The sequence below is a fragment of the Novosphingobium lentum NBRC 107847 genome (assembly GCF_001590965.1).
GTDB lineage: Bacteria > Pseudomonadota > Alphaproteobacteria > Sphingomonadales > Sphingomonadaceae > Novosphingobium > Novosphingobium lentum.
In genome coordinates, this window is record NZ_BCTW01000013.1 from 1 (window position 1) to 57,671 (window position 57,671).

General features: G+C 66.5%; 47 protein-coding genes, 1 tRNA gene and 1 pseudogene (1 of these 49 running past the window's edge). 15 read left to right on the forward strand and 34 right to left on the reverse strand.

The genetic code is table 11. From position 1 onward, the window contains the following. Positions 1-67: 67 nt before the first annotated feature. A complete protein-coding gene (locus NL2_RS12590; protein ID WP_068075782.1) occupies positions 68-4,120 on the reverse strand; it encodes a beta strand repeat-containing protein in 4,053 nt (1,350 codons plus the stop codon). Positions 4,121-4,578: 458 nt separating this feature from the next. On the opposite strand from NL2_RS12590, the gene NL2_RS12595 reads away from it, so the two are divergent. Genes NL2_RS12595 through NL2_RS12605 form a run of 3 tightly spaced genes read left to right on the forward strand, consistent with a single transcriptional unit; the run spans position 4,579 to position 9,268 of the window. After that, positions 4,579-6,312 (forward strand): type I secretion system permease/ATPase, encoded by a 1,734-nt coding sequence (locus NL2_RS12595; RefSeq protein WP_068075784.1) that lies wholly within the window; start codon positions 4,579-4,581, stop codon positions 6,310-6,312. Continuing rightward, positions 6,309-7,652, forward strand: coding sequence for an HlyD family type I secretion periplasmic adaptor subunit (locus NL2_RS12600; RefSeq protein ID WP_068075786.1), 1,344 nt, complete (start codon positions 6,309-6,311; stop codon positions 7,650-7,652). Before NL2_RS12595 ends, NL2_RS12600 begins: the two co-directional genes overlap by 4 nt. Before the next feature lie 44 nt (positions 7,653-7,696). Next, a complete protein-coding gene (locus NL2_RS12605) occupies positions 7,697-9,268 on the forward strand; it encodes a TolC family outer membrane protein (protein WP_439646899.1) in 1,572 nt (523 codons plus the stop codon). 29 nt (positions 9,269-9,297) lie between these two features. On the opposite strand, the gene lpdA is transcribed toward NL2_RS12605, so the two are convergent. From lpdA to NL2_RS12620, 3 genes are read right to left on the reverse strand one after another with little or no spacing between them, the layout of a single operon-like run. Further along, positions 9,298-10,710, reverse strand: coding sequence for a dihydrolipoyl dehydrogenase (lpdA, locus tag NL2_RS12610; protein ID WP_068075790.1), 1,413 nt, complete (start codon positions 10,708-10,710; stop codon positions 9,298-9,300). After that, on the reverse strand, positions 10,703-11,140 hold the full coding sequence (locus NL2_RS12615; protein ID WP_068075792.1) for an acyl-CoA thioesterase: 438 nt from the start codon (positions 11,138-11,140) through the stop codon (positions 10,703-10,705). Before NL2_RS12615 ends, lpdA begins: the two co-directional genes overlap by 8 nt. Positions 11,141-11,162: 22 nt before the next feature. Continuing rightward, the gene (locus NL2_RS12620) at positions 11,163-12,479 is read right to left on the reverse strand and encodes a pyruvate dehydrogenase complex dihydrolipoamide acetyltransferase (protein WP_068075795.1); all 1,317 of its coding nucleotides are present in this window, start codon (positions 12,477-12,479) and stop codon (positions 11,163-11,165) included. Positions 12,480-12,650: 171 nt separating this feature from the next. Between NL2_RS12620 and NL2_RS12625 the strand changes: the two genes are divergently transcribed. Next, positions 12,651-13,112, forward strand: coding sequence for a universal stress protein (locus tag NL2_RS12625; RefSeq protein ID WP_068075989.1), 462 nt, complete (start codon positions 12,651-12,653; stop codon positions 13,110-13,112). A gap of 10 nt (positions 13,113-13,122) precedes the next feature. On the opposite strand, the gene NL2_RS12630 is transcribed toward NL2_RS12625, so the two are convergent. Beyond that, positions 13,123-15,438 carry a ribonuclease R family protein gene (locus NL2_RS12630; protein ID WP_084356070.1) on the reverse strand — a complete coding sequence of 772 codons (2,316 nt, stop codon included), beginning with the start codon at positions 15,436-15,438 and terminating at the stop codon, positions 13,123-13,125. 154 nt (positions 15,439-15,592) lie between these two features. On the opposite strand from NL2_RS12630, the gene NL2_RS12635 reads away from it, so the two are divergent. Then, a complete protein-coding gene (locus NL2_RS12635; RefSeq protein ID WP_068075800.1) occupies positions 15,593-17,647 on the forward strand; it encodes a M3 family metallopeptidase in 2,055 nt (684 codons plus the stop codon). 3 nt (positions 17,648-17,650) lie between these two features. Here NL2_RS12635 and NL2_RS12640 read toward each other — a convergent pair whose 3' ends face one another. The 10 genes from NL2_RS12640 to NL2_RS12685 all read right to left on the reverse strand — a co-directional run bounded on the left by NL2_RS12640 (position 17,651) and on the right by NL2_RS12685 (position 28,574). Next, on the reverse strand, positions 17,651-18,988 hold the full coding sequence (locus NL2_RS12640; protein ID WP_068075991.1) for a M28 family peptidase: 1,338 nt from the start codon (positions 18,986-18,988) through the stop codon (positions 17,651-17,653). Positions 18,989-19,043: 55 nt separating this feature from the next. Next, positions 19,044-19,625: a DUF805 domain-containing protein gene (locus NL2_RS12645; protein WP_068075802.1), complete on the reverse strand. Its 582-nt coding sequence runs from the start codon at positions 19,623-19,625 to the stop codon at positions 19,044-19,046. A 68-nt stretch (positions 19,626-19,693) separates the two neighbouring features. Next, complete coding sequence (locus NL2_RS12650) at positions 19,694-21,259, reverse strand: aminoacyl--tRNA ligase-related protein (RefSeq protein ID WP_068075804.1); 1,566 nt, start codon at positions 21,257-21,259, stop codon at positions 19,694-19,696. Positions 21,260-21,347: 88 nt separating this feature from the next. Beyond that, the gene (phaR, locus tag NL2_RS12655; RefSeq protein WP_068075992.1) at positions 21,348-21,899 is read right to left on the reverse strand and encodes a polyhydroxyalkanoate synthesis repressor PhaR; all 552 of its coding nucleotides are present in this window, start codon (positions 21,897-21,899) and stop codon (positions 21,348-21,350) included. Positions 21,900-21,993: 94 nt separating this feature from the next. After that, complete coding sequence (locus NL2_RS12660) at positions 21,994-23,088, reverse strand: alanine racemase (protein ID WP_068075994.1); 1,095 nt, start codon at positions 23,086-23,088, stop codon at positions 21,994-21,996. Next, complete coding sequence (locus tag NL2_RS12665; protein WP_068075805.1) at positions 23,060-24,694, reverse strand: MFS transporter; 1,635 nt, start codon at positions 24,692-24,694, stop codon at positions 23,060-23,062. The genes NL2_RS12660 and NL2_RS12665 overlap by 29 nt, the downstream gene beginning before the upstream one ends. Positions 24,695-24,790: 96 nt before the next feature. Then, the gene (locus NL2_RS12670; protein ID WP_245647678.1) at positions 24,791-25,234 is read right to left on the reverse strand and encodes an iron-sulfur cluster assembly scaffold protein; all 444 of its coding nucleotides are present in this window, start codon (positions 25,232-25,234) and stop codon (positions 24,791-24,793) included. Beyond that, positions 25,231-25,770 carry a CvpA family protein gene (locus tag NL2_RS12675; protein ID WP_068075807.1) on the reverse strand — a complete coding sequence of 180 codons (540 nt, stop codon included), beginning with the start codon at positions 25,768-25,770 and terminating at the stop codon, positions 25,231-25,233. Before NL2_RS12675 ends, NL2_RS12670 begins: the two co-directional genes overlap by 4 nt. A gap of 12 nt (positions 25,771-25,782) precedes the next feature. Further along, the gene (gene radA, locus NL2_RS12680; RefSeq protein WP_068075809.1) at positions 25,783-27,150 is read right to left on the reverse strand and encodes a DNA repair protein RadA; all 1,368 of its coding nucleotides are present in this window, start codon (positions 27,148-27,150) and stop codon (positions 25,783-25,785) included. A gap of 47 nt (positions 27,151-27,197) precedes the next feature. After that, positions 27,198-28,574, reverse strand: coding sequence for a helix-turn-helix domain-containing protein (locus tag NL2_RS12685; protein WP_245647684.1), 1,377 nt, complete (start codon positions 28,572-28,574; stop codon positions 27,198-27,200). A 175-nt stretch (positions 28,575-28,749) separates the two neighbouring features. Between NL2_RS12685 and NL2_RS12690 the strand changes: the two genes are divergently transcribed. Next, positions 28,750-29,274 carry a hypothetical protein gene (locus NL2_RS12690; protein WP_068075813.1) on the forward strand — a complete coding sequence of 175 codons (525 nt, stop codon included), beginning with the start codon at positions 28,750-28,752 and terminating at the stop codon, positions 29,272-29,274. A 10-nt stretch (positions 29,275-29,284) separates the two neighbouring features. Here the strand turns inward: NL2_RS12690 and NL2_RS12695 are convergent, their stop codons facing one another. From NL2_RS12695 to grxC, 14 genes are all read right to left on the reverse strand, one after another. After that, on the reverse strand, positions 29,285-29,887 hold the full coding sequence (locus tag NL2_RS12695) for a DUF3501 family protein (protein WP_068075815.1): 603 nt from the start codon (positions 29,885-29,887) through the stop codon (positions 29,285-29,287). Positions 29,888-29,896: 9 nt separating this feature from the next. Continuing rightward, positions 29,897-31,222, reverse strand: a complete 1,326-nt coding sequence (locus NL2_RS12700; RefSeq protein ID WP_068075818.1) for a heterodisulfide reductase-related iron-sulfur binding cluster — start codon at positions 31,220-31,222, stop codon at positions 29,897-29,899. A 152-nt stretch (positions 31,223-31,374) separates the two neighbouring features. Continuing rightward, on the reverse strand, positions 31,375-31,800 hold the full coding sequence (locus tag NL2_RS12705) for a rubrerythrin family protein (RefSeq protein ID WP_068075819.1): 426 nt from the start codon (positions 31,798-31,800) through the stop codon (positions 31,375-31,377). Between the two features lie 163 nt (positions 31,801-31,963). Then, positions 31,964-33,292, reverse strand: coding sequence for an amidohydrolase (locus NL2_RS12710; RefSeq protein WP_068075822.1), 1,329 nt, complete (start codon positions 33,290-33,292; stop codon positions 31,964-31,966). A 47-nt stretch (positions 33,293-33,339) separates the two neighbouring features. Beyond that, the gene (locus NL2_RS12715; RefSeq protein ID WP_157083158.1) at positions 33,340-36,153 is read right to left on the reverse strand and encodes a carboxypeptidase-like regulatory domain-containing protein; all 2,814 of its coding nucleotides are present in this window, start codon (positions 36,151-36,153) and stop codon (positions 33,340-33,342) included. 827 nt (positions 36,154-36,980) lie between these two features. Then, the gene (locus NL2_RS12720) at positions 36,981-37,898 is read right to left on the reverse strand and encodes a fimbrial biogenesis chaperone (RefSeq protein WP_157083159.1); all 918 of its coding nucleotides are present in this window, start codon (positions 37,896-37,898) and stop codon (positions 36,981-36,983) included. Between the two features lie 175 nt (positions 37,899-38,073). Next, positions 38,074-38,643 (reverse strand): DUF4402 domain-containing protein, encoded by a 570-nt coding sequence (locus NL2_RS12725; RefSeq protein WP_068075828.1) that lies wholly within the window; start codon positions 38,641-38,643, stop codon positions 38,074-38,076. Further along, on the reverse strand, positions 38,640-39,143 hold the full coding sequence (locus NL2_RS12730) for a DUF4402 domain-containing protein (RefSeq protein ID WP_068075829.1): 504 nt from the start codon (positions 39,141-39,143) through the stop codon (positions 38,640-38,642). Before NL2_RS12730 ends, NL2_RS12725 begins: the two co-directional genes overlap by 4 nt. Positions 39,144-39,212: 69 nt before the next feature. Further along, positions 39,213-39,716 carry a DUF4402 domain-containing protein gene (locus NL2_RS12735; protein WP_068075831.1) on the reverse strand — a complete coding sequence of 168 codons (504 nt, stop codon included), beginning with the start codon at positions 39,714-39,716 and terminating at the stop codon, positions 39,213-39,215. A 352-nt stretch (positions 39,717-40,068) separates the two neighbouring features. Beyond that, entirely contained in the window at positions 40,069-40,566 is a 498-nt protein-coding gene (locus tag NL2_RS12740) for a DUF4402 domain-containing protein (protein WP_068075834.1), read from the reverse strand. Between the two features lie 99 nt (positions 40,567-40,665). Beyond that, positions 40,666-40,742 (reverse strand) — tRNA-Arg (locus NL2_RS12745). An 83-nt stretch (positions 40,743-40,825) separates the two neighbouring features. Next, positions 40,826-41,347, reverse strand: coding sequence for a DUF1178 family protein (locus NL2_RS12750; RefSeq protein WP_068075836.1), 522 nt, complete (start codon positions 41,345-41,347; stop codon positions 40,826-40,828). Further along, on the reverse strand, positions 41,344-42,189 hold the full coding sequence (locus NL2_RS12755) for a carbon-nitrogen hydrolase family protein (RefSeq protein WP_068075997.1): 846 nt from the start codon (positions 42,187-42,189) through the stop codon (positions 41,344-41,346). The genes NL2_RS12750 and NL2_RS12755 overlap by 4 nt, the downstream gene beginning before the upstream one ends. A 36-nt stretch (positions 42,190-42,225) precedes the next feature. Further along, a complete protein-coding gene (gene grxC, locus NL2_RS12760) occupies positions 42,226-42,504 on the reverse strand; it encodes a glutaredoxin 3 (RefSeq protein WP_068075839.1) in 279 nt (92 codons plus the stop codon). 182 nt (positions 42,505-42,686) lie between these two features. On the opposite strand from grxC, the gene NL2_RS12765 reads away from it, so the two are divergent. After that, entirely contained in the window at positions 42,687-43,145 is a 459-nt protein-coding gene (locus tag NL2_RS12765; RefSeq protein ID WP_068075841.1) for an Hsp20 family protein, read from the forward strand. A gap of 145 nt (positions 43,146-43,290) precedes the next feature. On the opposite strand, the gene NL2_RS12770 is transcribed toward NL2_RS12765, so the two are convergent. The 4 genes from NL2_RS12770 to tpiA all read right to left on the reverse strand — a co-directional run bounded on the left by NL2_RS12770 (position 43,291) and on the right by tpiA (position 47,322). Further along, a complete protein-coding gene (locus NL2_RS12770) occupies positions 43,291-43,995 on the reverse strand; it encodes a Crp/Fnr family transcriptional regulator (RefSeq protein WP_068075843.1) in 705 nt (234 codons plus the stop codon). Positions 43,996-44,158: 163 nt separating this feature from the next. After that, on the reverse strand, positions 44,159-45,793 hold the full coding sequence (gene pyrG / locus NL2_RS12775; protein WP_068075845.1) for a CTP synthase: 1,635 nt from the start codon (positions 45,791-45,793) through the stop codon (positions 44,159-44,161). A 215-nt stretch (positions 45,794-46,008) separates the two neighbouring features. Beyond that, on the reverse strand, positions 46,009-46,419 hold the full coding sequence (secG, locus tag NL2_RS12780; RefSeq protein ID WP_068075847.1) for a preprotein translocase subunit SecG: 411 nt from the start codon (positions 46,417-46,419) through the stop codon (positions 46,009-46,011). A gap of 132 nt (positions 46,420-46,551) precedes the next feature. Then, positions 46,552-47,322 (reverse strand): triose-phosphate isomerase, encoded by a 771-nt coding sequence (gene tpiA / locus NL2_RS12785; RefSeq protein ID WP_068075848.1) that lies wholly within the window; start codon positions 47,320-47,322, stop codon positions 46,552-46,554. A 342-nt stretch (positions 47,323-47,664) separates the two neighbouring features. Between tpiA and NL2_RS12790 the strand changes: the two genes are divergently transcribed. From NL2_RS12790 to lexA, 8 genes are all read left to right on the forward strand, one after another. Continuing rightward, positions 47,665-49,608: a peptidylprolyl isomerase gene (locus NL2_RS12790; protein ID WP_068075849.1), complete on the forward strand. Its 1,944-nt coding sequence runs from the start codon at positions 47,665-47,667 to the stop codon at positions 49,606-49,608. 24 nt (positions 49,609-49,632) lie between these two features. Next, entirely contained in the window at positions 49,633-51,180 is a 1,548-nt protein-coding gene (gene trpE / locus NL2_RS12795) for an anthranilate synthase component I (RefSeq protein ID WP_157083161.1), read from the forward strand. Next, positions 51,177-51,761 carry an anthranilate synthase component II gene (locus NL2_RS12800; RefSeq protein WP_068075851.1) on the forward strand — a complete coding sequence of 195 codons (585 nt, stop codon included), beginning with the start codon at positions 51,177-51,179 and terminating at the stop codon, positions 51,759-51,761. The genes trpE and NL2_RS12800 overlap by 4 nt, the downstream gene beginning before the upstream one ends. A gap of 14 nt (positions 51,762-51,775) precedes the next feature. After that, a complete protein-coding gene (trpD, locus tag NL2_RS12805; protein ID WP_068075853.1) occupies positions 51,776-52,765 on the forward strand; it encodes an anthranilate phosphoribosyltransferase in 990 nt (329 codons plus the stop codon). 14 nt (positions 52,766-52,779) lie between these two features. Continuing rightward, positions 52,780-53,568 (forward strand): indole-3-glycerol phosphate synthase TrpC, encoded by a 789-nt coding sequence (gene trpC / locus NL2_RS12810; RefSeq protein WP_068076002.1) that lies wholly within the window; start codon positions 52,780-52,782, stop codon positions 53,566-53,568. 186 nt (positions 53,569-53,754) lie between these two features. Beyond that, entirely contained in the window at positions 53,755-54,231 is a 477-nt protein-coding gene (moaC, locus tag NL2_RS12815) for a cyclic pyranopterin monophosphate synthase MoaC (RefSeq protein WP_068075854.1), read from the forward strand. Further along, positions 54,228-55,430 (forward strand): molybdopterin molybdotransferase MoeA, encoded by a 1,203-nt coding sequence (locus NL2_RS12820; RefSeq protein ID WP_068075858.1) that lies wholly within the window; start codon positions 54,228-54,230, stop codon positions 55,428-55,430. Before moaC ends, NL2_RS12820 begins: the two co-directional genes overlap by 4 nt. Before the next feature lie 71 nt (positions 55,431-55,501). Further along, the gene (lexA, locus tag NL2_RS12825) at positions 55,502-56,215 is read left to right on the forward strand and encodes a transcriptional repressor LexA (protein WP_068075860.1); all 714 of its coding nucleotides are present in this window, start codon (positions 55,502-55,504) and stop codon (positions 56,213-56,215) included. 598 nt (positions 56,216-56,813) lie between these two features. Here lexA and NL2_RS21640 read toward each other — a convergent pair. Next, a pseudogene (locus tag NL2_RS21640) lies at positions 56,814-57,671 on the reverse strand (ComEC/Rec2 family competence protein); its annotated part runs 951 nt beyond the window's last position; the annotation flags it as partial.

Here is a 57,671-nt window from a genome sequence, read left to right on the forward strand (position 1 = left end):
GGGACGGTCGTCGGTGGACTCAACCAAGGTCGAAATTCCGGAGTTGCAGTAGCGCCCGTCTCGTCGGTCAGATCACGTCGCCCGCGTCGAACGCGCTCAGGCTGCCCAGCCCTTTGAGCAGGATCGTCTGATCGAACTGGCCATCGTGGTTGGTGTCCCAGAACAGCCAGCCGTCGGTGGTCCCGGCGACGAACACGGCATCCTTGCCCGCCATCAACGATGCGGCACGGCTCGATGCATCGGCGAAAAGGTTCGTCGTGATCGCGCTTTCGGCGTAATTCGCAGACGTCAGCGGCGCCAGCACCGAATCGATATCGATCTTGTCGATTCCCGTCGTGAAATCGGTGATGTTGTCATAGCTCGTCGACACGACCGTCGTGTCGCCGAAGTTGAAACGGAAGGTGTCCGCCTCGGTTCCTCCGGTCAGCGTGTCTTTGCCGAGCCCGCCGATCAGGAGGTCGTTGCCCGCCTGCCCGCTTAGCGTGTCGGTGCCCGCTCCGCCTTGCAGCGTGTCGTTGCCAGCGCCGCCCAGCAGCGTGTCGTTGCCCGCGTCGCCGTTCAACGTATCATTCTCGCTGCCGCCGTTCAGCGTGTCGTTGCCGTTGCCGCCGAACAGGATGTCGTCGCCGGCATTGCCGTTGATCGTATCGTCGCCATCGAGCCCGGACAGCGTGTTGGCGGCGGCATTGCCGGTCAGGATATTGGCCAGAACGTTGCCAGTCCCGTCGATCGCGGTGGCGCCGGTAAGGGTCAGGTTCTCCACCTCATCGACCAGAATGTAGCTGACCGAGGCGTTGACGATATCGACCCCGCCGCCCGACAGTTCGATCACCTGGTCGTCGTTGCTCGAAATCCCGTCGTTGGAGAAGGTATCGACGACGTAAGTATCGTTATCCGCCCCTCCGTTCAGGATATCCGCGCCCGTGCCGCCATCGAGCCGGTCAGCGCCAGCGCCGCCGAACAGTGTATCGTTGCCGCCCATGCCGAACAGCGTGTCGTTGCCGATCCCGCCATTCAGCACGTTGACCGCATCGTTGCCGGTGATCACGTTGTCGAGGTCATTACCGGTTCCGTTGATCGCGGCCGACCCGGTCAGCGTCAGGTTTTCGACGTTCGCGGTCAGAATGTAGCTGACGCTCGCGTTGACGAGGTCTGTGCCTTCATTGAGCTGCTCGACCACGATATCGTCGTTGGCGGAAATACCGTCATCGCTGAACTGACCGACAAAGTAGGTGTCGTTTCCGGTGCCGCCTTCCATGCGATCTGCCCCTAGGCCGCCGTCGATGGTGTCGTTCCCGGCCAGAGCGAAAATCGTGTCGTTGAGCGCGGTGGTCTGCAGCGCCAGGTTGGTGGCGGTTGGTGAGATCGTGTTGTTGCCCGATGTGCCGGTGATGGTGCGGCCGGTTTCGTTCACGTCGGTGACCGTGACCGCCAGTTGCTGATCGTCGAAGAACGTCCCGTCGGTGGCGCGGACGATGACATCGTAGACGCCGTTGTGATCGGCATCGAGCGGCGTCTCGAAGTCGGGCGCGGCGCGGAAGGTCAATGCGCCGGTTTGGGCGTCGATCGTGAACAGCGCGGCATCCGCGCCGCCGGAAATGACGTAGGTCGGCGTCGTGCCATCGGCATCGGTGGCCGCGACGGTCGTCACCGCCGTGCCATTTTCGGCAATGCTGAGCGACGCGGTGGCGCCTCCGCCGTTCGACGTGATGACCGGCGGATTATCGGGTACGTTGGTGACGGTGACCGCCAGCGCCTGATCATCGAAATAGGTTCCGTCGGTGGCGCGAACCACGACGTCGTAGACGCCGTTCTGGTCAGCATCGCCGGGCGCCTCGAAATCGGCAGCAGCGATGAATTTCAGTGCGCCGGTCTGGACGTCGATGCTGAACAGCGCGGCGTCCGCGCCGCCGACGATGACGTATGCCGGCGCCGTGCCGTCAGGATCGACCGCCGCCACCGTGGTTACGGCGACGGTATTTTCGGCGACATTGACCGACGCCGTGGCGCCGCCGCCGTCGGAGGTGATCACAGGCGGACTGTCTGACACGTTGGTGACCGTGACCGAGAGGTTTTGCTGCCCGACATTGGTGCCGTCGCTGGCCCGCACCACAATATCGTAGACGTTGTCGGCATTGGCATCGGACGGCAGCTCGAAATCGGGCGCGGCATTGAACACCAGCACCCCGGTTTGCGGATCGATGCTGAACAGGGCCTCATCGGCACCGCCGACGATCGAGAACACCAGATTGCCGCCATCGGCATCGGAGGCGGTGACCGTGGTCACGGCCGTCTGGTTTTCAGCCGCGCTGGCGGTTGCCGTGCCGGTGCCGCCGCCCGAGGTGATGACCGGGCTGTTGTCGTTCAGATTGCCCACCGTGACCGAAATGGCCTGGTTGTCCGTATTCACGCCGTCGCTCGCCTGGACGATGACATCGTAGACGTTGTCATGGTTCGCATCGCCCGGCGCCTCGAAGTCGGGAGGGGCAACGAACGTGAGCTGGCCGGTCAGTGCGTCAATCTGGAACAGCGCGGCATCGGCCCCGCCCAGGATCGTGTAGCTGACGGTTGGACTGTCTTCGTCGGTCGCCTGGACCACCGTTACAGCGGCGGAGTTCTCATCGATCTGTACCGAAGCGGTGGCCCCGCCCCCGTTAGAGGTAATCACGGGAGAAAATCCGTCGATCACGTCGGTCACGGTGACGGCCAGCGCCTGATCGTCGAAGCCACCATTGTTGTCGGTGGCGCGAACGACGACGTCGTAGACATTGTCGCGACCCGTATCGACCGGATTTTCGAAATTGGGTGCCGAGTTGAACGAGAGGGCGCCAGTCGCAGGGTCGATGGTGAACAGCGCGGCATCCGCACCGCCCGAGATCGAATAGGCGATCGTCTGGCCGGTGTCGGGATCGATCGCCGTGACCGTGGTGACGGCCGATGTGTTCTCCTCGATCGAAAGCGCGGCCGATGCCCCGCCGCCGTCCGAGGTGATCGTCGGTGGCTGGTTGAGATGACCGGAATCGACTGTCTTGTCGGAGAACTGGAAGAACTCGACGTTGCGCACGGTGTCGGTGCCATCCGGCGAACCCGCGCGGGTATCGGTGATGGTCACGCTGCCGTCTGCGTTCAGCACGAAGGCATAATCGTTGGACGAACCGGTGTAGACCACCGTGTCGATATCGGCTGCGCCGTCGATCGTGTCATTGCCCGCGCCGCCGATCAACGTGTCGGCCCCGGCATCGCCGAACAGGGCGTCGGTCCCGTCGCCGCCATCGAGCATGTCGTTGCCGGTGCCGCCGCGCATTTCATCGTTGCCGCCACCGCCGAACAATTGATCGTCGCCTGCTCCGCCGTTGAGGAGATCGTTGGCCGCCGTTCCCGGATCATCAGCGATCAGAATGTCGTTGCCGTTGCCGCCCAACAGCGTGTCACCGCCCAGACCGCCGTACAGCGTGTCGTTACCGTCGCCGCCGTCAAGGGTATCGAACCGCGCGCCGCCATACAGGGTGTCATCTCCCGCCTGGCCGTAGAGCACATCCTCGCCGCCGATGTTATTGAAGCCCAGGTCGTCGCCGTAAATGACGTCGTTCCCCGTACCGCCAGTGATCGTGTCCGCCCCACGATAGCCGATCAGGGTATCATTGCCGTCACCGCCGTCGATCGTGTCCATGCCTGCGCCGCCGATGATGGTATCGTTGCCTGCGTCGCCATGGATGATGATGTTCTTGGCGTAGTCGATCCCGTTCGCCCCGTGTGCGGAAAGATCTATGAAATCGTCGCCGGCACCCATCTCGATCTGCTCGATCGACGAAAAACTGCCGATTCCGCCACTGATCACGCCGTTGTTGTATAGGATCGCATCGTTGAGGTTCGACCCGTAGACAACGTCCGTACCCTCGAGGCCGCTGAAGAAATCGGACGAGACCTGAATGTTCGTGCCCGTAAAGGTGTAGAACGCGTTGGCCGATGTCCTGATGCTGCTTGTCCACACAAACGACGCGATCGTCATGTCGGCGCGGACATGATCGAAGTTGGTGTCATAGGTGAACGCGAAAAAGCGGTCCTGCGCAGTCGATCCGGCAACCGTCGAGCTGCCAAGGATGTTGTAATATTGGGTCATTTCTCGTCCCCCAGGCAACGACTTTGCAAAGGATTGGCAAAAGGCAGGTTTGGGCGAGAATGCCCCGGCAGGGATCGGCAATGCCATCGCCCTTTGGGATAAACGGGCAGGTGCAAAGGGATGCTGCCGGACTAAGATGTCGCGTTCGTTCGGGAGCGGCCGTGCCGCGCCGGGGACATGCGGATGATGACGAAAGTTAATCGATCAGCCTGCGCGTGACCCGTGCCGCCGCAGGTTCTGCCGTAAAAGCACCGTATTCCCAAGGTTTTGGCCGATTTTGCGCGCCAACCTGGAGGGCATTCGGGTCGACTGTCGGCAAGTAGCTGTCCGGCAGTATTGCGGGCTCGTGCTGCACCCTTGCCTTGCGGCAAGTTGCACAGGCCAAACCGGCGCGTAGGTGTTTCTTGTCAGTGCGTTGGCGCTGTTATACGATGACCGGCATGGGGGGAACGCGGACATTGGATCGCGATTTGTTCAGCCATTTCGTGGGACGGTACCGCAGCGGATTGCTCGTTGCGCTTGCCGCCAGCAGCCTGTTCAATCTGCTCGTCTTCGCCAGTTCGCTGTACCTGATGCTGGTCTACGATTCCGTGCTGCCCAGCCGCAGCGTGCCCACGCTGACAGGCCTGTTTGCTATTCTTGTGCTGCTTTACGTGTTTCAGTTCGTGTTCGACATGATCCGCAGCGAAGCCTTGCTGACCGTGGCCAATGGCGTTCACGAAGACCTGTCGCCTACGGTGAACCAAGCCGTCGTCAACCGCGTGCTGCGGCACGGTCCCGCGCCCGAGGGTGACGGACAACAGCCGTTGCGCGATCTCGATCAAGTCCATGCCTTTCTCAGCAGTTCCGGTCCTGCCGCGCTGTTCGATCTGCCGTGGGTGATCGTGTTTCTGGTGATCCTGTTCGCGCTGCACTGGTGGCTGGGGCTGACCGCGCTGGTCGGCGTTGCGGTGCTCGCGGCTATTGCCGCCTTCACCAACAGTCGCAGCCAGGCAGGAACGCGCGAGGTCGCACGAGTAGGCAACTTGCGTGCGGCGACGCGTCAGGCGCAGCTGCGCTTTGCCGAAGTCGCAACGGCACTGGGGATGGAAAGCCGGCTGCGCGCGCGAACGTCCGAATGGGACAGCAAATTCGTCACCGCGCAGACCGGGCTCGGCCGCATGGTCGCACGGCTTGGCGGAGCGGGACGCGGTTTCCGTCTGCTGTTGCAGTCGATCATCCTGACAGTGGGCGCACTGCTGGTGATCGATGACAAAGCGACGGGGGGCGTGATCATCGCCTCCTCGGTGCTGTCGGGTCGGGCGCTCGCCCCGATCGATCAGACGATCGCCAACTGGCGGGGCCTTGCCGCCGCCCGCAACGGCTGGGCCCGCATCGTCGATGTGATCACCACGCAGTCACCGCAAGCAACCCGCAAGATGGAACTGGCGCGGCCGGCGGGCAAAATCGTGGCGAAGGAAGTGACCGTCGTTCCTCCGGGCAGCAGCTCCGTGGTGCTGGCTGGCGTCAACCTGACTCTGGAGCCCGGCCAGGCGTTGGCGGTGATCGGGCCGAGCGCTTCGGGCAAGACCTCGCTGGCCAAGGCCTTGCTGGGTATCTGGCCGGCGGCACGTGGCGAGATCCGCATCGACGGCGCCCGACACGATCAGTGGGACCGCGACATTCTGGGCACTTGGTTCGGCTATGTCCCGCAGAATGCCGAATTGATGGAAGGCACCGTGAGCCAGAACATCGGGCGCTTCGATTCCGATGCCAGTTCCGCCGCGATCATGGCGGCAGCGCGCGGCGCGGCCATGCACGAAGCCATTCTTGCGTTCCCGAACGGGTACGAAACGCACTTGTCCGCCGGGGGCATCGAACTGTCGGCCGGCCAGCGCCAGCGCGTGGCGCTAGCGCGGGCGCTGTACGGCGATCCGGTTCTGCTGGTACTCGATGAAGCGAACTCAAACCTAGATGCACAAGGCGATGCCGCGCTGGCCGCCGCGATCGTGGCGGTGCGCGCCCGCAACGGCGTTGTCGTCATGATCACACACCGCCCCGCCACATTGGCGTCTATGACGCATATTGCGGTGCTGTCCGGCGGCCGCATCGTCGATTTCGGCGAGCGCGAAGCCGTGTTGCAGCGCACGTCGGCGCAGCAAGGCCAGTCGCGCATCGATCGGCCTGTGCGGGTTGAGGCGCGCGCGCCATGAAGTTGCCCGCAGCGATCGCCCATCCCGCTTCCGCGCTGTCTGCCAATTGGCAGGGCGAGGCAAGGATCGCGCCCGGGATGCCGCTACGCCGGACCTTGGGTGTGAGCATTGGATTGCTGGCGGTCCTGCTCGGGCTGGCGGCGTTCGTGCCGATCGGCGGGGCGGTCATCGCCACTGGACAGGTCGGAGTCGAATCGCGGGTCAAGCGCGTCGCCCATCCCACCGGTGGCGTGATCGCCGCAATCGCGGTGGCCAACGGCGATCATGTCGAAAAGGGCGCCCTGCTGATGCGGCTGGACGACCGCGTGACTGGCGCCGATGCTGCTTATTCAAGCCTGACGGTGGAACAACTGCTGGCGCAGCGCGCCCGTCTGGAGGCCGAGCGGCTGGGGCACCGCACCATCGATTTTCCGACCGAACTGCGCACCTCCACGACCGCGAGCGCGGCAAAGGCCATCGCCGAGGAATCACAGCAATTTGCCAACCGCAATGCCGAGCAGTCCCAGTTGCGCGCGCAGCTGGATGCCCGGGTGGTGCAATACGGTGAGCAGATCCGCGGCATGGAAGCGCAGATCGCCTCGCTGCAGCGTCAACACGCGCTGATCGGACCTGAACGGCAGGGTGTGCGCGAATTGTGGGACAAGAACCTGGTGACGATCGCCCAGATGAACCAGCTCGAGCGGACGGCAGCCGATATCGAGGGCAATATCGCCTCGCTACAAGCGCAGATCGCGCAAGTGCGAGCGCGGATCACCGAATCGCGCGAGCAGGCGATCCAGCTGGGCCAGACACGGCAGGTTGATGCCGGCGCTGAGCTTGCCAAGGTCAACGCCTCGCTGAACGAACAATCGCTGCGCAGCATTTCGGCGAGCGACCAGAACGATCGCAGCACGATCCGCGCGCCTTACGCCGGGACGGTCGAAAAGATCGCCTTTTCCGCGATCGGCGAGGTAATCCGTCCCGCCGAACCGATTATGGAAATCGTGCCCGACCACGAAAGCATGGTCGTGGAGGCTGCGGTGGCGCTCAAGGATATCGACCAAGTGCGCAGGGGACAGACTGCACACGTGCGCTTTTCCGCGTTCAATCGCGCCGCCACGCCCGAAATCGCAGGCACGGTGGCTTACGTCGCGACCGACCGCAGTGAGAATGCAGAAACCCACGCCGCGTTCTACACCGTGCGCATCGCGATCGATCAGCTGACGCTGAAGCGCGAGGGGTTGAACTTGCGAAGCGGCATGCCCGCCGAAGTCTATATCGAAACGGGCAACCGTTCGGTGTTGTCCTATATCATCAAGCCGTTGCGCGACCAGTTCGTCCGCGCGTTCAGGGATCGCTGACTTTGGGCGATAGAGGGGGCGGAAATTCGGGCGGAACGGCGGTTGTGGCACGTTGTTGCGCCTTGCTCATTATGGCGGTTTTCGTACCATTTTCAGCACACGCGGGTCCGGTTGACCCACCGCTCGCCCAAACGCAGACGCCCGGAGAGCCTGCGGCTGACATAGCAGTCGAAGACGCCGATCCAACCACTCCGGTAACAACGTTTGGCGATGCAATTCAAAGAAGCTACCGGTTGCAACCGGCGTTGCTTGCGGAACGGGCAAAGGCGCGGTCGGTCGATTACCTGCTGCCTCAAGCGCGTGCGCAGTACGGCCCACGCATCGATTTCCAGGCGACCTACGGGTATCAGCGCGACAATATCGAGGTTGCCCCCGGGACATTCCGCTCGCGCTCGGGCTGGAGCTCCACCGCGTCCGCCATCCTGACCCAACCGCTCTACACGTTCGGCCGCAACGCCGCCGCCACGCGCACCGCTGCGGCCCAGATCTCGTTCGAGCGTGCCGTGTTGCGATCGACCGAAGCGCAAGTGCTGTTCGATGCGACCTCAGCCTACGTGTCGGTAATCCGAGATCGCGCCGGCATCGCGATCGCCCGCGACAACCTCAGCTTGCTGGAACGCGAGCTGTCCGACAACCGGGCCCGTTTCGCTGTGCACGCAGCGACGGCGACCGATGTGGATCAAGTAGAAACCCGCGTCGGTGTGGCGCGCGCGCAGCTCTTGTCCGCCCAACGCGCGATCGAAACCAGCGAGGCGGAGTTCGTCCACATGGTCGGTGCGCTGCCCGGCAACCTGTCGCAGCCCAATCCCCTGCGACTGCCGACAGAGTCGCTGGAAGAGGCTTATGCCTTTGCCGACCTCCACAACCCGGTGATCGAAGCTGCCAATGCCCGCGAGCGCAACTCGCGCGCGCAATGGGACGCCGCCCGCGCCGACCTGCTACCCCGGGTCGATCTGCGCGGACGCGCCGATTTCGGCTCGGCTACCCCGTACAGTGATTCGCTCCGCCAGACCGGCTTGCGCGGCGAGGTCGTGATCAGCGGACCGCTGTTCGACAGCGGGCTGCGCCGTGCGCGCGTCGCCGAAGCGAAAGAGGCCAATGACGCGGACTGGCGGCTGGTCGACCAGGCCGGTCGCGACACTCGCAATGACCTGGCAGCGTCGTGGAGCGAATGGCAGACCCTGCAGGCTTCCACCGTCAGCCTGGAGCATGCGGTCGCTTCGGCCCAGTCGGCCTATGACGGCGCGCTGGTGCAGGAACGGGCAGGCTTCCGGACGACGCTCGAAGTGCTCGACCTCGCCCGCGAACTGCTGTCAGCGCGCACGAGCCTCAACGCCGCAACCAGTGGGGCCTACATTGCGCAGGCGCGGATTTTGCGCGTGATGGGGGTGATGGAACAGGAATACCTGTTCCCCGATCTTCCTGCCAATGATCCCGAGACGCACTTCGATCGGGCCAAGCACAGCGGCGACGTGCCGTTGGTCACCCCCGCCTTGCGCGCGGTCGATGGCGTGTTCCTGTCGTCGCCCGCCAACCGACCGAATCGCGACCGGTCCGCGACCATGCATGCGATTGCTGCTCAGGCATCGCCTGCACCATCGCAGAAATACCGCTGATATCTGAGTATTTCGCCACCGGCCAACGTTCAGATATGGATCGCCCGTCCATACGCGGCCAGCACGCTCTCGTGCATCATCTCGCTCAACGTCGGGTGCGGGAACACCGTGTGCATCAGCTCGACCTCGGTGGTTTCCAGCGTCTTGCCCACGACATAACCCTGGATCAGTTCGGTGACTTCGGCGCCGATCATGTGCGCGCCCAGCAGTTCGCCGGTCTTGGCATCGAACACGGTTTTCACGAAGCCTTCCGCCTCGCCCAGCGCGATCGCCTTGCCGTTGCCGATGAACGGGAAGTTGCCCACTTTCACGTCGTAGCCCGCTTCCTTGGCCTTGGCCTCGGTCATGCCGACGCTGGCGATCTGCGGGTGGCAATAGGTGCAGCCGGGAATGTTGTTGCGGTCCATCGGGTGCGGGTGGACGTCCTTGTTGCCAAGGTCAGCGGCGATGGCCTCGGCGGCGATCACGCCTTCGTGGCTGGCCTTGTGCGCCAGCCATGGCCCCGGCGTCACATCGCCGATTGCCCACACGCCCTTGACGTTGGTGCGGCACAGCCCGTCGATCGCGATGATCCCGCGTTCCGCTTTGATGCCAATCGTTTCAAGGCCGCTGTTCTCGGTGTTCGGCGCAATCCCGACCGCGACGATGACATGGCTGTAATCGCCCTCGGTCACCTTGCCGTCCTTACCCTTGATTTTGGCCTTAACGCCCGATGCAGCCACGTCGATGCTTTCGACGCCCGCGCCGGTCAGGATGGTCATGCCCTGCTTTTTCAGCGCTTTTTCAAGGAACGCCGAAACGTCGGCGTCTTCCACCGGCACCACCCGGTCGAGCATCTCGACCACGGTAACATCGGCGCCCATATCGTTGTAGAAGCTGGCGAATTCGATGCCGATCGCACCCGATCCGATCACCAGCAGCTTGGTCGGCATTTCGGTTGGGGTCATCGCGTGGCGATAGGTCCAGATGCGCTTGCCGTCGGCTTTGGCGAACGGCAGGTCGCGCGCGCGCGCGCCGGTGGCGACGATGATATGTTTGGCGAGGAGTTCCTCGGTCTTGCCGTCCTTGGTCACCGCCAGCTTGCCCGGCGCCAGCAGCTTGCCGTCGCCCATGTGGACCGCGATCTTGTTCTTCTTCATCAGGTGCGTGACGCCCTGATTGAGCTGCTTGGCCACGCCGCGCGACCGCGCCACTACCGCGTTGAGATCGGCGCTGATCTTTTCGGCGGCCAGGCCATAATCCTTGGCATGGCTCATGTAGTGGAAGATTTCCGCCGAACGCAGCAGCGCCTTGGTCGGGATGCAACCCCAGTTGAGGCAGATCCCGCCAAGCAGTTCGCGCTCGACGATGGCGACCTTCAGCCCGAGCTGCGAGGCCCGGATTGCCGCGACATAGCCGCCGGGGCCCGATCCAAGGACGATGACGTCATATTGCTCAGCCACGGGAAAGCTCCTGTCCAGATGGGGTTATAGCGTCGGTCGCCAAAGGCGGAACGGGGCGCGGTTTGCGGTTCTCGTCGATCGCGACGAAGATGAAGCGGGCTTGGGTGACGCATTCGCGCTCGTCGCCGGTGCGCGGACGCCGCCAGGCTTCGATATCGACAGTCATGGACGTACGACCCACCGCAACAAGATCAGCGTAAACAGTCACTTCGTCGCCGATGTGGACAGGACGGTGGAACTTCATCGCCTCGACCGCGATGGTCGCCGCGCGCCCGCCGGAATAGCGTGCCGCCACGATTCCCGCCGCCATGTCCATGTGTCCCATCAGCCATCCGCCAAAGATATCGCCCGCCGGATTCGCGTCCGCCGGCATCGCGGTGATGCGGATCGCCGGGTCGCGCATCGGTGCCGGTGCTAGCGGATCGGCCATCGCCCGGCCCCTCGCCGAAGGACTAGGCCACCAGGCCGAGCGGATTTTCGATCAGCGCCTTGAACACGCCCATCAGTTCGGCACCGTCCGCCCCGTCGATGGCGCGGTGGTCGAAACTGCCGGTCGCGCTCATCACCGTGGCGATGGCGAGCGCGCCGTCGACCACGTAGGGGCGCTGTTCGCCCGCACCGATGGCCATGATCATGCCCTGCGGCGGGTTGATCACCGCGTCGAACTGCTTGATCCCGAACATGCCGAGGTTGGAAAGGCTGGCGGTGCCGCCCTGGTATTCGTGGGGCTGCAGCTTGCCCTCGCGCGCCTTGCCCGCCAGTTCCTTCATCTCGGTGGCGATGGCGCTGATCGCCTTGGCCCCGGCATCGACGATGATCGGGGTGATCAGTCCGCTGGGTGCTGCGACCGCGACCGAGATGTCGGCGCGCTTGAAGCTGCGCAGCTCGGTGCCGGCAAAGCTGACGTTGCACTTGGGCACTTGTACCAGCGCCTTGGCCAGCGCCTTGATGATCAGGTCGTTGACCGAAAGCTTTACGCCCTGTGCTTCAAGCGCCTTGTTAAGTTGCCCGCGCAGCTTGAGCAGCGCATCGAGCTGGATATCGACCGTGAGATAGATGTGCGGGATGGTCTGCTTCGCCTCGGTCAGGCGGCGCGCGATGGTCTTGCGGATGTTGTTGAGCTTGGTCGATTCGAACGGGATGCCGAAGTCGGGCACTTCGGCCACGGCAGTCGGTGCGGGTGCAGCGGGCGCAGCCGCAGTTGGCGCGGGCGCCGGGGCGGCCGCAGCTTGCGCGGCCGGGGCGGCCGCGGCACCGGGCTTCGCGCCCTCGACATCGGCCTTGATGATCCGCCCGTTGGGGCCGGTGCCGGTAACGCCGGCCAGGTCGATGCCCTTGTCGGCGGCAATGCGCTTGGCCAACGGCGAGGCGACCACGCGATTGCCGTGATCGGTCGCGCCGTTGGCCGCCGGGGCCGCTGCGAGTTTGGCGGGAGCCGGGGCTGGTGCTGCAGCGGGTGCCGCTTCCACAGCGGGCGCGGCTTTCGCCGGGGCGGCGGCAGGCGCCGGGCTTGCGCTCGCATCCTCGTCGTCTCCGGCCAGCATCGCGATCACCGTGCCGACTTTCACGCCCTCGGCGCCTTCGGCTACCTCTATGGCGGTGATCGTGCCTTCGTCTACCGCTTCAAATTCCATGGTGGCCTTGTCGGTCTCGATCTCGGCCATGATGTCGCCGGACTTCACCGTATCGCCCACTTTGACCAGCCACTTGGCAAGCGTGCCTTCCTCCATCGTGGGGGACAACGCGGGCATCTTGATCGCGATCGGCATGGGCGCAGTTCCGTCATGGCTGGTGGCGACAGGGGGGAACACCCTGAAAGGCCCTTCCCCCGTGGCCTGCTTGGGTTGCGCCATTTCGCCACCCCTGCGCGACGGGTCAAGGGGCTTGGCGCTTGCACGGCATACGAATGTGCCCGATATCGCCGGACGGAGGGCAAAATGATGCCGCAGCGGGTCTACCTGGTGATCATGGACGAGACGCAGGAGGCCCGGCTGGCGCTGCGATTCGCCGCACGCCGCGCCGCGCGCACCGGCGGCGCGGTCCATATCCTCGCGCTGGTGCCCCAGCAGGACTTTTCGCTGTTCGGCGGCGTTCAGGCCACGATCGAGGAAGAAGCGCGCGATCGTGCCGAAGTGCTGGCGACGAGCGCTGCGGGCGGATTGACCAGCGAATCCGGCCTCGTTCCGGTGATTCTCGTCCAGCAGGGCGATGGCCCGCAGATCGTCCGCGATTACTTGGCGGACCATCCCGAAGTCTCCGCGCTCGTGCTCGGCGCGGCGGCCGATGGCGCGCCGGGCCCGCTGGTGGCGCACTTTGCCACCAGCCACGCCGGGCAACTGCCCTGCCCGCTGATGATCGTGCCGGGCTCGATGCGCGACGAGGATATCGACCGGCTGAGTTAGGGACGGGCCGTTACCGCTTCTTGCCCTGATGGCGGATATTGCCGGGCCGCCCGCGCTTTCCGGCGGGGTGCGTGCCCGCAGGTCGCTTGTCCTCACCGGGTTTGCGCGGCGGAAACTTGCCCCGCACCGCCGGACGCCCGCCGCGTCGATCGATTCGCGAGGCACCGTCGGCGGCATCGACCGGCTCGAACTTCATCGCGCCGGTCAGCGGATTCGCTTCGGCGAGTCGCAGCTTCAGGATCATGCCGCGCACGAACCGGTCGCCCGATTGCTCGCCGACCAGGGCCTGCGCCTTTTCGTCATAGCCAAATCGTTCTGCCCCCAATGTGGAGACAGGCACCAAGCCGTCGCCGCCCAGCCCGATGATCGTGGCGAACAATCCGAACTTCTGCACGCCGGTCACGCGGGTATCGAACACCTCGCCCACGCGCACCGAGAGCCATGCCGCGACGTAGCGGTCGATCGTGTCACGCTCTGCCTCCATCGCGCGGCGTTCGGTGGCGCTGATGGCCTCGCTGATGCGCGCCAGGTCGGCGCGGTCCGCTTCGGACAGGCCACTTGCCGCAGGGATCGTCTGGGCAGAAGGTCGAGGTTGTTCAAGGTCATAGGCATCGACCAGCGCGCGGTGGACGAGCAGGTCGGAGTAGCGGCGGATCGGTGAGGTGAAGTGCGCATAGCTGCCCAGCGACAGCCCGAAGTGCCCGGCATTGCGCGGTCCGTAATACGCCTGCGTCTGGCTGCGCAGCACCGCTTCCATCACCAGCGCCTTTTCCGATTCGTCGGTAACATCCTTCAGCATGCGATTGAAAAGCGACGGGGTTATCACCTGTCCCAGCGCAAAACTGCGGTCGAACGTGGCGAGATAGTCCTTGAGCGCCACCAGCTTCTCGCGGCTCGGCGGTTCGTGGACGCGATAGACAACAGGGGCGACTTTCGCTTCCAGCGCCTTGGCCGCAGCGACGTTGGCGGCGATCATGAAGTCCTCGACCACACGGTGCGCATCGAGCCGTTCGCGCAGCGCGATTTCGGCGATCCGGCCAGCGGCGTCGAGCACCACCCGGCGCTCGGGCAGCTCCAGCGCCAGCGGATCTCGGGCATCGCGCGCCTTTTCCAGCGCGCGCCAGCAGGCCCACAAATTGCTCAGGCTTTCAGCCGCTTCCCCCGCGTCGATGCGCCGTTGTGCTTCCTCGTAGGCGATCACTTCGGCGATGCGCACGATCGCGCGGGTGAAGCGCCATGACGTGACCCGGCCTTGCGCGTCGATCGCCATGTGGCAGGCCATCGCGGCGCGCGGGGCGCCGGCCTTGAGCGAGCAGACGTCGGCGCTCAGCACTTCGGGCAGCATCGGCACGACGCGATCGGGGAAATAGACCGAGTTGCCGCGTTTGCGCGCCTCGCGATCGAGCGCGCCGCCCGGCCGGACATAGAAGCTGACGTCGGCGATGGCGACCACCGCGCGGAACCCGCCCGCGCCATCGGGCTCGGCCCAGATCGCATCGTCGTGGTCGCGTGCGTCCGCCGGATCGATCGCCACGATCGGCAGCGCGGTCAGATCCTCGCGCCGTTCGGGCGTGAGCGGCAGCTTGGCCGAAACCTGCGCTTCCGCGACCGTCGTGTCGGCGAATTCGAACGGAATGCCGTGCTTGTGGATAGCGATCAGGCTGAACGCGCGCGGCGCCAGCGGATCGCCCAGCACTTCGGTGACTTTCACCCCGGCGCGCGCCGACCGTCCTGCCGGTTCGGCAAACACCAGCTGGCCTGCGGTTGCGCCCGCAAGGTCCGAAATCGGCTCGGAATTGCGCACGCGCTTGTCAACGGGCGCCAGCCAGCCCTTGCCTGTCGCGTCGATCTCGACGACGCCCAGCAGTTGGTCAGTGCGCGTGGGCAGCTTCTTCATCGGGTGCGCGATCCAGCCGTTGCCGGCCTCTTCCGTCCGCGCGAGCACGCGGTCGCCCTTGCGCAGCGCGGCTTGCGCACCGCGCCCCTTGTTGCGTTCGATCAGGCGCAGCCGTGGCGGAACGCCGCCATCGTCGGGCGACCAGTTGTCGGGCACCGCGATCGCCTCGCCGTCCTCGATATCGACCACGCGGAGCACGGTGACGCGCGGCACGCCGCCCATGCGGTGGAACGCGCGCTTCTCACCATCGATCAGGCCTTCATCGGCCATGTCGCGCAAGCGCGCCTTCAACGCGATCTTCTCCGCGCCCTGCAATCCGAACGCCCGCGCGATCTCGCGCTTGCCCGCAGGTTCGGCGGACTTCGCGATGAAATCGAGGATCTGCTCGCGATTGGGCAGACCGGGCGGCGGGGGGTTGTGACGGGACATGGCAAGGCTGTGACGGCATTGCCGGTGCAACACAAGCTGGCATGACGCGGCGCAGAGTCCGTGCAACGCAAGCGGGCCTCAGCGCCGTTGCAGAGCGGCCCGTTGCGCACTAGGCATCGTTTCATCTGATCCTAAAATTGCGGGGCTGTTCCTGATGCGCACGATCCTGGCGGGCATGCTGCTTGCCACCACCATCCTTGCCGCTCCGGCGGCAGCCAAACCGGCCAGAATTTCCGCGCCGCAGGCGGCCGCCCATCCCTCCCCGCAGACCGTCGACACCTTCATCGGCACGATCCTGGCCGACGCGCCCGATGCGGCGACGATCGACCGGCGTTGCAACCAGTTCATTGCCGAGATCGACCGCCGGCAGGCCTTGCTCGAAGCGCAGAAGGGTACGGCAACGCTCGCGGCCACCTTGCGTCCGTACGACGACCTGATCGACCTGATCGGCGCGCTGAGCGGCGAGGCGACGCTGTACCGCGAAGTCATGGCCGACGACGCGCGGCGCAAGGCCGGCGGAGCGTGCGAGGTCAAGGCGAGTTCCGCGTCGAGCAAGCTCAGCCTGTCGCGCGGGGTCTACGATCGGCTGAAGGCGATCGACGCTTCGCATGCCGATGGCGCAACCCGGCTCTACCTCACCCGCACGCTGGCCGCGTTCGAACGCGCGGGCATTGCCAAGGATGCCGCAGGCCGCGCCGACGTGCAGAAGATGCAGGACGAGCTGGCGCAGCTTGGCACCGACTTTGAGTCCAACATCGCCAACGGCCGCAAGACGGTTACGGCGGACCCGGCCGAGCTCACAGGCCTGCCCGCCGACTTCATTGCCGCGCACAAGCCCGGTGCCGACGGCAAGGTGACCATCTCGACCGACTACCCCGACTATGTCCCGGTTATGACCTATGCGGCGAGCGAGGCGTTGCGCAAACGGCTGTACGAAAGCTACCAGACGCGCGCGTATCCGCAGAACGACGCCAAGCTGCGTGCGATTTTCGACTTGCGCCAGAAGCTGGCGACCACGCTCGGTCGGCCCAACTACGCGTCGCTCGCGCTAGAAGACAAGATGCTGGACACGCCCGACAAAGTCGAGACGCTGCTGACGCAAATGGCCGACGCCGCGCGCCCTGCCGGCGATCGCGACTATGCCAAGAAGCTGGCGCTGCTGCAGCAGACCAAGCCGGGCGCGACGGTGATCGATCCCTGGAACAACGGTTGGCTGGGTCAGCAGGTGCAAAAGGCGACCTATTCCTACGACCGGCAGGAAGCGCGCCAGTACTTTGCCTATGACAACGTCCGCGACGGCATCCTGCAGCTGACGCAGGACCTGTTCGGCGTGCAGATCCGTCCGTGGAAGACCGCGACGTGGGATCCGCTGGTCGAGACGTACGAGATGCTCGACCACGGCAAGGTCATCGGGCGGTTCTATTTCGATTCGCACCCGCGCCCGGGCAAATACAACCACGCTAACATGGTGCCGGTGCGGTCGGGCATTGCCGGGCGATCGATCCCGGTCGGCGCGCTGGTGATGAACCTGCCCGCGGGCAGCCACGCTACCGGCCTGATGGAACACAATGACGTCGTCACGTTCCTCCACGAATTCGGCCACATGCTGCACGGCATGTTCAGCGGCGGGCAGCAATGGGCGGGCGTGGGCGGCATCAGCACCGAATGGGATTTCGTCGAGGCGCCATCGCAGATGCTCGAGGAATGGGTGTTCGATTACGATACGCTCAAGACGTTCGCGGTGAACAAGGACGGCAAGCCGATCCCGCCCGAACTGGTCGCCAAGATGAACCGTGCGCGCTATTTCGGCGCGGGCATGGGCGACATGACCCAGTTGGGCCTGTCGAATATCTCGCTCAAGTTCCACGAAGCCCCGGCCCCGGCAGACCTTGGCGCCGCGACGCGCGCGTTCGATGCGCGCTATGACATGATCAAGCTGCCCGACACCGTGCAGTTCCAGGACAGTTTCGATCACCTCAACGGCTATTCGGCGTTCTACTATACCTACCGCTGGTCCAAGGTTATCGCCGACGACATGTTCACGCAGTTTGCCAAAGCGGGCTTGCGCGACCGGGCGACGGCCGACCGCTATCGGCGCACGGTGCTGCAGCCGGGCGGATCGAAGCCGGCGGCCGAGCTGGTCGCCGCGTTCCTGGGACGGCCGATCAGCCTCGACGCCTATCGGGCCGAAATGGCCAAGGACCAGTAGGCTTCAGGGCTTCGACGCTGGCGGGGCGGTGGGTGCGAAGCCCCCGCCCGGCACCGCCGATGCGACCGGGCTTTCGCTGCCATCGGCGGCGCGCGCGCTGACGCCAAAGAACCAGTCGTCGCCGCGTACGCCTTCCAGCCGGGCGCTGGTGGCAACCACGTCCTGCACCACGCGGTCCTGCCAGCCCGGCGCATCGGTGCGCCGGCGCCACACGCTGTAGCTGGCGGCGCCCGGCACCGCGTTCCAGCTGACGTCGGTGTACGTCTGCACCGCCGCTTTTGCCGTCGCGACGGGTGGCAGCGGCGCGGCTGCCAGCGCCGCGAGCGCCGCCACGTTCAGCTGCGTAACTTTGGCGAGATAGGCAAAATCCATGGCATCGGCGGTGTCGCCATACTGGATGCCGTTCTGCGTCCGCACGTCCTGGTGCTGCTTGTCGTAATTCTCGACCGCCACCGAAAACCGCACGGCGGGATAGCCCTGTTCCTCGAATGGCAAGTGGTCTCCACCGCGCCCCATCCGATCGGCACGCCAGACCTGCCGCACTTCCAGTCCGCCCGGCTGCCCGGAGGCCAACCCTGCGATCCAGCGCGAGAGGTTGCGCGAGGGGCTGTCGTTCTCGCCGCCATCTCGCCGCTGCGCACTGCGCAAGTCGTCGGTCGCGTCGGCGCGCGGGCCTTCGGAAAACACGCGGACGTGGCCATCATCGACCAGCCCATCCGATCCGTGCGAATTGCCGACGATGTCGTTGTTGAGCACGGCCTTGACCGTCCAGTGCGCCTGCGCCGCATAATCGGCCAGCAGCTTGCCACCAAAGAGCCCCTGCTCCTCGCCTGACACCACCGCGTAGACGATCGTCGTCGGGAAACGTTGCTGCGACAGCACCCGCGCTGCCTCCAGCACCAGCGCGGTGCCCGATCCGTCGTCGTTGGCGCCGGGAGCGTCCTTCTCTGCGTCCATGACGTCCGTCACGCGGCTGTCAATATGCGCCTCGACGATCACCACTTCATCGGGGCGTTCGGTCCCGCGCTGGATCGCCACGACATCGACCAGCCGCACCGGCGTCTTGATCCGGTCACCGGTGACCATGCGTTCGGGCAGCTCGATCGTCAGACAGCCGCCGCACAGCTTCGACGTCTTGCGCAACTCCCGCTCGGCCCACCGCCGTGCCGCGCCGATGCCGCGCTTGCGATCGACTTGCGACGACAGCGTATGGCGCGTGCCGAAGGCAACCAGCCGGTCGACATCGGCGTGAAGTCGATCCTGCGATACCTGCTGCGGCGGAGAGGCCTGTACCGATGATACTGGGGCCGATGCCGCCAGACCGAACGCCAGCAGCGCCATCACTTGCGGTTTCATGTCCTGCCCTCGCTGTTCGATCACCAGCGCTCAAAGCGCTTCAGGACGAAGCCGGTTCCTGACCATAGCGGTTCGGGCCAGGGGTCGAGCGGCGCGACGCGACCAGCACCAGCGCAATTAGCGGTGCCCAGCCCAGGATCGCACCCGGCCATTGCGTGGTCATCGTCACACTCTGCCCCGTGTGCGCCTCCACGCGCGACATCGCGGTACTCACGCGGTCCATCTGCAGCGGCAGCTGGATCAGCGACAGCGCCTGGAATCCCGCCGGCACCAATCCGAACCACCCGGACAGATTGCTGTCATGCAAGCGCCGGACAAGGCTTGCGGCCAGCAGCACCAGGAACCCGATGCCCGATCCGAGCCCGATGTAGAGCATCGGCTTCATCATCGAACCCACCGAGGTCATGATCGCGGTCTGCACGGCGGCGTCGTCTGCCCCGGATTGCTGCGCCGAACGTATGCCGATCAGCGCCGCCTGGACGACCATCGGCACGGCAAACAGGATCGAAACCAGGAAACTGACCAGATAGAGGAACAGCACATACAGCCAGAACGTCTGGCGTGTGTCGCGGCCATCGAATCGCATCAGGTTTCGCAGTCCGTATTTCACTGCTTCGAACATCGATCGAGTACCTCTTGTCGTTTCACCGGATCGTTTCACCGGGACCGCAGGACGATAGCCTTCCGCGATCAATACGACCGCGCAACAAGGATCCGCTCGACCGCCGGTTCGCCGGTGAACGGACAGGACCCCGAGACCGGCAACGCGTCAAGCGGCGTATTGCGAATGGTAAGCTTCAATTCCTTCAGTCGTGCCACGACATCGTCGAGCATTGCACCCGTCGGGCGCGACCACGCCATTTCGACCCAGCCGGGAAATTTGCGATCTTCGGCAAAATGCGTGGCAAGACCCGCCATATCCGTAACGTCGCGCGTGATGTTGGCATCGCGCCGCGCCAGTGCTTCGGCAAACAGCGACTGCTGGATATGCTCGATTTCACTGGCCGCAACCGCGATGAATTCATCGCGCGCCATCGCAACGAAATTGGGCTTGGCATCGTCGCGCCACAGCTTGTCGCGGCGCAGCACACTCACCTGCCCGGCCTCGGCATCGCGTCCGCCGATCTCGAGAATCAGCGGCACGCCCTTTTTCACCCACGTCCACCGCTTGCCGGTGGCCTTGCCGGGGCGCTTGTCGAGCAGCACGCGCAGGCGTTCGCCCAGCGCCGTCTGCTTGATCAGCGCCACACGAATGTCCTCGCAATAGGCCAGCAATGCGGCATCGCCGTCGTTTTCGCGCAGCATCGGCAGGATCACGATCTGCTGCGGCGCGACTTGCGGCGGCACGCGCAGCCCGTCGTCGTCGCCATGGATCATGATCACGCCGCCGATCATGCGCGTGGAAACACCCCAGCTGGTGGTATGGCACAGCGCCTGCTGGCCTTCCTTGTCCTGGTAGCGGATGCCCGCAGCCGCCGAAAACGTCGTGCCGAGGTAATGCGAGGTGCCGGCCTGCAGCGCCTTGCCGTCCTGCATCATCGCCTCGATCGAAAACGTCTCGTCGGCGCCGGGGAAGCGTTCGTTCTCGGGCTTGGGGCCGGCGATCACGGGCATCGCCAGCGGCCCTTCAGCGAATGCGCGATAGACCTCCAGCATCTTGAGCGTTTCTTCCATCGCGTCGGCCTTGTCGGCGTGCGCGGTATGGCCTTCCTGCCACAGGAACTCGCTCGTGCGCAAAAACATGCGCGTGCGCATTTCCCAGCGCACGACATTGGCCCACTGGTTGGTCAGCAGCGGCAGGTCGCGCCAACTCTGGATCCAGCGCGCCATCGCCGCGCCGATCACCGTTTCCGATGTCGGACGCACCACCAGCGGCTCTTCCAGCTTCGCTTCGGGATCGGGCACCAGCCCGCCCTTGCCGTCGGAAATCAGGCGATGGTGGGTGACGACCGCCATTTCCTTGGCAAAGCCTTCGACATGCTCGGCCTCCTTGGCGAAATAGCTCAACGGGATGAACAGCGGGAAATAGCAGTTCTCATGGCCGGTGGCCTTGATCTCGGCATCGAGCAGCGTCTGGATGCGTTCCCAGATGCCGTAGCCCCACGGCTTGATCACCATGCAGCCGCGCACGCCCGATTCCTCGGCCAATTCGGCCTCGGCGATGACGACCTGGTACCACTGCGCGAAATCTTCGTCGCGGGTAACCGAAAGGGCGCGCTTGACGGCCGGTGCGGGCTTGGCTTGGGTCTGGTTCATGCCGCCCGGTTAAGCGGCTATGGCAAATCCCGCAATGCCGCAATTGGGCGAAGGCGCACCGGCCATCGCCATCCGTGACGCGGCAGTATTACTTGCCGATGGCGTCCAGCCGTTCCTGCATCTTGGCCATCTGATCGCGCAGGATGGCCAGTTCGTCTTTCTCGCTGGCCGGCGTCTCCGTACCGTCTGCCGAGGTACCAGGCACGAACGCCGAGGCCGCCTTCTTGAAGATTTCCATGTTGCGCTGGGCGATCTGCGCCAGCGGATTGGCGCCGATGCTTTCCTCGATCGCCTTGCGCATCTTCACCTGGTTTTCGCGGAAGTGATCCATCGACGCTTCGAGATAGCCGGGCAGCAGCGCCTGCATCGAATTGCCGTACATCGAGATCAGCTGGCGCAGGAAGTTGGTGGGCAGGATCTGCTCGCCCGCCGCTTCTTCGTCCATGATGATCTGGGTCAGGATCGAGTGGGTCAGGTCCGCACCCGATTTTGCATCGATCACCTGGAAGTCGACATTGTCGCGAACCATCTGCGCCAGATGCTCCAGCGTGATGTAGCTCGAGGTGTGGGTGTTATACAGCCGTCGATTCGCGTACTTCTTGATGATCACCGAGTCGCCAGCTTTTGCGTTGTTCGCCATGGGGAATTCAGCCTTCCTGCCGAAACCGATCGCGGCTGGCATCACGTAGTATTGGCTAATTTAGCAGATGCAGCATGTGCAGTGCAACAAGTGCTTATGCTAATGCCGCACGGTCGAAGCGACGGCCCAAAAGCGTGAACAGTTCGTACTGCGAAAGGCCGCTGGCCTGCGCTGCAGCGACCGGATCATAATCGAGCGAGAGCCAGTCGCCTTCGCGGCATTCCGGGGCACCGGTCAGGTCGACCACGGTCATGTCCATCGACACCCGCCCGATCACCGGCAGCGCGCGGCCGTGCCAGTGAAAACCGCCCGTGCCCGACCAGCAGCGCAAGTATCCATCAGCGTAGCCCAACGCCACGACCCCCACCCGCATCGGGGAGGGCGCAAGATACGTGGCGTTGTAGCCCACGGCGTCACCTTCTTCCAGCAAGCGTGTCTGCATGATTGCGGCTTCGGGATAGGCAACCTGGCGGATGTGCGCCGCCAGCTCGGGACGCGGGATTCCGCCGTAAAGCGACAGCCCCGGCCGCGTCAGGTCGGCGTGATAGGCTGCGCCGAGCGCAATCCCGGCGCTGTTGGCCAGGCTGTAGCGCCGCGCCGGCACGGCGATGCGAATGGCATCGAACCGCCGCAATTGCTGCGCATTGATCGGCGTGTCCTCATCCGCGCTCGACAGATGGCTCAGGCAGCATTCGATATCGAGCGCGGCGATCGCCGGATCGCCCAGCGCGGACATCGGCAGCCCCAGACGGTTGATCCCGCTATCGACCATCAGATCGCAGACGCCGCCACCCGAGCGCAGCCAGCGCCCCGCCTGATCGAGGCTGTTGAGCACCGGGCGGACGCCGGTGGCGCGGGCAAAGGCGACATCGGCATCGTTCATCGGCCCGTGGAGCACACTGACATGCTGCGCCGCAACCGATTGCATCAACGGCGGCACCTCGTTCCAGTGCGCGACGAAGAAATCGCGGCACCCGCTGTCGCGCAGCACCGGCCCCGCTTCGCGGATGCCGAGTCCGTAGGCGTCGGCCTTGACCGCAGCGCCCGCGCGCGCGGTGCCCGACAGCCGATCTAGCGCGCGCCAGTTATCCGCCAGCGCCGTGCGATCGAGCCGCAGGCGCAGCGCGGACGGTGGCACGGGCGGCGCCGGGTGACTGTCCTCAGCGGGTGGCGGCACTGGCGCGGTCATCGGCATCGAATTCGCCGGCGTAGCTCGATTTCAGGCCCCACAGCGAGACCAGCAACGCGACCGCGACGACCACCCAAGTGTACCACAACCCGGCATAGGGATCGCCCGTCTTGGCCACGATCAGGCTCGAGATCAGCGGCAGGAACCCGCCGAAATAGCCCGTGCCGAGGTGGTAGGGGATCGACATCGAGCTGTAGCGGATGCGCGGCGGGAACATCTCGGTCAGCAGCGCCGCAACCGGGCCGTATGTCGCGCCCGACAGCGCCATGAGCACGAGCAGCCCACTGACGATGACCAGCACGGCACGCAGCGACGGCGTGACTTTGGCCAGGCTGTATCCTGCCCCGGCGAGCACCGATTGCAACTGCTTGCCGCGCGCGGCCTTGTCGGCCCACGGGTACGTGTCGAGCGATACCTGCGTGCCGCCGATCGTCAGCGCCAGCACTGGCGCTGCGGCCAGGTGGTAGTTCACCCCTGCCCCGGTCAGGTCGGCGATCAGCTTGCCGCACCGGGTCTTCTGCTCGGGATCGATCGGGTTATAGTTGCACTGCGGCCCGGCCACCACCACCGGCGCCCGCGCCGCGGCTTCGGACAACCCCGGATTGGCCGCGCCGCCGATCATCCAGAAGATCGGGAACAGCAGCACCAGCGTCAGCACATAGCCGATCACCATCGGCTGCTTGCGCCCGACCCGGTCAGACAGTCGGCCGAAGATCACGAAAAACGCCATGCCGATCGTGGCGGCCACGCCGATGATCAGTTCGGCGGGCGTGTCTTCCATCCGCATCGCTCCCTTGAGGAACGACAGCGCCGAAAACATCGCGGTGTACCAGATCACCGTGAGCCCCGCCGCGACGCCGAACAGCGCGATGAAGATGCGCTTCTTGTTGCCGGGATACGTGAAGCTTTCGACGAACGGATTGCCGGCCAGTTCGCCCTGCTCCTTCATCGCCTGGAACACCGGGCTTTCCGACAGCTTCAACCGCATCCACAGCGACACCGCGAGCAGCGCCAGGCTGAGCACGAACGGCACCCGCCAGCCCCATGCGGCCCAGGTTTCCGCGCTCATCGCCGCCTTGCTCGACAGCACCACGATCAGGCTCAGCACAAAGCCGCCGACCACGCTTGACTGGATGAAGCTGGTGTAGAACCCGCGCCGCGATTCGGGTACATGTTCCGCGACATAGATCGCGGCGCCGCCGTACTCGCCGCCCAGCGCCAGCCCTTGCGCCACGCGCAGCAGGATGATCAGCGCGGGCGCGACCAACCCGATGCTGGCCGCCGACGGCACCAGCCCGACCCCGGCGGTGGCGATACCCATCAGCGTGACGGTGACCAGGAACGTGTACTTGCGCCCCAGCTTGTCCCCCAGATAGCCGAACAGCACCGCGCCCAGCGGGCGGAACCCGAAGCCGACGGCGAACCCGGCCCAGACCAGCAACTGCTGCAGCGTTTCATTGCCGGCGGGGAAAAACGCCTTGCCGATCAGGCCCGACAGCGTGCCGTAGATGAAGAAATCGTACCATTCGAAGATGGTCCCGGCCGACGACGCCGCAATGACCAGCCGGATTTCGGCGGCGTTGGGTTCAGGTATTGCGGCTGCCATGGCGTTTATGCATCCCCTCGCATTTCAGGGGCGCTCTAGCGAAGGCTGACGAGCGGCGAAAGGGTCACGCGCGGATCACGCGGGCAAGACGTCCGTTCAAGGCATGGCTGCCAGCGCGGCATCCCACGCCAGCAAAACGGCGGCATGGCGCGCCGGATAGCCGCGAACCGGTTCGAGGAGCGCGATGCCCGGCCAGTCCGGCGCGTCATCCGATCCATCCAGCCACGCGGCGATGCCATCGCGCGCTGCAGCAAGGTCGGCACGCGATCGACCGGGGGCAGCACGGGCGAACACGAAAGCGGCGGCCTGCCCCACGGCGCAAGCGTGCGGACGCAAGCCGATGCGGGCGACGCACCCTTGCGAATCGAGCGCCAGGCCCATCGCGATGCTGCTGCCGCAACTGCGCGACCTGGCGTCTGCGCGCAGCGGCAGGTCATCCGCCAGCGGAAATCCGGCAAGTCCGGTCGCGGCGGCAAGTATCTCGGGCGTATAGAGCACGCCCGCCCGCGCGGGCGCCATGGCGGGCGTCATGGCGGTCATGGATGCTTCTTCTTTTTGCGCAGCGCGGCGGCGTTTTCGTCTGCCTGCGCACGCCGTTCGTTGATCAGCACCACCACTTCCTCGCTCGCGGCGTTGAGGAACGGATACGTCCGCGCGTGCGAAATCCAGATCGGCCGGCCGTTGACGCCCCAGACGACGTCGTAGCCGAACACCACCACCGAAAACAGCAGCACCACAATCACGAACGTCTTCACCGCGCCGAACCCGAAGCCGAGCAGGCGGTCGATCGGGCCGAGCGTGGAGCTACGGCTGGCATTGCCCGCCGCGCTGGCAACACCTTTGACCACCGCGTAAGGAAGCAGCGTCAGCAGCGCGAAGGCCAACACGCCCGCCCCGGTCTGACTTGGCAATGAGTGCGCCAGAATATCGGTGAGCGGCTCGTGCAGGTAATGCACCGCGAACAGCACGATGCACCACGCGGCCAGCGCCAGCACCTCCTCGACGAAACCGCGAAAGAAGCCGGTGATCGCGCCCAGCGCAACCATCAGGAAGATGACGTAATCGAGGCCGGTCATATCCGGATCGAATTACGGGGCACCCATCACCCGGTCAACGAGATTTGGCAGCAGCCGCATCGGCGAGAACGCAATGCCGCCCACCTGCTCGCCCGCGCCGTCGGGACCATAGGCGCGGGTGAACCCCAGCTTGGCCGCTTCCTTGAGCCGGACCGCGGCATGTGCCACCGGGCGAACCTCTCCCGCGAGCGAGATTTCACCGAACCACGCTGAGTGCGACGCCAGCGGCTTGTCCGCCAGCGCCGAGACCAGCGCGGCGGCAACCGCAAGGTCTGCGGCGGGATCGACCAGCCGATAGCCGCCCGCCACGTTGAGATAGACTTCCGCCGACGAAAAGTTCAGCCCGCAGCGCGATTCCAGCACCGCCAGCAGCATCGCCAGCCGTCCGCTGTCCCAGCCCACCACCGCGCGGCGCGGCGTCGCCCCACTGGCCAGCCGCACGGTCAGTGCCTGGATTTCGACCAGCACCGGCCGCGTGCCCTCCAGCGCCGGAAACACCGCGCTGCCGGGCACGGGCTGGTCACGCCCCGACAGGAACAGCAGCGATGGGTTGGCGACTTCTTCCAGCCCGGCGCCGGCCATGGCGAACACGCCGATCTCGTCCACCGCGCCGAAGCGGTTCTTGAGCGCGCGCAGGATGCGGTACTGGTGGCTGCGCTCCCCTTCGAAGCTCATCACCACATCGACCATGTGTTCCAGCACGCGGGGGCCGGCGATGCTGCCGTCCTTGGTCACGTGGCCGACCAGCACCAGCGCCGCGCCGCTCTGCTTGGCATAGCGGATCAGCTCGAACGCGCAGCCGCGCACCTGGCTGACCGTGCCGGGCGCCCCTTCGATCTGGTCCGAATGCATCGTCTGGATCGAATCGATCACCAGCAGCGCGGGCGCATCCATGTCACCTAGCGTGGTCAGGATATCGCGCACCGAGGTCGCGCTGGCGAGGCGGATCGGAGATTTGCCCAGGCCCAGGCGATCGGCGCGCAGCCGCACCTGCCCGGCCGCTTCCTCACCGCTGATATAGACCACCTGCCCGCCGGCATCGGCGATGCGCGCCGCTGCCTGCAGCAGCAGCGTGGACTTGCCGATCCCGGGATCGCCGCCCATCAGGATCGCCGATCCGGGCACGAGCCCGCCCCCCAGCGCGCGATCGAATTCCGCCAGCCCGGTCGGCCTGCGTTTGGGCAAGGCCATCGGCGAATCGAGCGACACGAAGTTCACCGCGCGCCCGCCGCTCGACAGATCGTGCTTGGATGAGAACACCGTTTCCGGCGCTTCCTCGGCCAGCGTGTTCCATTCGGCGCAATCGGGGCACTGGCCCTGCCACCGGTGGACGACGCTGCCACAGGCCTGACAGACATAGCGACGTTTCGGTTTGGCCATGCGCAGCGACTATATGGAACATAGCACGAACGCAAGTGTGGCCGGGATCACGCCACGGAAAATTCGTAAGGGGCGATCGAGCGCACCCGCTCGTCGAAGCGCAGCACGGCCTCGCGCGGCGGCAGTGCACGCTGGATGCACCCAACGCGGTCGCACCGTGCGCAGCCGGGGCCCACAGCGACGGCAGGGCCGGTCGGCCGTTGCAGACCGGCATGGGCAGCCGCGAGCTCCGCTCCGATCCCCAGCACGACCGCATGGCTCGCCGCCTGCCCGTCGGCTGCGACCCGTGCAACGACGCGCGAAATCGTGTGCCACTCTGTGCCATCCGGCGCCGCGATGGGGGCAACGTGCGTCCGGTCCGGTTCGGCAAAGGCTTGCTGTGCGGGCCAGCGCGGACATTGCCCCGCCTCGCCAGCAAACCCCGCGCCGCTGGCCCCCAGATGGATTTTGGAGCGCTGCCCCGCCCGGTCGGTCCGCACCATGAAGAACGGCAGCCCGGCCCGATCGGGCGCACGCAGCGTGACGAGACGGTGGGCCAGCTGCTCGAAACTGACTCCAAAGCGACGCTGGAGGCCGGCAAGGTCATAGCCGCCCGCCTCGCAATCGGCGAGCAGGCGGCCGTAGGGCATGACCAACGCCGCCGCACAGTATGCGGCAAGATGGCGTCGATAGAGGCGCCATGCCGCGCGATCGGCAAAGTCCACCCCGTTGGCGATTTCGGCGATCGCCTCGCGCTGATCGAGCAGGCCGATCTGCTCGGCCAGCAGGAACTGGCGCGATGCGGGGGTCAACTGGTCCGACAGGTGCAGTTCGCCTGTGGCCGGGTCGAACCGCCGCAGCAGACCGGGCATGCGGTCCGCCGCGACCAGTTTGACGGCGACCTTGTGTTGCCTTGCAAGGTAGTCCGCCAGCACCGGGCTGCCATCCCCGCCGGCAAGGCTAAGGCTGTCGGCCAGTTCCTCGGCCACGCCATCGAGTTCGGGATAATGGCCTTGCCAGCGCTCGATTTCGCTGCGCACCAGATCCAGCGGCGACAGCGTTTCCAAGGCGACCGACGATGCTGGCAACACTGGCGGCGGCGCGGCATCGAACAGCCGGGCAAACGCGCGCGCGGCCTGCGGCGCGGCGGCGATCCATTCCACGATCTCGCCGCGATCGACCCCAAGATCGGCGAAGCGCTGGTCCGACAGGCGTTGCGCCAGCCCCTCCACCCCGCCGTGGTCCTGATCGACGGCCAGGCTGCGCGGATCGAAATCGAAGCGGTCGGCCAAGGCCAGCAGCAGGCGCGCCGTGACCGGGCGCTGGTTGCGTTCCAGCAGGTTGAGATAGCTTGGCGAAATACCCAGCCGCTCGGCCATCGCCGCCTGGGTCAGCGCCTGTTTGCGGCGCAGCCGGCGCAAGGCCGGGCCGGCCAGCAAGGTCATGTCGGTCACGGTGGCTCCTGTGTGGAAATTCACAACGTGACAAAGCTTGTGCACGGGCCATGGTCTATGGCGGGTGAAGCACCCGCAAGCAGAACTACGCAGCCGCAGCGACCTGCGGGCGTACAAGGATCGCGGAAAAGGCATTTTTTAACGCGTTTTGGGCATAAGCACAGCCATGGCAGCCCGCGTCGAACATTTCCTTGGCATCGATCCCAAGATCTATCGTCATTTCGCCGTGGCGACCGTCGCCATTTCGCTGACGATCGCGATGTTCGCCGATGGCGGGAAGCGCGACGTTATCGAAGAGGCGTACCACCAGAACCAGCAGAAGCTGGAAATGAAGCGCGCGCAGGACAAGAAGTTCGGTGCCACGCCGATCGCGGATCATCGCGGCAATGCCCGCGGCGGCGGATGGGGCAGCGAAGGCGGCGGATCGTATGGCCAGCCGATGGACTCCGCCGGATCGGACAGCGGCAGCGCGGCCCGGATTACAGGTGGCGCCCCAGCGCCGGTCATCGCCGAGATCGACCCCCGCCTGCTGGCGACGATGAACCCGACGCAGCGCGCCAGCTATCTGAAGTCGATGGAAGAAGAACGCCGGCGACGCCAGGCACAACCGCCCAGCCAGCCGAGCCAGACCCAGATCGCCGGGCTCATTGCATCCTCGCAAGCCCGTTCGGGTGCCCCGGAATCGGATTGACCGGCCGGGATCAGCTGCCGAAACACTCGCGCGCCAGGAAATTGCGCGTCGCCGTTCCGATCATTGCCGCATGGCCGTAGTTGGGGTGATCGATCAGCAGCATCGCCTGCCCTTCGCCCGATTCCCACGCCGCCACCTGTTCGGCGGTGAAATCGAAATGGAAGAAATGCACCGCACTCGCCTTGCCGTCGCTGGCGCGGGTGCGCTCGACGTCGCCTTCGGGACGTGCGGCGATGCGCCATGACCCCAGCGTGATCGCGATGTGGTCCTCCACCCCGCCGATGCTGCGCAGGAACGCATCGCGGCGCACCGGATCTTCCACTTCGAACAGCACCGTCGCGGTCAGTTCGCTGCCCTTGGGCACCATGGGATCGTAAGCGGCGAGTTCATCGACCAGTTGCGCCTCGCCGCCGCGCTCGATCCGCAACATTTCCTGGATCTGCAGCCACATGCTGTCCCAGCTTTCGAAGATCACCGTGGTGTTCGGGCCCACCGCCAGGCGGGTCAGCGTCTTGCGCAGGATCGCCTCCTGCTTCTTGTCGCTGCGGATCAGTTCGTACTGGTCCAGCGGCAGGATGTCGGTGGCGGTGATGGTGTGCTGGTTGCGGGGCATGTCAGATCCTCAAAGACCGTAGGCCCGGGCAAGGACCTCGATCGGGTGCCCGATGCGTTCGGGCGGGGTGTCGCCGTTGGCTTCCATCACCTGCTTCAGGTGCGGGCCGGCCAGCGGGCATTCGGACACGATCAGGTCGGGCTTGTTCTTGGCGATGGCGCGGGCGGTCGGCTTGCCGATCTTGATCGCGGTGTCGAAATTCTTGGCGAAGATGCCCCACTTGCCGCCGTGGCCCGAACAGCGCTCGGTCAGCATCGGCTTGGCCTCGGGGATCAGCTTGAGCATCTCCATCGCCTTGGGCCCCATGTTCTGCGCGCGGGCGTGGCAGGCGAAATGGACGCCGATGGTGGCAGGCAGGCTGGCGACGGGAGCCAGTCCCACCGCCTTGCCCAAAGCTACGACATATTCCGAAACATCGAACGTATGCTTCGACAACAGCGCAACATTTTCATTGTCCGGCTCGATCAGCGGCCATTCGAACTTGAGCATCAGCGCGCAGCTGGTGGTCAGCGGAACGATGTCCCAGCCTTCAGCAATCAAGGGCGCGAAATAGGCGGAAATACGCTCCGCCGCGTTCGCCACGGCGGCGAGGTCGCCGTTCTCGAACTTGGGCATCGCACAGCAGTCGGGATGCTCGATCCGCACCAGCACGCCGTTGTGCGCCAGCACCTTCATCGCCGCTTCGCCCGGCGTGGCATCGTTGAAGTTGTCGTGGCAGCCGGCGTAAAGCACCACTTTGCGGCCGAAACCGGGCGCATCGGGATTGGGCGCGGGAATGATCGCGGGCGCGCGGTTGACGAGCGAGGTGGCCTCGAACGGCGGCACGTGCGCGCGCGTATCGATACCCAGCGTCATTTCCATCACCGGGCGGGTGAGCGCGTTGCCCGGCTTGGTCGCCCAGTTGGCCAGCCCCGAGGCCATGCTGCCCAGCTTGCCGTTGCGATCCATCTTGGCCAGTTCGCGATCCGCCAGCGAGGTTTCGCCCCTGCGGTTCTCGACCGCGCGATGGCGCAGCATCAGGTGCGGAAAATCGAGATCGAACGTATGCGGCGGCACGTACGGGCACTTCGTCATGAAGCACATGTCGCACAGCGTGCAGGCATCGACGACCGCCTTCAACTGGCCGGTCGACAGGTCGCCCACCTCCTCGTTGGGGCTTTCGTCGATCGCGTCGAACAGCACCGGAAAGCTGTCGCACAAATTGAAGCAGCGGCGGCAGCCGTGGCAGATGTCGAACACCCGCCGCAGTTCCTGCTCGAGCGCCGGCTCATCGTAAAAAGCCTCGTCCCGCCACGCGATCACGTGGCGCGTCGGTGCGTCCAGACTGCCTTCCATGCGAGCCCCTCAACCGTCAAAAAGTTCGTCGTCCTGGAATATCGTCATCCCGGACCCGATCCGGGACCGCTGGCAGATTGACGCATCGTCAGTGTCAACAGGCCACCGGTCCCGGATCAAGTCCGGGACGACGTTATCAAATCAAGATCAAATCATGCGTCGGCGAGCAGCGTGTCCAGCGTCTTCTGAAACTTGCCGGCGTGGCTCTTTTCCGCCTTGGCGAGCGTTTCGAACCAGTCGGCGATCTCGTCGAAACCTTCGTCGCGCGCGGTCTTGGCCATGCCCGGATACATGTCGGTGTATTCGTGCGTCTCGCCGGCGATCGACGCCTTGAGGTTCAGCACGGTGTCACCGATTGGCTCGCCGGTAGCGGGATCGCCGCACGCTTCGAGATATTCGAGATGGCCGTGCGCGTGGCCGGTTTCGCCTTCGGCGGTCGAACGGAACACCGACGCGACGTCGTTATGGCCTTCGATGTCCGCCTTCTGGGCGAAATAGAGGTAACGGCGGTTGGCCTGGCTTTCGCCTGCGAACGCTGCCTTGAGGTTGTCCTGCGTCTGTGAGCCCTTGAGTTCCATCGCACATCGCTCCTTCAGTTTGGAAATGCCCGGCAACCCTGCGCGGATCGCGAGGCGATTGCCATGCGATTTTTTCTTATCCGGTGATCGAGCAAGACGATCAAACTGTCGCGATTAATTCGCAACTGCGATTGAATGTTGCGGGCTTGCGATCAGCCGCCCATCAGCCGTGGGGCATCAGGTGCATGGCTTCCGCACTCAACGCCTCTGCGCCCGTGGCGATCACGGCTTCGGCATCGGGCGCCCAGAACGGGCTGTGCAGCGATGGCATCGGCTTGCCCGATCTGGCGCCTGCGTCCATTTCCGCCTGCGGCACCCCGCCGACCCAGAAGATCAACGAGCGGATCGTGTCGGGCGAGGTCTTGCGGAACAGGCCGAAATCCTCGCCGCCCATCACCGGCGGCACCTTATTCACCCGCGCATCGCCGAACCGGCCGCGGAAGTAGGCGGCCACGTCCTCGGAAAAATCGGGCGTGTTGAACGTGGCGGGGGTGAAATCGTCGGATACGGTGACCACCGGCATGCGATCGTCGGGCATCCCCGCCGCCATCGCCTCGCCCGCCGCGATCCGGCGGATGCCGTCGAGCAGGTGCTTGCGCGATTCATCGGTATAGCTGCGCACGGTCAGCTGCAGCCGCGCATCGTCGGGGATGATGTTGTGCTTGGCCCCGGCGTGGAAACTGCCGACCGTGACCACGGCTGGCTCCAGCGGATTGTTCTCGCGGCTGACCAGCGTCTGCAGCCGCATCACGATCGCACTGGCCAGCACGATCGGGTCCTTGGTCGATTGCGGATAGGCGCCGTGCCCGCCCACGCCCTTCACGTCGATGTCCACGCTATCGACATTGGCGAGCGCAAAGCCCGGCGTGTAGCCGATCCGGCCTGCGGGAAAGCCCGCCGCATCGTGGAACGCCAGCGCGAAGTCCGGCTTGGGAAACCGCGTGAACAGCCCGTCTGCCAGCATCGCCCGCGCGCCCGCGCCGGTCTCCTCGGCCGGTTGCCCGATCATCACCAGCGTTCCCGACCACTGCGCCTTGCGCGCGCCGAGCAGTTTGGCGACCTCCATCCACGCGGTCATGTGCGTGTCGTGCCCGCAAGCGTGCATGATTCCGCTTTCGACCCCGGCGGTGGACGTCCCGCGCTCCTTCGAGGCGAACGCCAGCCCGGTCTGCTCCACCACCGGCAGCGCATCCATGTCGGCGCGGATCAGCACCACCGGACCGGGACCGTTGCGCATCACCGCGACGACGCCGGTGCTGCCCACTTTCTCGGTCACCTCGAACCCGGCCTTGCGCGCGGCATCGGCCATTCTGGCGGCGGACTTGATCTCCTGAAAGCTGAGTTCGGGATGTGCGTGCAGATCGCGATAGGTCGCCATCAGCCCCGGCATATCGGCGTGGATCGCAGCGGCCAGGTCGTCGGCATGGGCGGGGGTGGCCATGGCGGCGCCAGCGAGCAGTGCCGCGGCGAACGTCTGTGAAATCTTGATCATGCCGCCGTGTTTAACCGATGGTCGCGGCAGCGCAATCGCCTGGGCGCTTACTGCACCGACGCAGGCTCGGCGGTTGAGGCGATCCGCACCACCACCGGCTTGGCACTGCCCGATGCGCTGACTGTGACTTCGATCGTAGCATCCAGCGTGCGGATGTTGAGATCGCGCTGCTGACGCGGATCGATGCGCAGGCCGTATTGGCCGGGCCGTACCTGTTCGAAGTAGAACGAACCGTCGGACGTGCTGCGCGTATGCGCGATCACTTTGCCCGCACCATCGAGCAGTTGCAGCGACACGCCGCCCACCGGCTTGTCCGCCCCCAGCCCCGCGAACAGCGCCGTCCCGTCGATTTCGCCCAGCGCGATCATCGCGAAATCGGTGGTGTGGATGCGTCCGGCGCGCGGCACGATGGCGATGCCCTTGGTCACCGGCGCCAGCGTGATGTCGGGCAAGGTATCGGGATCGACCTGCACGCTGGTGCGCTGCCCGTCGCCCAGCCGGGGCAGGAACGCCAGCCCGTGCGCGTCGGTCGTCACATGCTCGGTCGCGGTGCCGAACTCGACCTCGGGCAGCACGACATCGCCGGCATCGTAGCGCCCATCGCCGTTGTTGTCGCGATAGGCGCGGATCGCCATCGCGCCACCGGCCGACAGCCCCGGCGGCGCGAGGAACCAGCGGTCGGTCAGCGGATTGCGCCCGAACCCGAAGCCCAGCCGCAGGGTCAGGCTGTACTGGTTGGGGTGCGTCGAATAGCTGCCGTCGAACGCGAGCGAAAAGCGGTCGAACCGGCGCTGCGCCGAAAGGCCGCCCAGCCACTGCCCGGCGGTGAAATAGCGCGCGGCGGAGAGCTTCACCACGGTGCGATCGTCGATCGACCGGTCGAGCTCGAGCTGCGCCGCATCGAGCCGGGGATGGCGACCGATGGTGTAGTCGAGCGCGGCGCGGTACTGGGTTCGCGATCCCGAAAACGTCGCAAGATCGAACGTGCCGCTGAACCGCGAACTGACGCCGCCGGTGGTCGCGCGCGTGCGGCTGTAATCGAGCGAGTTGGACAGCGTGAACCCCGCCATCGCCGGAAACGACTGGTGCAGCGACACCGTGGTGGCCCGGCGCCCGTCGGCAAAATCGATCTGCCGCGCGACCGCGTAGACCGGGAACACCAGCGGATGGTCGCCACCGCCCAGCTTCAGGCTGCCGTTGATCGAAAGATCGGTCGCGCGGCGCAGCGGGTCGGTCGAGAACGACCGCACTTCGTCGATGAACTGGCCGCGGTATTCGGCATGATTGGCCACGATGTTCACGCCGTGGAAATTGCCGCCGACGCCGGCCTCCAGCGCGCGTCCGTGATCGGCCAGCCCGGCATCGAGCCGCAACGCCATGCCGAGCACACCCGTGCGAACACCCGCCGTCGCCAGCCAGTGCCGGCCGCTCTGGCTGTCATACACCGCGCCGGCCAGGCTGGCGGTGAGACCGGCGGTGACGCCGTACTGGACCTGCCCGACCCCGCGCCACGCGCCGAAATCGGCGCCGGGGATGAATTCGCGCGGGTGGATATCGAACAGGCTGCGGTTGTTCTGCACCGCGCCGAAGGCATAGCTGACGTCACCTTTGGCCAGCCGCCCGTCGCCGACGTTGACCTGCCGCACGGTCTCACGCCGCTGGCCCTGCGGCCCGTACAGCACCAGCCGGAACTGGTTCAGCCCGAACTCGACCGGCACGCGCAGGAAGCGGTACTGCCCGTTGACGGCGGTGCGCGTCGAATCGATCAGCAGGCCGTTGCGGTACAATTCGACCTCGAACCCGTCGGGCAGATCGCCGGTCAGGTCGATCGTGTCGAACACCGATGCGCGATCGAGCGCCGCATTGGTGACCATCGCGCCGCGCCCGGCCGCCGTCGCCAGCCCCATCGGCATCGGCGCGGTCGACACGTCGCCCAGGCCGAACTCGGTCGCGTGCAGGGGGCCGAGCAGCCGCGCATCGGGATCGCGGCGGCCCAGTTCGAGGTTAGCCCCGGTCAGCCCGTCGCGCGACGATCCGCTGGCGAACAGCCGCGCGGTGAGGAACGCCAGATCGCCGCTCATCCTGAGATCGCCCTCGACGCGCGTGCCATAGCGGGTGTCGGAAGCGACGCGGCTTTCGATGTCGGTCAGCGGAATCGCCAGCGCCCGCCACGGCGTGGTCTCGCGCGGCCAGCCCGGCTTCTCGCGCGCGGGCTGGCGGCTGGCGAGCTGTTCGCGGGTATCCTCGCGTTGCAGCCGCTGTTCGTAGGGAAACGGCACCTTGGGCCGCACGATGACCGATTGCGCGCGCAAGCTGACGTCCAGCGCCAGCGGGAACAGATCGGCGAACCGCTCCGCCCGCAAGTAAATCTCGCCGTCGTAGGCGCGCGCATCGGCCGGTCCCAGCGGCAGCGCGCGGCCTTCGACCACCAGCGTGCCGTCGCGCAAGTTCAGCGCGACGGTGTGTTTCGGGTCGACCGCCCAGCCGCTGGCATAGTGCCCGTCGTCGCTCACGCTGATCGCCAGGTCGAGGAACCGCGCGATCGCGCCCAGCGGCAAATACACCGCGCCACGCGCCGAATAGCCGGTCATGGTGTCGGCCATCTCGTGCTTGGGCGTCGCGATCTCGAGGATCAGTTCGTCGTCGTCGGTGAACGTCGGCGGCTCTCCGGCGGTGCGGTTGGTGTGCCCGCCGATCGCAGTGCTGCGCAGCGATGGCGTGGTCGGTGCGGTAACGGACGAAGGCTGCGGAGCAGTCGGCAGCGGCGCCATGACGTCACCCGTCGTCGCATCGACCGGGGCAGCCGCCGCTGCCAGCGATCCACCAAACGCCGGCTTGGGCAGAGGGTCGGCAGCAGGCACATCAGCGTCACGAGCGGCCGGTTCGTCAGCACGTGGTGGCAACCTGGCAACGGCGGGCGGCGGAGGCGGTGCGGCGCTGTCTGGAACCAGCTTTGCGGCAGCGACCAGCTTTGGGGGCGCTGGTGGTTGCCCCCCTGCCCCATCCGGAACTTCGCCGCGAACGGCTTCGTCTGCCGGGCCCGGCTGGCCGAATTTGGGAACCGGCAGCGGCTCGGCGGCCCGCACGACGGCATCTGGCGATGGCTCGGCATCGCCTGCCGTTTCGGGCGGCGCCGAGGGGGAGGCAGCGGCAGCCCCCACCGCTTCGGGTTGGGCAGCGACCGCGTCGTCGCTGGATGTCGTCGAGGAGGGTACGTCCCGGCCGGGGTCAGGCCCGGTGCGATCCGGCGCCTCGGTTGCGAATGCTGTGGCGAACGCAGTTGACGTTGGCGCCGTCGCCGTCGCCGTCGCTGTCGGGTCAGAGCTTGCCGGCACCGTCCCGATTGCCTCCGCGCTGGGAACGGCAACCTGCGGCGATGCAACATCTGTCCCGCCGCGCGATGCTGCTCGCGGCCGTATCGTCGCACTCTTGCGCATCTTCGCAGCCTTGGCTTTCGTCGCCGGCACCACCGCGCGTGCGCGCCTGGTCGACGCTTTCGGGCGGGCGAACGCGGGCTCGGGCGCGGCGACGGCCAGATGCTCGCGCGCAGCATCGTGGTGCCGTGTCGGGTGATCGGAGGACGGGCCGTCCTGCTTGCAGGCCGTTTCGCCGTTGGCCAGCACGGTTGCCGTCAGGACCAACCTGCCGAGACGCCGCTTGCGCCCGGCATGTTGTCCCGCAGATCGTGTCACGGAACGGTGAACTCCTGCCGCGCCAGGATCTTGCCGGGCGCCGCATCGTCATCGGTGTAGGTCACCGTCAGCTTGGCGCCGTGCGCCAGCAGCTGCGGGTCGGTCTTGGCCGCGACCGGGATGTGCACCTTGCGCGCGCCGACTTCGGTGTAGACGCCGATGCCCTTGATCTCCGCCACGGGCGTGCGTTGCCCCTTGGCCGTCACGGACAGGTCACCGAACGCCGATCGCGTGCCGTCGCGCGTGATCACCAGGTCGATCACGCGCGGCGACGCCGTGGGCGCCGATACCGCAAGATCGCGCAAGCCGACCGTCAGCGTCGTTTCGCCGACCCGGACGATCACCGGGATCGATATGCCGAAGCGCGGCACGATGCGCACGCCGATGCCGCCCGGCGACGCGGCGCCAGCAGCACTGTCGATCGTCAGCCCGTCGGTGGCGGGCGGCACCGAGATGATCGAGAAGTGCGAGCGGTATTCGCCCGGCGGCGTATCGGGCGCGGCGTGGGCCATGACCCGCACCGTCTGCGCCTCGTTGCCCGCCAGCGTCACACGGTGCGGCGACCAGCGCAGCAGCGGCCCGGCGGGATGCACCCGCGCGCGCAACGCCGGATCGGTCACCTTGTCGAGCGCGATCAGATCGCCGTCCTCGGTCATCATCAGGTCACCCAGCGTGACTTCATAGTCACCGGACGCTGCCACGCGATTGAACAGGCCGATGCTGCCGATGCGCTGCCGGGGATCGATCACCACGCGCTTGGGGAAGATGTTGACGTCGCCCATCCCGCCGATCGAGCCTTCGGGCGGCTGGACCGGCGCTGCGGCGGGTGTTGCGGTAGCCGTCGCCACGCGCGCCGCTTGGGCGGAAACGCCTGGCGAGGCCGCCACGGCGATGATGCCGGCCAAACCCGCCAACGCTCCGCGCCGCGCCCATCCACCCGCCCGGAAGCGCGCTATGCAATCGAAATCCCTCACTGTGTCCCCCGCGACCCGACGTATTTTTACGTATAGGGAGACCTATGGTGAATCGCGACGAATCTGGCAAATCAAACCTGCAGCCCACCTTGGCAAGCGCGTGCTGCGCTGCCGGTTACTGCAGGATCGTGGTCAGCGTGTAAGTGCCGCTGTACGCGCCCACAGCCTGGTTTCCCGCCACGGTCAGCGTCCCGCCAACGCTGAGCAGGTAGGTCATCGCGGTGCCGTTGTCGGCTTGCTGCTGCAGCGCGCCGGTCAGCAACGTCACCGGCATCGTGCTGGCGCCACTGCTGATGTTGAACGTCGTCGGCCCATAGATCGTGAAGGCGCGGTTCGACGGTGCCACGATCTGGAACGAACCCGGCAACGGTCCGGTGGTGCCTTGGCTGATCGCCTGGTTGCCGGTCACGCCGCCGGTGGTCGTGACGCCGCCCGTCGGGCTCAGCCGCAGCGTGCCGGACGTGGTCGGCCGGGCGATGCTGCCGAAGCGCATGTCGCCAAGGTTGGTCATGCTGACCGGCGCCACCACCTGGGCGATGGCCGAGCCCGAAACCTGGACCGCGTTGCCGCTCCCGGCCACGGCCGGAACTGCGGACAGGCCGAACGCCGCGACGGCCGCGATCGCAAGGATCGTCCGCCTGCGGCGCGTCGTCGTCTGGCGTGCAAGAGCCCCGGCACGCCTCATTGGTACGATACCGTCGCGGTGTAGGTGCCCGAATAGGTGCCCTCAGGCTGGTCGCTTCCGACCGTCAGCGTGCCACCGACGTTGAGCGTGTAGGCACCCGCGGCGAGCGAGGCGCTGGACGGCGCGGTTATGTCGAGCGCCATCGTCGAAGGCGTGGTGCCGCCGGTCGAGACGGTGTTGCCGCTCGACATGAAAATGTCGAATGCGCGCTCCGGGTCGCCGGTTACGGTGAACGCGTCAGCCGCATTGGTGTTGCCCGCCACGGTGGCGACATCGCCGGTGACCGACCCTGAGCCGTTGGGCGAAACAATCACGGTGCCCCCAGTGCCCGACGTGACGGTGCCGAGATTAAGCCCGGCGCCCGCGATGTGCGTGATGCTGATCGGCGCGACGACGGTCGCGTTGGCGCTGCCGCTGGCGGTGTCGGAATTGCCCGATGCCGCATGCGCCGCGTTGGCGCCGAACGGCGCGCCGAGCAGTAACGATAGCCAGATACGCATGATGGCGACTCCAGTCGGCGCACGACCACCCGCCTGTGGTGCAGGCAAGCGGTCGCGCGTGCGACTGAATTACTGGTACGTGACCGTGACGGTGTAGCTGCCCGAATAGCTGCCGGCAGCCTGTGCGGCACCAACCGTCAGCGTGCCGCCGACGTTGAGGGCGTATGTGCCCAGCAGCAGCGCGCCGGTGCTCGGAGCCGAAAGGCTGAACGCCATCGTCGAAGGCAGCGCGCCGCCGGTCGACACGGTGTTGCCGGTCGAGGTCGAGATGTTGAACGCGCGAATCAGGTCGCCGGTCACGGTGAAGGCATCGGCCGAATTGGAATTGCCGGCCACGGTGCCGACGTCGCCGGTAACCGACCCGCCGCCTGCTTGCGATACGACCACGGTGCCGCCGGTTCCGGCGGTCACGGTGCCGAAGTTCAGCGATGCGCCCGCATTGTGCGTGATGCGGATGGGCGAGACGATGATGGCCGTCGCGCTACCCGTGGCATTGGCAGTGTTGCCCGATGCGGCATGGGCGGCAGTCGCGGAGAGAGCGACCATCGCAGCCGAAATAATGATCTTCTTCATCAACACGTTATCCTTCGAATCAAGACCCCCCATGCGATGTTTCGCATGGCCCCGACCTCACAAATGTTTGCGGGTCCTGAAGCGCAGATACGTGCGACTCCTTAAGAAATTCCTGACGCGGTTAAGCATTGCGCTTGACCAGATGCGGGCGGAACGGGCGCCCCGGTCGGGGTCGAATGCGAAGCCGCAATCGATTTGTTTGCAATATCCGTGGTTTATCCACACCATACGGCTTGACATCGGCGGCAAACCGTTAACGGCGAGCTTTGCCGTTAACCGCGCAAAATCAATGGGTTTGTGACACGACGGTCGAACACGTCGCGCTGGATCGGCAACGCGCTGGCGGCGCGGTCTATTCGGACAGGACGCGCGCGCTGATCGAAAGCGGAAACGCCATCGTGGTCCCGTCGCCCTCGCCCGCGATCTCGATCCGTGCACCGAAGTCGATCGACTGGGTACAGGCGGTGCTGGCGCAACCGGTCAGGGTGATCTCGAATGGCTCGCCCGGCTGGACCGCACCGCGCCCGGTCACATCGAACGCCACGATGCGCGCCGTGGCCATTCGCGTCACCACTTGCGGCGCGGTGGTTACCACGATCTGTACGACCACCGATGCCGGCCCGGTCACCCCTGGGGCCCTGGCATGGCGCACCGTGAACCGCGCGGATTGCCAGTCGCGGCGCCCGATCGGGAACAGCCCGATGTCCGTGACCGATCCGGTTGGGTCGAGTGAACGGCTGCCGCTGCCCAGCACCGCGAACTGGCCGAAGCGCAACGACCGGTCGATTTCCACCGAAACCCCAGACTGGATTTGCGACGAGGCGGTGCCGGGCAGCAGCGCTGATGCCACGATAAGCGCCCGACATACGCCCTGGAGGGCGCGGACGGCAGATGACCCGGCACAGGAAGTAAACATCATCTGCATTGCCGCGTGGGGCCTTCGGAATCGTGGTGCGCCCGACGGGATTCGAACCCATGGCCCCCAGATTAGGAATCTGGTGCTCTATCCTGCTGAGCTACGGGCGCCCGCGGCTGCTTTAGGCAGGCAGAGGGGGATTGCGCAAGCGCGAGGGTGGCCAGCGCCCGTCGCCGGGCGTGCCACGGGGCGATCAGTTGGTCTCGCCCGGCGGGGCCAGCGGGAACAGGATCGGCGCGATGTCGATGCCTTCCTCGAACAGCTCGATGGCTTCGTCGGGCGTGGTCTGGCCGTGGATCGCCTCCACTTCGTTTTCACCGTAATGCATAGCGCGCGCCTTTTCGGCGAAGTTGTCCCCCACCCAGCGCGAAGACTTCAGCGCCTCGGCCTGCATCGCCGCCAATGCGCGGAACATGGCTTGCGCTTCGGGCGGCATCGCGCTGGCCAGGACCGGCTGCGATGCCGATGTCGATGCTGGCGCCGGCGCCGGTGCCGGTGCGGACTGTGCGTTGTCGCGATGCGGCGCGATCGCCGGCGACTGGTTGCCTTTGCGGGCCAGGTTGGGCGCCGTCACTGCCTTGACCACGTCCGCCGCGTCGCACACCGGGCACGTCACCAGCCCGCGCTCCTGCTGGCGCGCGAAATCGTCCGTCGAGCCGAACCAGCCCTCGAAGCGATGGCCGCCGCTGCGGCATTCGAGATCGAACACGATCATGTCTGTTGCGATCTAGGGATTTCCCGCTTGTTCGCAAGGCTTGGCAACTGCGCGCGCACTTGGGCCTGCCGTGCGGCATCGATCGTCGCGAAGCCCAAGCCGGGTTCGCTGCCCATGTCGAGCACCACTTCGCCCCACGGGTCGATCACCAGGCTGTGGCCGTACGTCTCGCGCCCGTCGGCATGGTGACCGGTCTGCGCGGCGGCGACCACCCAGGCGCTGGCTTCCACTGCGCGGGCGCGCTGCAGCAAGTGCCAGTGCGCCGTGCCGGTGGGCACGGTGAACGCAGCGGGGATTGCTATGACGTCGCAGCTTTGCCGTCCAAGTTCTTCGAACAAGGCGGGAAACCGGATGTCGTAGCAGATCGTCAGCCCCAGCCGCCCCAGCGGGGTCTGCACGGTGACCACCGCCTCACCCGGCGCATACGCGCTGGATTCGCGCCAGGTTTCGCCGCTGGCGAGATCGACGTCGAACATGTGGATCTTGTCGTAGCGCGCCGCGATGGCGCCGGCCGGGTCGATCAGCAGCGACCGGTTGGCCCAGCGGCCGTCGTCGCGCCGGATCGCCAGCGACCCCAGCGCGACCCACATGCCCGCCGCCGCCGCCGCATCGCGCGCCTTCGCCAGCACGGGATTATCGGCCTCGGGCACGACATGCACTGCAGCGCGGCCGCGATTGCGGTCGATCAGCCCCGACATTTCCGGCGTGAACAGCATCGCCGCGCCCTCGCCCGCCGCGTTGCGGACCGCCTGTACGATGGTCTGCGCGTTGGCGACAGGATCGATCCCGCTGGTCATCTGCAGGATCGCGATCCGTTGCGGATCGCCTGGGGTGGCGGTCATGCCCATATCACCAGCGGGGAGATCACAAGCTGGCAATCACAGGCCGAGCAACGCGTCCAGCTTGCCCGCCCGGTCCAGCGCGGCAAGATCGTCCGATCCGCCGACATGCAGGCCGTCGATGAACACTTGCGGCACGGTGGTGCGGCCGGGCGCGCGATCAAGCATTTCGGCGCGCTTGGGCCCGCCCATGGTGATGTCGTATTCCTCGACCTCCACGCCCTTGCCGCCCAGCAGCGCCTTGGCGCGCATGCAATACGGGCAGCCCCACTTGGTATAGATTTCGACTTTCGCTCCGCTGGCGGGAAGATCGGCCATATGGTTCCTCTTGCAACGACAATCGCCAAATGATCGGCGGGTCTTGAAAACGCCGAAGGCTATCACACATGACGTTTCGTGTCATGCGCCGCTCAGGGCGTGGCACATCGACACCGCCGGGGCGCCGTTGTTTCGGGCTTCGCGCGGGGAAATGCAAATTGCTCAAACACGAGGATATTGCCATGAACCGTTTTGATTTCACCCCCTACCGCCGCACCACCGTGGGCTTCGACCGGCTGTTCGACCTGCTCGAGCGGCAGGCCCGCGCCAACGGCGGCGACAACTATCCGCCGTTCAACATCGAGCGTCGCGGTGAGGATTCGTACCGCATCACGCTGGCGGTCGCCGGCTTCAAGCAGGCCGATCTCGACATCACCGCGCAGCAGAACCTGCTGGTCGTCAAGGGCACGCGGGCCGAGCCCGACAGCAGCGAATTCCTGCACGTCGGCATCGCCAACCGCGGCTTCGAGCGCCGGTTCGAACTCGCCGATTTCGTGCGGGTCAATGCCGCCGACCTGGCCGACGGGCTGCTGACGATCGACCTCGTGCGCGAAGTGCCCGAGGCGATGAAGCCGAAGAAGGTGCTGATCGGCGGGCAGACCCCACTGCAGGTTGTCGAAGGCGACAGCGCAGCGGCCTGAACCGCCAGCGCGAATTGATTGCGCCAAAGTTCGAGGGCGGGCCCTTGCGGGCCCGCCCTCACGCCGTTTCCGGCGTCTCGGTCAAGATACGTTCGTCCGGGTCGCAGAAGACGAACGCACCCTGTCCAAGCCGTGTACCGGCCCGTTACCAGGCTTCGGCAATGTCCATCAGCGCCTCGCGGTCGAGGATCGAGACGCGACCGCCCTTCAACCCGATGACGCCGGTTTCCGCCCAGGCGGACAGCTGCCGGTTGATCTGTTCGCGCGACATGCCAGCAAAGTTGCCCAGTTCGCCCTGGCTCAGCGCGATCTTGAGCTGGCCCTGATCGTTGGCCACGCCTTGCGCGTTGTTTGACGCCATCATCAGCCGCAACAGGAAGCGGGCGAGCCGTGGACCTGACGTATAGGCCCGATCGGCCTCGATCACCGCGTTGTTCTGCCGCAGGCGGCGCGCCATCGCCTTGAGCACGCGCATCGCCAGCCCCTGATGGCGGTGGATGATGTCGGCAAACGACGTGCGCGACAGGCTCAACACCTCCACCGGATCGATGGCGTGGACGCTGGCGGTGCGTTCGCCGCCATCAAGAAACGCGATCTCGCCCAGCACCGAACCCGGCTCGGCATAGTCGAGGATGATTTCGCGACCGTTGGCGGCGATCATGCTGACCCGCGCCAGTCCCGACAGCACGATGAACAGAACATCGCCCTGTTCGCCTTGCGCCATCATTTCCTGGTCGCGCTTGAAGCTGCGCAAGTGTCCGCGCAGGATGATGTCGGAAAGTTCGTCGTGTTCGCAGTCCGCAAAGAGACTTTGCGAGGCCAGCGTCTCTGCAAGTTGCGAGGCGTGCATGGTACCCGTGAGCTCCCTGTTGCAGCGTCCTTAACAAAAGACACAACAATGCCAAGTGATGCTTACCACAGGTGAAGCGTCACGGTCAGCAAGTAACAGGTTTATCGCGGTATTTTTTTATCGCACTGCGGCACAAACGAACAATCGCCAGCGACATCCGAAACTACATGAGGCGCGCCTGCTTGACCGCGGCGGCGATGAATCCGGCAAATAGCGGGTGCGGTTCGAACGGACGGCTCTTCAATTCGGGATGGAACTGGACGCCGATGAACCACGGATGGTCCGGCCGCTCGATGATTTCTGGCAGCAGCCCGTCGGGCGACATGCCGGAAAACACCAGGCCGCCTTTCTCCAGCGGATCGCGATAGGCGGCGTTGACTTCGTAGCGGTGGCGGTGCCGCTCGCTGATCGTGGTCGCGCCATAGATCGTCGAGACGTGGCTGTTGCCGTTCAGCAACGCGTCGTAGGCGCCCAGCCGCATGGTGCCGCCCAGATCGCCGTCTTCGGCGCGCTTTTCCAGGCCTTCTGCGGTCATCCATTCGGTGATGATGCCGACCACCGGTTCGATCGTGGGGCCGAATTCGGTCGAAGACGCATTGGCGATCCCGGCGGTGTTGCGCGCGCCCTCGATGCACGCCATCTGCATGCCGAGGCAGATGCCGAAGAACGGCACACCGCGTTCGCGCGCAAAGCGCACGCTGGCGATCTTGCCTTCCGATCCGCGTTCGCCGAACCCGCCGGGCACGAGGATGCCGTGCATCGGTTCGAGATGCGCGGCGATCTCGTCGTCATCGTCCCGTTCGAACAGTTCGGCGTCGATCCAGCGGATGTTGACCTTGACCCGGTTGGCCATGCCACCGTGAACCAGCGCCTCGTTCAACGACTTGTAGGCATCCTGCAGGCCGACATACTTGCCGACCACGCCGATGGTGACTTCGCCTTCGGGATGCTGGTGGCGATCGACGATGTCGTCCCACCGCGCCAGATCGGGACTGGGCGCGGTCATGCCGAAATGGCGCAGCACTTCGGCATCGAGCCCTTCGGCGTGGTACTGCAGCGGCACCGAATAGATGCTCTTGGCGTCGAGCGCGGGGATCACCGCTTCCTTGCGCACGTTGCAGAACAGCGCGATCTTGGCGCGGTCACTGTCGGGCAGCGGCTTTTCGCAGCGGCACAGCAGGATGTCGGGCTGGATGCCCAAGCCGGTCAGTTCGCGCACCGAGTGCTGGGTGGGCTTGGTCTTCAGCTCCCCCGCCGCCGCGATGTACGGCACCAGCGTGACGTGGACGAACGCCGTCGCTTCCCGGCCCAGTTCGTTGCGCAGCTGGCGGATCGCCTCGACGAACGGCAGGCCCTCGATGTCGCCCACGGTGCCGCCGATCTCGCACAGCACGAAATCGAGGTCGTCGGTCGCGTCCTGCGCGAACGCCTTGATCGCGTCGGTCACGTGCGGGATCACCTGCACCGTGGCGCCAAGATAGTCGCCGCGCCGTTCGCGGGTGATGATGTCGCGATAGACCCGGCCCGAGGTGATGTTGTCAGACTGGCGCGCCGAAACCCCGGTGAACCGTTCGTAGTGGCCCAGATCGAGATCGGTCTCGGCGCCGTCGTCGGTCACATAGACCTCGCCGTGCTGGTACGGGCTCATCGTGCCCGGATCGACGTTGAGATACGGATCGAACTTGCGGATCCGCACGCGATAGCCGCGCGCCTGCAGCAAGGCCGCGAGGCTTGCCGCCATGAGACCTTTGCCGAGCGAGGAGACCACGCCGCCGGTGATGAAAATATACCGCGCCATGGGAGTTGCGCCTTATCGTGTGTTGTCGGGATTGGGCAAGCGATTGCCATGGAATTGTTACGGGCAATCCACAGCCGTGATGGTGGCAGGACGAAGCGGGCCGCGATTGAACGCTGCGTCCCCGTGAAGGCGGGGACCACTTGCCGGTCGAGCGACATCGCCTGAAATCCCCGCTTTCGCCGGGATTCAGTGTGGATCGACGCGCGGTGCGCCGCTTACCTGGTGGTCGAACCCTTCAGCGGGTCGGTCGCCGGGGCGGGAGCCTTGGCCGGAGCGCCAGTTCCCGAAGCAGGAGTGCCCGGCGCGGCCTGGGCCGGCGCCAGCGGATCGGCGGCAGGCGGCGCAACCGGTGCCGGTGCGGTGCGCTGCAGCGAGGTATCGATCTTGCGTCCGCCGGTCTGGCCCACCGCAACGGCGGCCAGCGCGATGCTCAGCACCACGAACAGTGTCGCCAGGATGGTGGTGGCGCGGGTCAGGAAATCGGCCGCGCCGCGCGCCGACATCAGCCCGCTGGGGCTGCCGCCAACGCCCAGGCCGCCGCCTTCGGACTTCTGCATCAGGATAACGCCGACCAGCAGCGCTGCAACCAGCGCCTGCACGACGGTGAGGAAAATGAAGAACGACATGAGACGAAAAAGCCCGAAAAAAGTATCAGAAACGGTTGGCGCGCATGTAGGAGGCTAACGCCCCTTGCGCAAGCGTTGGCCGATGTGTCCTGCCGCGCCAGCGGTTCATCTGGATGGGGTGTGTGGCGGGTATCAGGCCTCGGTCGCGCTCGCAGCCGCTGCCACGATCGGCAGGAACAGGTCCGCACTCAGGCTGGCGCCGCCGACCAGCGCGCCACCGACCCCTACGGCCGCCAGCAGGTCGGCCGCGTTGCCCGCGTTGACCGATCCGCCGTACAGGATCCGCACCAGTTCGCCGGCCTCGCCATAGGCCGCCACCAGCCGTGCGCGCACCGCCCGGTGCATGATGACCACGTCCTCGACCGCCGCGACCCGCCCGGTGCCGATCGCCCAGACCGGCTCGTACGCCACCGCGATCTTGCCCGGCAGCGCCGCGACTGCCGATTCGCCCTGCGGCAGCGATCCGTCGAGTTGCGCGGCGACCACCACTTCGGCTTGCGCGGCATCACGCTGCGCCAGCGTTTCGCCGACGCAGACGATAACGGCCAGCCCAGAGGCCAGCGCGGCTTCGGCCTTGGCACGAACCAGCGCATCGGTTTCGCCATGGTCGGCACGACGTTCGCTGTGCCCGACGATGACGAAATCGGCGCCGGCATCGGCCAGCATCGGCGCAGAAACATCGCCGGTGTGCGCGCCCTTGGGCTGCTGGTGGCAATCCTGCCCGCCCACGCCCATCGCCGTCACCGCTTCGCGCAGCGCCGCGATCAACGGAAACGGCGGGGCCAGCGCCACCTGGACATCGGTGAGGCGGGCCGCCGCGCGATCGATCGCGCGCGCTTCAGCCAGCATGGCCCGGCTGCCGTTCATCTTCCAGTTCCCGACGATGTAAGGACGATGCGGCATGGCGCGGACATTCCCTGAATTACGTTGGGCTCCCTTGCAGGCGCCCGTTGTGAACTGCGTCTGCGCCCTTGCGAGCGCTCCACGGAAATCGCGGATTCGCGCCGCCGCTATCAAACTGACGGCGCGAATGCAAAACTCCTGAACGCGTCCGGCGCAATGCCTGTGGACGAAAGGTCCATTTCGGAGGTCGCGATCGGGTGGTTGGCGCCCACCCTGTACGCAATCGCTGCGCCCCTTCAAACCGCCACCATTGCGAGTTGCGCGAATGGCCCCTAAGGCAGCCCCCGCCATTTCCACCGCGCGGCCCCCGGGTCGCCCGCAACTGCTGATGATCGCGATCCCATGCTCGGCTTCTTCCGCAATTTCTTCAAGTCACGCCTCGGTGTGGGGTTCACGCTCGGTTTCCTGATCCTGATCGCGATCGCGTTCGCCAGTGCCGACGTCACCGGCGGCAACTTCGGCGGCATCGCCGGCGGGGATCGCGCCGCATCGGTCGGCAGCGAGCGCATCGGCACCGGCGCGCTCGAACAGCGGCTGCGCTCGGCTTTCGAGCGCGAGCGCGAAAAGGATCCGGCGCTGACCATGGCGCAGTTCCTGTCCTCGGGCGCGATGGACGACGTGCTCGGCGCGATGATCGATGATGCGGCGATGTGGGAATGGGGCCACAAGCACGGCTTCGGCGTCAGCGACCGGCTGGTCGACAGCGAGATCGTCAAGATCCCCGCGTTCCTTGGTCCCGACGGCAAGTTCAGCGAGGCGCAGTACCACCAGCTGATCGGGCAAAAGGGCTTCACCGATGCCCAAGTGCGTGACGATCTGGGCAAGCAGCTGATGGCGCGGCAGGTGCTGCTGCCCGCCGGCTTCGGCGCGGTGATCCCGCTGAGCGTGGTCACCAACTATGCGCAGCTGTTCAAGGAGCGCCGCGTCGGCTCGATCGCGATGATCCCGTCGCTGGCGTTCGCGCCCAAGTTGCCGGCCGACGACAAGACGCTGCAGGCCTATTACGCCAAGAACACCACGCGCTATCTCCAGCCCGAACGCCGCGCGATCCGCTACGCCGTGTTCGACGAGGCATCGCTCAAGGATGTACCCGCGCCGACCGATGCCGAAGTGGCCGCCAGCTACAAGGCCAACATCGCGGCGTATTCGCCCAGCGAGACGCGCACCGTCACCCAGCTGATCGTGCCGACCGAAGCAGCCGCGCAAGCGGTCGCCGCCGAAGTCGCCAAGGGCACCAGCCTGGAAGACGCCGCGCGCCAGAAAGGCCTTGCCACCAGCAAGCTGCCCGACGTGACGCGTGAGGCGCTCTCGGGCCAAACCTCAGGCATGGTCGCCGATGCCGCGTTCGCCGCCGCGCAAGGCCGCCTGATCGCCCCGGCGAAAAGCCCGATCGGCTGGCACCTGCTGCGCGTCGACGCGATCAACCGTCACACCGGCAAGACGCTGGACCAAGCCAAGGCCGAGATCGTCACCGCGCTGTCCGCCGAAAAGCGCAAAGCCGCGCTGGCCGACGTCTCGGCAAAGATCGAGGAAAAGTTCGACAGCCACGGCAGCCTGGCCGACGCGGCGACCTCGCTCGGCCTCACGCTCTCGACCACCGATCCGTTGCTGGCCGATGGCAGCGTGTTCGGCAAGGCCGGGGTCAAGGGTCCGCCCGAACTGGCACCGCTGGTCGCCACCGCGTTCCAGATGGAGCGCGAAGGCCAGCCGCAACTGGCCGAAATACAGGCGGGCAAGAAGTTCGCGATCTTCGAGGTCAGCCAGATCACTGCCGCCGCGCCGGCCCAGCTGGCGCAGATCAAGGACGTGGTCGCACGCGACTATGCCACCGAACAGGGCGCTGCCGGGGCCAAGGCGGCTTCCGCAAAGCTGACCGCCGCGCTGGCCAAGGGCACGCCGCTGGCCGAAGCGATGAAGGCGCTGGGCGTCGCGTTGCCTGGCCCGCAGCCGATCGACCTCACCCGCGAACAGCTGGCCGCGATGCAGCAGGGCCAGCAGCGCGTGCCGCCGCCGCTCGCGCTGCTGTTCAGCATGGCCAAGGGCACGTCGAAGCAGCTTGAGGCCCCCGGCCATGCCGGCTGGTTCGTGATCTCGCTCGCGCAGATCATCCCCGGCGAAGTCAAGCCGGGCGACCCGATCATCGCCGCCGCCCAGCAGCAGATGAACAGCGTGACCGGCCGCGAATATGCCGAGGAACTGCGCGCGGCGATCCGCACCGAAATCGGATCGAAGCGCAATCCCGCTGCCATCCGCGGGGTTACCTCGCGGCTGACCGGCGGCCAGTAAGCCGCCGATGCCTGGACGGGCGCCATGACCACGACGATCGACGCCACCGTGGCGGCCGGCCGCGCGCTGCTGGAGAACCGCGACGCCGCGCGGGCGCAGCTCGCGGCGGGCCAGCCCGCGCTGGTCTGGCGGCGGCTGATCGCCGATACCGAGACGCCAGTGGGTGCCGCGCTCAAGCTGATCGAGCCGGGACGCGGCGATTTCCTGCTCGAATCGGTGGTCGGCGGCGAAGTGCGCGGGCGCTACAGCCTGCTCGGCATCGACCCCGACCTGATCTTCCGCGCCACCGGCGCCGCGTGCGAAGTCAACCGCGCGTGGCAGCACGACCGCGAGGCGTTCACCGCGCTGCCGGGTGACAGCCTGACGGAACTGCGCGCGCTGGTGCAGGCGTGCCGGATCGACGTTCCGCCCGCCCTGCCCGCCGCGCTGGCCTGCCTGGTCGGCTATTTCGGTTACGAGACCATCGGCCTGGTCGAAAAGCTGCCGCGTGCGCCGCAAAGTGAGCTGGAACTGCCCGACATGCTGTTCGCGCGGCCCACGCTGATCCTGGTGTTCGACCGGCTGAGCGACGAGCTGTTCGCGATCGCCCCGCTGTGGGCCGAGGGCCAGGTGCCCGACCGAGCACTGGCGCAGGCGCAGGATCGCATCGACGAAGCGCTGCGCCGTCTGGCGCTGCCCGTGCCATCCGAAGCCGCGCCGCTCACCCCGCCCGAGATCGCGCTGAACCCGACGATGCCCGCCACGCAGTACGCCGCAATGGTCGAGCGCGCCAAGGACTACATCGAGGCGGGCGACGTGTTCCAGGTGGTGATCGCGCAGCGCTTCACCGCGCCGTTCCCGCTGCCGCCGATCGCGCTCTACCGCAGCTTGCGCCGCATCAACCCCTCGCCGTTCCTGTATTTTCTCGACCTGCCCGGCTTCGCGCTGATCGGATCGAGCCCCGAAATCCTCGTCCGCGTGCGCGATGGCGAAGTCACCATCCGCCCGATCGCGGGCACCCGCCCGCGCGGCAGGACGGTGGAAGAAGACCGCGCCAACGAGATCGGCCTGCTCGCCGATCCCAAGGAACGCGCCGAACACCTGATGCTGCTCGATCTGGGCCGCAACGACGTCGGCCGCGTGGCGCAGGCGGGCACGGTCAAGGTCACCGAAAGCTACACGATCGAGCGCTACAGCCACGTGATGCACATCGTCTCGAACGTGATCGGCCAGCTCGACACCGCCCGCGCCGATGCGGTCGACGCGCTGTTCGCGGGCTTTCCCGCCGGCACCGTCAGTGGCGCACCCAAGATCCGCGCCTGCGAGATCATCGCCGAACTCGAACCCGAAACGCGCGGCGCTTACGCGGGCGCGGTCGGCTATTTCGCCCCCGACGGCTCGATCGACAGCTGCATCGTGCTGCGCACCGCCGTGGTCAAGGACGGGGTGATGCACGTCCAAGCGGGCGCGGGCATCGTGGCGGACAGCAACCCCGAATACGAACAGCGCGAATGCGAAGCCAAGTCCGGCGCGCTGATCGCAGCGGCGAGGGAAGCGCTGCGCGTGGCCAGCGAAGCGGGGTATGGGCAGTGATCCTCGTCATCGACAACTACGACAGCTTCACCTGGAACCTCGTCCACTACCTCATGGAAATGGGCGCGAAGGTCGAAGTCGTGCGCAACGATGCGATGTCGGCAGCACAGGCCATCTCCTCCGGCGCGCAAGGCTTCCTGATCTCGCCCGGCCCCTGCACGCCCAATGAGGCGGGGATCAGCCTCGATCTGGTCGCTGCTTGCGCCGATGCGGCCATGCCGCTGCTCGGCGTGTGCCTGGGCCATCAGGCTATCGGGCAGCATTTCGGCGGGCGTGTGGTGCGTGGCGGGCTGATGCACGGCAAGACCTCACCCGTCACGCATGACGGCAGCGGGCTGTTCGCGGGCTTGCCCTCGCCGTTCACCGCCACGCGCTATCACAGCCTGGTGGTGGAGGACGTACCCGCCAGCCTCATCGTCAACGCCACCTCGGACGATGCCCACGCGATGGGTTTCCGCCACGCGACGCTGCCGATCCATGGCGTGCAGTTCCACCCCGAAAGCATCGCCACCGAACACGGCCACGCGCTGCTCGCCAACTTCCTGAAGCTGGCGGGCATCGACGCGCGGCTTCCGGCCTGACCGCGACCCAGCCGATGCGCCTGCCCCCCGCCGAACCGCACCTCAGCGAAGAGGAAGCACAAGCCGCCTTCGCCGCGCTGCTCGATGGGCAGGTCGATGACGCGGAGATTGCGCGGTTCCTGGTCGATCTGTCCGACCGGGGCGAGACCGCCGCCGAAATCGCAGGCGCGGCGCGGGCGATGCGCGCCCGCATGATCCCGATCGACGCCCCCGCCAATGCCATCGATGTCTGCGGCACCGGCGGCGACGGGCACCACACGCTCAACGTCTCGACCGCCGTCGCGCTGGTCGTCGCGGCCTGCGGCGTGCCCGTGGCCAAGCACGGCAACCGCGCCGCCAGTTCCAAGGCGGGCGCGGCGGATACGCTGGAGGCGCTCGGCCTCGACATGGAAAAGGCCGGGCGCACCGCCGCCGAAACGCTGGCCGACCTTGGCATCTGCTTCCTGTTCGCGGCGAACCACCACCCGGCAATGGCGCGCATCCAGCCCATCCGCAAGGCGATCGGCAAACGCACCATCTTCAACCTGATGGGGCCACTGGCCAACCCGGCGCGGGTCGATCGCCAGCTGATCGGCATTGCGCGGCCTGCCTACGTGCCGATCTACGCCGCCGCGATGGCCAGCCTTGGCACCGGGCGCTCGATGATCGTCTCGGGCGACGAAGGGCTCGATGAACTGAGCTTGGCCGGCGGCAACGAGCTGGCCGACGTGGTCGATCACGATTTCGAGATGCACCGCTTCGATGCGTCGCAGGCGGGCCTCGCCCATGCGCCGATCGAGGCGATCCGGGGCGGCGATGCCATCCACAACGCCGCCGCTTTGCGCGCGTTGCTGATGGGCACGCCCGGCCCTTATCGCGACGCGGTGCTGCTCAACGCCGCAGCCGCGCTGGTAATCGCGGGCGAGGCCGAAAACTGGCACGCCGGGGTCGAAGAAGCCGCCGAGGCAATCGACAAGGGGCTTGCCAAGGCGCTCCTCGACTGCTGGATCGCGGGCGTACGATGAGCGACAAAGGGACGATGACCGACAAACTGGCCGAAATCTGCGCAACCAAGCGCGTCGAAGTCACAGCGCGCAAGGCCGTAACCTCGCTCGCCGAGCTTGCCGCGCGCGCCGCCGGGCAATCCGCCCCGCGCAGTTTCGAACGGGCGTTGCGCGAAATGGCCGTCAACGGCTTTGCCCTGATCGCAGAAATCAAGAAAGCTTCGCCCTCCAAAGGATTGATCCGCGAAGATTTCCATCCAGCCAACCACGCCGCCGCCTACGAACAAGGCGGCGCCGCCTGCCTTTCGGTGCTGACCGACGCGCCGTATTTCCAGGGGCACGAGGACTTCCTCGTCGCCGCCCGTGCCGCCTGTGCCCTGCCCGTGCTGCGCAAGGATTTCATGGTCGATCCGTGGCAGGTGGCTGAAGCCCGCGCCATCGGCGCCGACGCGATCCTGATCATCGTCGCCGCGCTCGATGACGGGCAGATGGCCGAGATCGAGGCCGCCGCGCTCGACCATGGCATGGACGTGCTGATCGAAGTCCACGACGAAGCCGAGATGGCGCGCGCCGCACGGCTCCGCTCGCGCCTCATCGGCGTCAACAACCGCGACTTGCGCCGCTTCGTCACCGACCTTGGCACGACCGAGCGGCTCGCTCCGCTGGCACCCGAAGGCACGCTGCTCGTCGGCGAAAGCGGGATCAACAGCCACGCCGATTGCCAGCGCCTGGCCCGCGCCGGGGTGCGCACGTTCCTGGTCGGCGAAAGCCTGATGCGCCAGGCCGATGTCACCGCCGCAACACGGGCGCTGCTGCTGGGCTGACCAGTCCACAAGGGCCGGGACGCGGCGTTTATCCCTGTCCTACAGTCTGCAAATCTGGCACGCAGCGGTCATGGACATTCGCTTTCCCGCCAGCCGCTTGTATGCCTTTGTCAATTCGCCGCGAAGGCCCCTGACAAACTTCACAAGGGATGTGTCAACTTCGTCAACTTCGGCGGAATTGCGCGCATGAGCGGCCTCACCCACCTCGATTCGCAAGGCCACGCGCGCATGGTCGATGTCGGCGGCAAGGCGGCCACGGCGCGCGTCGCAGTGGCCGCGGGCCGCATCCGCATGAGCGCCCCGGCGCTCGCCGCGATCCGCGACGGCAGCGTCCCCAAAGGCGATGTCCTCGCCGCAGCGCGCATCGCCGGGATCATGGCGGCCAAGCGCACCGGCGAGTTGATCCCGTTGTGCCACCCGCTGTCGCTGGATGCCGTCGGAATCGACTTCACGCTGATCGAGGATGGCGTGCAGGCCACCGCCACCGCCTCGCTCACTGGCCGCACCGGGGTGGAAATGGAAGCGTTGACAGCGGTTTCCATCGCATTGCTCACAATCTACGACATGGCCAAGGCGGTCGACAAGAGCATGGTGATCGAGGGCGTGCGGCTGATCGAAAAGCGCGGTGGCAAGTCAGGGGACTGGCGGGCGCCCGAGGCATGAAAACGCCGCCGCTGACCCTCGCCGAAGCGCAATCGCGCCTGCTGGCGCTGGCCCCGACGCTGGCTGTAGACCATCGCGAGGCCGCCGATTGCGCCGGGTTCTACCTTGCCGAAACGCTGACGGCGCGGCGCAACCAGCCGGCCGCGCCGATGTCGGCGATGGATGGCTATGCCCTGCGATCGGCCGATGCGGCCGGGCCATGGCAGGTTGTGGGCGAAAGCGCCGCCGGCCATCCTTTTGCCGGAGCGGTCGGCCCGGGCCAGGCGGTGCGCATCGCGACCGGCGCGGTGGTACCGGCAGGGGCGGACACGGTGCTGTTGCAGGAAGACTGTGTGCGCGAACAGGATCGGGTGATGTTGGCAGGAGAGTCACCGCGCGCCGGGCGCCACATCCGCCCGTCGGCAATGGACTTTGCGCAAGACGCCGACGTTCTCGCCAAAGGCACGCGCATGGGCGCGGCGCAGCTGGCGTTGGCGATCGCCGCCGGGCATCGCTTGCTGCCGGTGCGGCGCAAGGTGCGGCTGGCGATCATCGACAGCGGCGATGAACTGCGCATGCCGGGCGACGCGTGCGCAGCGCACCAGATCCCGGCGAGCAACGGCCCGATGCTGGCAGCGATGGCGGCGTCGCTGCCCTGCACCATCGAACGCCACGGCCCGATCGCCGATCGCCGCGATGCGCTCGTCGCCGCGCTCGAAGCTGCCGCGTCCGCCGACATCGTGGTGACCAGCGGCGGGGCGTCGGTGGGCGATCACGATCTGGTGCGACCGGCGCTGGCGGCGATCGGCGCCGAACTCGATTTCTGGCGCGTGGCGATCAAGCCCGGCAAGCCGCTGCTGGTCGCGCGGCGCGGGCACCAGCTGATCCTCGGCCTGCCGGGCAACCCGGCTTCGGCCTATGTCACCGGCTTCCTGTTCATGCTGCCGCTGCTGCGCGCCGCGCTCGGCTCCGCCGATCCCCCGCCCCGCCCGATTCCGGCGCAGCTCGCCACCCCGATGGACCGTGGCGGCAGCCGGATGGAGTTCCTCCGCGCCGTCTGGAACGGGACGACCGTTGCGCCGCTCGACTTGCAGGATTCGGGTGCGCTGACTCCGCTGGCGCACGCCAACGCGCTGATCGTCCGCGAAGCCGGGGCCGATGCGATCCCCGCCGGCAGCACCGTTCCGGTCTATCTGCTCGAAAATGGCGCAAGCGGTTGATGTAACCGGTTGACGGGGCCCGTTTGGTTGCTTATTCGTTCCGCATTCGTTCGCCAATGGAGTGAAGCGGCATGCTCACGCGAAAGCAACACGAACTGATCACGTTCATCCAGCAGAAGCTGGAGGATACGGGCATTTCGCCTTCGTTCGAAGAAATGAAGGAAGCGCTGGACCTCAAGTCCAAGTCAGGCGTGCATCGCCTGATCTCGGCGCTGGAGGAACGCGGGTTCATCCGCCGCCTGGCCAACCGCGCCCGCGCGCTGGAAGTGATACGGCAGCCTGAAGGTTCGGTGGCGAAACCGGCGGCCAAGGTCGCGGCCAACGCCAACAGCGCGCTCACCCCGCTGCGCGGCAGCGCGTCCGGCGGTTCAGCATCCGTTTCGGCCCCGGCCCCGGCGAACGACGTGATCGAGCTCCCGCTGCATGGCCGCATCGCCGCCGGTGCTCCGATCGAGGCGCTGGAAGGCCAGACGATGCTGCCGGTGCCCGCCGCGCTGCTCGGCGCGGGCGAGCACTACGCGCTCGAAGTATCGGGCGATTCGATGATCGAGGCCGGCATTCTCGACGGCGATTATGCACTGATCCGCCGCACCGAAACCGCGCGCGACGGGGAAATCGTGGTCGCGCTGGTGAATGGCGAGGAAGCGACGCTCAAGTACCTGCGCCGCGAGAACGGCATGGTGCGGCTCGATCCCGCCAATTCGGCTTACGATCCGCAGTTCTATCGTCCGGCCGAAGTGCAGGTCCAGGGCAAGCTGGCGGGGCTGCTGCGCCGGTATCACTAGCGCTCGGCCTGAGGCTGGGCTGGTATCTTGCGCCCGGCGGCCATGTGGTGAAGCGGTGCGGTTGCGGCCAGCGATACCAGCCGTGATGGCCTTGCGTTTCGGCCACGGTCATGATGGTGCGCCGCTCGAGGTTTATGGCCAGCCCGCCGGTGCGCGCCAATAATGCGCGGTCGGCCTTGAGCAGGCGTGGATGGCAGCGCGGCGGCAGGCGGCGGTCGGAAATGACGATGTCGGCTTCGGCGCAGGCCTGCTCGATCAAGTCACGGTCGATCAGGTCGCGGCCACGGGTCATCAACAGCGCGAAACGGCGGCCGCCCCGGGTGATCGCGATGCGGCACAAGTCCGGATTGCAATCGGCGCCGGGCCATTCGTCGATGGCGCGGACCTCGCCGCTCATACCCGCTGTTTCGAGCAGGTTGTCGGTGGTGAAGCTGCTGCGCCCTTGCCGCAGGACGAGCAGTTCAGGCCCCTCGCCGGTGATGCCGACATGCAGGCCGTCGCCCGACACCAGCACGTCGGGCGTGCGCAGCAGCGCGAGGCTGGCGGTGCCGATCACGACCGGCAACAGGCCCCACAGCCGGATGCGTCCGGTCCACAGTGCCAGCCACAGGCTGCCGGCGATGAACAGCGCGAATGCACCTGCGCCCAGCCCGGGCAACCGCACCACCGCGCCGGGCTGCGACGCTGCGAAATGCGCCAGCCACAGCAGCAGCTGGAGCGATTTGCCCGCCAGCCACCACGCCGGCCCGCCCGCACCAACCAGATCGAGCGCCAGCCCCAGCGCGATCAGCGGCATCGAGGCGAACGTGGTCAGCGGGATCGCCAGCACGTTGGTCAGCGGGCCGTAGATCCCGGCGCGGCGAAAGTGGAACAGCCCGATCGGCATCAGCGCCAGCTCGATCACCGCACCGGTCACGAACAACATGACCACGTGGCGGGCCAGACGGACCGATCGCGCTTCCTCCCGGAAGGCCAGAAACCGGCGCACCGGCGCGGCCGAGTGCAGCGACACGATCGCCAGCACCGAGGCGAAGCTCATCTGGAAGCTGGGCCCGAACACCGCTTCGGGCCAGAAGATCATCACGAACAGCGCCGCCACCGCCAGCAGGCGCAGCGACAGCGGATCGCGGCCCAGCGCCAGCGCACCCAGCACCAGCAAGGCACCGACGCAGGACCGCACCGTCGGCACCTCGGCGCCGGTCAGCAAGGTGTACAACAACCCCGCCCCCGCACCCATCGCGGACGCCACCAGCGGCAGGCGCACCCGCAACGCCAGCCACGGCCACAGCGCGAGCAGCCGGATCGCCAGCAGGTAGGCCCCGCCGATCACCGCGCTGACATGCAGCCCGCTCACCGACAGCAAGTGGGTGAGCCCGGCGTCGCGCATCGCAGCTTCGTCGGACTTGCTGATCGATCCGCGATCACCGCTGGCAAACGCGGCGGCGATTGTGCCCGG

What these genes read in the sequence shown, in the direction of transcription:
- NL2_RS12735 (WP_068075831.1), bottom strand. Translation starts at nt 39,716, where the DNA reads ATGAAGAAGATCATTATTTCGGCTGCGATGGTCGCTCTCTCCGCGACT.
- NL2_RS12755 (WP_068075997.1), bottom strand. Translation starts at nt 42,189, where the DNA reads ATGACCGCCACCCCAGGCGATCCGCAACGGATCGCGATCCTGCAGATG.
- tpiA (WP_068075848.1), bottom strand. Translation starts at nt 47,322, where the DNA reads ATGCCGCATCGTCCTTACATCGTCGGGAACTGGAAGATGAACGGCAGC.
- NL2_RS12615 (WP_068075792.1), bottom strand. Translation starts at nt 11,140, where the DNA reads ATGGCCGATCCGCTAGCACCGGCACCGATGCGCGACCCGGCGATCCGC.
- lexA (WP_068075860.1), top strand. Translation starts at nt 55,502, where the DNA reads ATGCTCACGCGAAAGCAACACGAACTGATCACGTTCATCCAGCAGAAG.
- trpC (WP_068076002.1), top strand. Translation starts at nt 52,780, where the DNA reads ATGACCGACAAACTGGCCGAAATCTGCGCAACCAAGCGCGTCGAAGTC.
- NL2_RS12660 (WP_068075994.1), bottom strand. Translation starts at nt 23,088, where the DNA reads ATGACCGCGCCAGTGCCGCCACCCGCTGAGGACAGTCACCCGGCGCCG.
- NL2_RS12705 (WP_068075819.1), bottom strand. Translation starts at nt 31,800, where the DNA reads ATGGAACTCAAGGGCTCACAGACGCAGGACAACCTCAAGGCAGCGTTC.
- NL2_RS12790 (WP_068075849.1), top strand. Translation starts at nt 47,665, where the DNA reads ATGCTCGGCTTCTTCCGCAATTTCTTCAAGTCACGCCTCGGTGTGGGG.
- secG (WP_068075847.1), bottom strand. Translation starts at nt 46,419, where the DNA reads ATGTCGTTCTTCATTTTCCTCACCGTCGTGCAGGCGCTGGTTGCAGCG.
- NL2_RS12700 (WP_068075818.1), bottom strand. Translation starts at nt 31,222, where the DNA reads ATGGAAGGCAGTCTGGACGCACCGACGCGCCACGTGATCGCGTGGCGG.
- NL2_RS12695 (WP_068075815.1), bottom strand. Translation starts at nt 29,887, where the DNA reads ATGCCCCGCAACCAGCACACCATCACCGCCACCGACATCCTGCCGCTG.
- phaR (WP_068075992.1), bottom strand. Translation starts at nt 21,899, where the DNA reads ATGGCGAACAACGCAAAAGCTGGCGACTCGGTGATCATCAAGAAGTAC.
- grxC (WP_068075839.1), bottom strand. Translation starts at nt 42,504, where the DNA reads ATGGCCGATCTTCCCGCCAGCGGAGCGAAAGTCGAAATCTATACCAAG.
- pyrG (WP_068075845.1), bottom strand. Translation starts at nt 45,793, where the DNA reads ATGGCGCGGTATATTTTCATCACCGGCGGCGTGGTCTCCTCGCTCGGC.
- NL2_RS12690 (WP_068075813.1), top strand. Translation starts at nt 28,750, where the DNA reads ATGGCAGCCCGCGTCGAACATTTCCTTGGCATCGATCCCAAGATCTAT.
- NL2_RS12725 (WP_068075828.1), bottom strand. Translation starts at nt 38,643, where the DNA reads ATGAGGCGTGCCGGGGCTCTTGCACGCCAGACGACGACGCGCCGCAGG.
- NL2_RS12635 (WP_068075800.1), top strand. Translation starts at nt 15,593, where the DNA reads ATGCGCACGATCCTGGCGGGCATGCTGCTTGCCACCACCATCCTTGCC.
- NL2_RS12650 (WP_068075804.1), bottom strand. Translation starts at nt 21,259, where the DNA reads ATGAACCAGACCCAAGCCAAGCCCGCACCGGCCGTCAAGCGCGCCCTT.
- radA (WP_068075809.1), bottom strand. Translation starts at nt 27,150, where the DNA reads ATGGCCAAACCGAAACGTCGCTATGTCTGTCAGGCCTGTGGCAGCGTC.
- NL2_RS12710 (WP_068075822.1), bottom strand. Translation starts at nt 33,292, where the DNA reads ATGATCAAGATTTCACAGACGTTCGCCGCGGCACTGCTCGCTGGCGCC.
- NL2_RS12730 (WP_068075829.1), bottom strand. Translation starts at nt 39,143, where the DNA reads ATGCGTATCTGGCTATCGTTACTGCTCGGCGCGCCGTTCGGCGCCAAC.
- NL2_RS12645 (WP_068075802.1), bottom strand. Translation starts at nt 19,625, where the DNA reads ATGTTCGAAGCAGTGAAATACGGACTGCGAAACCTGATGCGATTCGAT.
- NL2_RS12625 (WP_068075989.1), top strand. Translation starts at nt 12,651, where the DNA reads ATGCCGCAGCGGGTCTACCTGGTGATCATGGACGAGACGCAGGAGGCC.
- NL2_RS12620 (WP_068075795.1), bottom strand. Translation starts at nt 12,479, where the DNA reads ATGCCGATCGCGATCAAGATGCCCGCGTTGTCCCCCACGATGGAGGAA.
- trpD (WP_068075853.1), top strand. Translation starts at nt 51,776, where the DNA reads ATGCGCCTGCCCCCCGCCGAACCGCACCTCAGCGAAGAGGAAGCACAA.
- NL2_RS12630 (WP_084356070.1), bottom strand. Translation starts at nt 15,438, where the DNA reads ATGTCCCGTCACAACCCCCCGCCGCCCGGTCTGCCCAATCGCGAGCAG.
- moaC (WP_068075854.1), top strand. Translation starts at nt 53,755, where the DNA reads ATGAGCGGCCTCACCCACCTCGATTCGCAAGGCCACGCGCGCATGGTC.
- NL2_RS12600 (WP_068075786.1), top strand. Translation starts at nt 6,309, where the DNA reads ATGAAGTTGCCCGCAGCGATCGCCCATCCCGCTTCCGCGCTGTCTGCC.
- NL2_RS12685 (WP_245647684.1), bottom strand. Translation starts at nt 28,574, where the DNA reads ATGACCTTGCTGGCCGGCCCGGCCTTGCGCCGGCTGCGCCGCAAACAG.
- NL2_RS12765 (WP_068075841.1), top strand. Translation starts at nt 42,687, where the DNA reads ATGAACCGTTTTGATTTCACCCCCTACCGCCGCACCACCGTGGGCTTC.
- NL2_RS12770 (WP_068075843.1), bottom strand. Translation starts at nt 43,995, where the DNA reads ATGCACGCCTCGCAACTTGCAGAGACGCTGGCCTCGCAAAGTCTCTTT.
- trpE (WP_157083161.1), top strand. Translation starts at nt 49,633, where the DNA reads ATGACCACGACGATCGACGCCACCGTGGCGGCCGGCCGCGCGCTGCTG.
- NL2_RS12750 (WP_068075836.1), bottom strand. Translation starts at nt 41,347, where the DNA reads ATGATCGTGTTCGATCTCGAATGCCGCAGCGGCGGCCATCGCTTCGAG.
- NL2_RS12820 (WP_068075858.1), top strand. Translation starts at nt 54,228, where the DNA reads ATGAAAACGCCGCCGCTGACCCTCGCCGAAGCGCAATCGCGCCTGCTG.
- NL2_RS12670 (WP_245647678.1), bottom strand. Translation starts at nt 25,234, where the DNA reads ATGACCGCCATGACGCCCGCCATGGCGCCCGCGCGGGCGGGCGTGCTC.
- NL2_RS12665 (WP_068075805.1), bottom strand. Translation starts at nt 24,694, where the DNA reads ATGGCAGCCGCAATACCTGAACCCAACGCCGCCGAAATCCGGCTGGTC.
- NL2_RS12675 (WP_068075807.1), bottom strand. Translation starts at nt 25,770, where the DNA reads ATGACCGGCCTCGATTACGTCATCTTCCTGATGGTTGCGCTGGGCGCG.
- NL2_RS12590 (WP_068075782.1), bottom strand. Translation starts at nt 4,120, where the DNA reads ATGACCCAATATTACAACATCCTTGGCAGCTCGACGGTTGCCGGATCG.
- NL2_RS12640 (WP_068075991.1), bottom strand. Translation starts at nt 18,988, where the DNA reads ATGGCGCTGCTGGCGTTCGGTCTGGCGGCATCGGCCCCAGTATCATCG.